Annotated in this window: 55 protein-coding genes (1 of these 55 running past the window's edge); 20 read left to right on the top strand and 35 right to left on the bottom strand. The window is 67.4% G+C overall.

What is annotated here, in order from left to right; all coding sequences use genetic code 11:
- A protein-coding gene (locus ACR2MZ_RS13050; protein ID WP_434005473.1) for a M48 metallopeptidase family protein crosses the window boundary here: on the top strand, positions 1–413 show its 3' portion. It extends 163 nt beyond the left edge of the window; 413 of the gene's 576 nt are visible here — the last part of the coding sequence; its start codon lies off the left edge, out of view; its stop codon occupies positions 411–413.
- A 56-nt stretch (positions 414–469) separates the two neighbouring features.
- Here ACR2MZ_RS13050 and ACR2MZ_RS13045 read toward each other — a convergent pair whose 3' ends face one another.
- Positions 470–937: a hypothetical protein gene (locus tag ACR2MZ_RS13045; protein WP_434005472.1), complete on the bottom strand. Its 468-nt coding sequence runs from the start codon at positions 935–937 to the stop codon at positions 470–472.
- Positions 938–956: 19 nt separating this feature from the next.
- Here ACR2MZ_RS13045 and ACR2MZ_RS13040 point away from each other — a divergent pair, with 19 nt between their 5' ends.
- Entirely contained in the window at positions 957–1,334 is a 378-nt protein-coding gene (locus ACR2MZ_RS13040; protein WP_434005471.1) for a hypothetical protein, read from the top strand.
- Between the two features lie 255 nt (positions 1,335–1,589).
- On the opposite strand, the gene ACR2MZ_RS13035 is transcribed toward ACR2MZ_RS13040, so the two are convergent.
- Positions 1,590–2,627 (bottom strand): alcohol dehydrogenase family protein, encoded by a 1,038-nt coding sequence (locus tag ACR2MZ_RS13035; protein ID WP_434005470.1) that lies wholly within the window; start codon positions 2,625–2,627, stop codon positions 1,590–1,592.
- Positions 2,628–2,724: 97 nt separating this feature from the next.
- Here ACR2MZ_RS13035 and ACR2MZ_RS13030 point away from each other — a divergent pair, with 97 nt between their 5' ends.
- A complete protein-coding gene (locus ACR2MZ_RS13030) occupies positions 2,725–3,489 on the top strand; it encodes a hypothetical protein (RefSeq protein WP_434005469.1) in 765 nt (254 codons plus the stop codon).
- Between the two features lie 34 nt (positions 3,490–3,523).
- Positions 3,524–4,306, top strand: coding sequence for an SDR family NAD(P)-dependent oxidoreductase (locus ACR2MZ_RS13025; RefSeq protein ID WP_434005468.1), 783 nt, complete (start codon positions 3,524–3,526; stop codon positions 4,304–4,306).
- Here ACR2MZ_RS13025 and ACR2MZ_RS13020 read toward each other — a convergent pair.
- Entirely contained in the window at positions 4,303–5,229 is a 927-nt protein-coding gene (locus tag ACR2MZ_RS13020; protein ID WP_434005467.1) for a DUF72 domain-containing protein, read from the bottom strand. The two genes, ACR2MZ_RS13025 and ACR2MZ_RS13020, sit on opposite strands and share 4 nt — an antisense overlap.
- A 130-nt stretch (positions 5,230–5,359) precedes the next feature.
- Here ACR2MZ_RS13020 and ACR2MZ_RS13015 point away from each other — a divergent pair, with 130 nt between their 5' ends.
- Positions 5,360–6,079, top strand: coding sequence for a DUF4870 domain-containing protein (locus ACR2MZ_RS13015; RefSeq protein WP_434005466.1), 720 nt, complete (start codon positions 5,360–5,362; stop codon positions 6,077–6,079).
- 7 nt (positions 6,080–6,086) lie between these two features.
- On the opposite strand, the gene ACR2MZ_RS13010 is transcribed toward ACR2MZ_RS13015, so the two are convergent.
- From ACR2MZ_RS13010 to ACR2MZ_RS12945, 14 genes are all read right to left on the bottom strand, one after another.
- Positions 6,087–6,452 (bottom strand): hypothetical protein, encoded by a 366-nt coding sequence (locus ACR2MZ_RS13010; protein ID WP_434005465.1) that lies wholly within the window; start codon positions 6,450–6,452, stop codon positions 6,087–6,089.
- Positions 6,418–6,720 (bottom strand): hypothetical protein, encoded by a 303-nt coding sequence (locus ACR2MZ_RS13005; protein WP_434005464.1) that lies wholly within the window; start codon positions 6,718–6,720, stop codon positions 6,418–6,420. Before ACR2MZ_RS13005 ends, ACR2MZ_RS13010 begins: the two co-directional genes overlap by 35 nt.
- Positions 6,721–6,943: 223 nt before the next feature.
- Positions 6,944–7,870 carry an SPL family radical SAM protein gene (locus ACR2MZ_RS13000; protein WP_434005463.1) on the bottom strand — a complete coding sequence of 309 codons (927 nt, stop codon included), beginning with the start codon at positions 7,868–7,870 and terminating at the stop codon, positions 6,944–6,946.
- A gap of 76 nt (positions 7,871–7,946) precedes the next feature.
- Positions 7,947–8,684, bottom strand: coding sequence for an endonuclease III (nth, locus tag ACR2MZ_RS12995; protein ID WP_434005462.1), 738 nt, complete (start codon positions 8,682–8,684; stop codon positions 7,947–7,949).
- A 9-nt stretch (positions 8,685–8,693) separates the two neighbouring features.
- Positions 8,694–9,149: a GatB/YqeY domain-containing protein gene (locus tag ACR2MZ_RS12990; protein WP_434005461.1), complete on the bottom strand. Its 456-nt coding sequence runs from the start codon at positions 9,147–9,149 to the stop codon at positions 8,694–8,696.
- Positions 9,142–10,629, bottom strand: coding sequence for a gluzincin family metallopeptidase (locus tag ACR2MZ_RS12985; protein ID WP_434005460.1), 1,488 nt, complete (start codon positions 10,627–10,629; stop codon positions 9,142–9,144). The genes ACR2MZ_RS12990 and ACR2MZ_RS12985 overlap by 8 nt, the downstream gene beginning before the upstream one ends.
- Positions 10,630–10,689: 60 nt before the next feature.
- Positions 10,690–11,148 carry a hypothetical protein gene (locus ACR2MZ_RS12980; protein ID WP_434005459.1) on the bottom strand — a complete coding sequence of 153 codons (459 nt, stop codon included), beginning with the start codon at positions 11,146–11,148 and terminating at the stop codon, positions 10,690–10,692.
- Positions 11,149–11,321: 173 nt separating this feature from the next.
- Entirely contained in the window at positions 11,322–13,652 is a 2,331-nt protein-coding gene (cofH, locus tag ACR2MZ_RS12975; protein WP_434005458.1) for a 5-amino-6-(D-ribitylamino)uracil--L-tyrosine 4-hydroxyphenyl transferase CofH, read from the bottom strand.
- Entirely contained in the window at positions 13,640–14,566 is a 927-nt protein-coding gene (gene cofD / locus ACR2MZ_RS12970) for a 2-phospho-L-lactate transferase (RefSeq protein WP_434005457.1), read from the bottom strand. Before cofD ends, cofH begins: the two co-directional genes overlap by 13 nt.
- Positions 14,563–15,297 carry a coenzyme F420-0:L-glutamate ligase gene (gene cofE, locus ACR2MZ_RS12965; protein ID WP_434005456.1) on the bottom strand — a complete coding sequence of 245 codons (735 nt, stop codon included), beginning with the start codon at positions 15,295–15,297 and terminating at the stop codon, positions 14,563–14,565. The genes cofD and cofE overlap by 4 nt, the downstream gene beginning before the upstream one ends.
- Positions 15,294–15,917, bottom strand: a complete 624-nt coding sequence (cofC, locus tag ACR2MZ_RS12960) for a 2-phospho-L-lactate guanylyltransferase (protein WP_434005455.1) — start codon at positions 15,915–15,917, stop codon at positions 15,294–15,296. Before cofC ends, cofE begins: the two co-directional genes overlap by 4 nt.
- Positions 15,914–16,921 carry a glucose-6-phosphate dehydrogenase (coenzyme-F420) gene (gene fgd / locus ACR2MZ_RS12955; protein WP_434005454.1) on the bottom strand — a complete coding sequence of 336 codons (1,008 nt, stop codon included), beginning with the start codon at positions 16,919–16,921 and terminating at the stop codon, positions 15,914–15,916. The genes cofC and fgd overlap by 4 nt, the downstream gene beginning before the upstream one ends.
- Positions 16,918–17,109 carry a hypothetical protein gene (locus tag ACR2MZ_RS12950; RefSeq protein WP_434005453.1) on the bottom strand — a complete coding sequence of 64 codons (192 nt, stop codon included), beginning with the start codon at positions 17,107–17,109 and terminating at the stop codon, positions 16,918–16,920. Before ACR2MZ_RS12950 ends, fgd begins: the two co-directional genes overlap by 4 nt.
- Positions 17,106–17,429, bottom strand: coding sequence for a hypothetical protein (locus ACR2MZ_RS12945; RefSeq protein ID WP_434005452.1), 324 nt, complete (start codon positions 17,427–17,429; stop codon positions 17,106–17,108). Before ACR2MZ_RS12945 ends, ACR2MZ_RS12950 begins: the two co-directional genes overlap by 4 nt.
- A gap of 80 nt (positions 17,430–17,509) precedes the next feature.
- Between ACR2MZ_RS12945 and ACR2MZ_RS12940 the strand changes: the two genes are divergently transcribed.
- Positions 17,510–18,130, top strand: coding sequence for a biotin--[acetyl-CoA-carboxylase] ligase (locus ACR2MZ_RS12940; RefSeq protein WP_434005451.1), 621 nt, complete (start codon positions 17,510–17,512; stop codon positions 18,128–18,130).
- 17 nt (positions 18,131–18,147) lie between these two features.
- Here ACR2MZ_RS12940 and ACR2MZ_RS12935 read toward each other — a convergent pair whose 3' ends face one another.
- Positions 18,148–18,933, bottom strand: a complete 786-nt coding sequence (locus ACR2MZ_RS12935) for an SIR2 family NAD-dependent protein deacylase (protein ID WP_434005450.1) — start codon at positions 18,931–18,933, stop codon at positions 18,148–18,150.
- 275 nt (positions 18,934–19,208) lie between these two features.
- Here ACR2MZ_RS12935 and ACR2MZ_RS12930 point away from each other — a divergent pair, with 275 nt between their 5' ends.
- Complete coding sequence (locus tag ACR2MZ_RS12930) at positions 19,209–20,597, top strand: S1C family serine protease (protein WP_434005449.1); 1,389 nt, start codon at positions 19,209–19,211, stop codon at positions 20,595–20,597.
- A gap of 75 nt (positions 20,598–20,672) precedes the next feature.
- On the opposite strand, the gene ACR2MZ_RS12925 is transcribed toward ACR2MZ_RS12930, so the two are convergent.
- From ACR2MZ_RS12925 to ACR2MZ_RS12910, 4 genes are all read right to left on the bottom strand, one after another.
- The gene (locus tag ACR2MZ_RS12925; protein WP_434005448.1) at positions 20,673–22,328 is read right to left on the bottom strand and encodes a M20/M25/M40 family metallo-hydrolase; all 1,656 of its coding nucleotides are present in this window, start codon (positions 22,326–22,328) and stop codon (positions 20,673–20,675) included.
- Positions 22,329–22,390: 62 nt separating this feature from the next.
- Positions 22,391–23,209: a transglutaminase family protein gene (locus ACR2MZ_RS12920; RefSeq protein ID WP_434005447.1), complete on the bottom strand. Its 819-nt coding sequence runs from the start codon at positions 23,207–23,209 to the stop codon at positions 22,391–22,393.
- A gap of 8 nt (positions 23,210–23,217) precedes the next feature.
- The gene (locus ACR2MZ_RS12915) at positions 23,218–24,171 is read right to left on the bottom strand and encodes an alpha-E domain-containing protein (RefSeq protein ID WP_434005446.1); all 954 of its coding nucleotides are present in this window, start codon (positions 24,169–24,171) and stop codon (positions 23,218–23,220) included.
- Positions 24,155–25,609 (bottom strand): circularly permuted type 2 ATP-grasp protein, encoded by a 1,455-nt coding sequence (locus ACR2MZ_RS12910; protein WP_434005445.1) that lies wholly within the window; start codon positions 25,607–25,609, stop codon positions 24,155–24,157. Before ACR2MZ_RS12910 ends, ACR2MZ_RS12915 begins: the two co-directional genes overlap by 17 nt.
- Positions 25,610–25,737: 128 nt before the next feature.
- Here ACR2MZ_RS12910 and ACR2MZ_RS12905 point away from each other — a divergent pair, with 128 nt between their 5' ends.
- Together ACR2MZ_RS12905 and ACR2MZ_RS12900 are read left to right on the top strand one after the other, a co-directional pair.
- A complete protein-coding gene (locus ACR2MZ_RS12905; protein ID WP_434005444.1) occupies positions 25,738–26,616 on the top strand; it encodes a transglutaminase-like domain-containing protein in 879 nt (292 codons plus the stop codon).
- Positions 26,617–26,629: 13 nt separating this feature from the next.
- Positions 26,630–27,550, top strand: coding sequence for a transglutaminase family protein (locus ACR2MZ_RS12900; protein WP_434005443.1), 921 nt, complete (start codon positions 26,630–26,632; stop codon positions 27,548–27,550).
- 15 nt (positions 27,551–27,565) lie between these two features.
- On the opposite strand, the gene ACR2MZ_RS12895 is transcribed toward ACR2MZ_RS12900, so the two are convergent.
- Together ACR2MZ_RS12895 and ACR2MZ_RS12890 are read right to left on the bottom strand one after the other, a co-directional pair.
- Positions 27,566–28,336 (bottom strand): DNA-formamidopyrimidine glycosylase family protein, encoded by a 771-nt coding sequence (locus ACR2MZ_RS12895; RefSeq protein ID WP_434005442.1) that lies wholly within the window; start codon positions 28,334–28,336, stop codon positions 27,566–27,568.
- 7 nt (positions 28,337–28,343) lie between these two features.
- Positions 28,344–32,795, bottom strand: coding sequence for an Lhr family helicase (locus tag ACR2MZ_RS12890; protein WP_434005441.1), 4,452 nt, complete (start codon positions 32,793–32,795; stop codon positions 28,344–28,346).
- Positions 32,796–32,964: 169 nt separating this feature from the next.
- Here ACR2MZ_RS12890 and ACR2MZ_RS12885 point away from each other — a divergent pair, with 169 nt between their 5' ends.
- From ACR2MZ_RS12885 to ACR2MZ_RS12875, 3 genes are all read left to right on the top strand, one after another.
- The gene (locus tag ACR2MZ_RS12885; protein ID WP_434005440.1) at positions 32,965–34,308 is read left to right on the top strand and encodes an MFS transporter; all 1,344 of its coding nucleotides are present in this window, start codon (positions 32,965–32,967) and stop codon (positions 34,306–34,308) included.
- Positions 34,309–34,605: 297 nt separating this feature from the next.
- The gene (locus tag ACR2MZ_RS12880) at positions 34,606–35,535 is read left to right on the top strand and encodes an aldose 1-epimerase family protein (protein WP_434005439.1); all 930 of its coding nucleotides are present in this window, start codon (positions 34,606–34,608) and stop codon (positions 35,533–35,535) included.
- Positions 35,532–35,666, top strand: coding sequence for a hypothetical protein (locus ACR2MZ_RS12875; RefSeq protein ID WP_434005438.1), 135 nt, complete (start codon positions 35,532–35,534; stop codon positions 35,664–35,666). The genes ACR2MZ_RS12880 and ACR2MZ_RS12875 overlap by 4 nt, the downstream gene beginning before the upstream one ends.
- Positions 35,667–35,674: 8 nt before the next feature.
- Here the strand turns inward: ACR2MZ_RS12875 and ACR2MZ_RS12870 are convergent, their stop codons facing one another.
- Entirely contained in the window at positions 35,675–36,127 is a 453-nt protein-coding gene (locus ACR2MZ_RS12870; RefSeq protein ID WP_434005437.1) for a response regulator, read from the bottom strand.
- Between the two features lie 191 nt (positions 36,128–36,318).
- Between ACR2MZ_RS12870 and ACR2MZ_RS12865 the strand changes: the two genes are divergently transcribed.
- The 3 genes from ACR2MZ_RS12865 to ACR2MZ_RS12855 are packed head-to-tail and all read left to right on the top strand — an operon-like array spanning position 36,319 to position 39,979.
- Positions 36,319–37,683 carry an aspartate aminotransferase family protein gene (locus tag ACR2MZ_RS12865; protein WP_434005478.1) on the top strand — a complete coding sequence of 455 codons (1,365 nt, stop codon included), beginning with the start codon at positions 36,319–36,321 and terminating at the stop codon, positions 37,681–37,683.
- 13 nt (positions 37,684–37,696) lie between these two features.
- A complete protein-coding gene (locus ACR2MZ_RS12860; RefSeq protein WP_434005436.1) occupies positions 37,697–39,181 on the top strand; it encodes an aldehyde dehydrogenase family protein in 1,485 nt (494 codons plus the stop codon).
- 18 nt (positions 39,182–39,199) lie between these two features.
- A complete protein-coding gene (locus ACR2MZ_RS12855; RefSeq protein ID WP_434005435.1) occupies positions 39,200–39,979 on the top strand; it encodes an SDR family NAD(P)-dependent oxidoreductase in 780 nt (259 codons plus the stop codon).
- On the opposite strand, the gene ACR2MZ_RS12850 is transcribed toward ACR2MZ_RS12855, so the two are convergent.
- Entirely contained in the window at positions 39,976–41,847 is a 1,872-nt protein-coding gene (locus ACR2MZ_RS12850; protein WP_434005434.1) for an APC family permease, read from the bottom strand. The two genes, ACR2MZ_RS12855 and ACR2MZ_RS12850, sit on opposite strands and share 4 nt — an antisense overlap.
- 91 nt (positions 41,848–41,938) lie before the next feature.
- Here ACR2MZ_RS12850 and ACR2MZ_RS12845 point away from each other — a divergent pair, with 91 nt between their 5' ends.
- Entirely contained in the window at positions 41,939–42,976 is a 1,038-nt protein-coding gene (locus ACR2MZ_RS12845) for a hypothetical protein (RefSeq protein WP_434005433.1), read from the top strand.
- A gap of 21 nt (positions 42,977–42,997) precedes the next feature.
- On the opposite strand, the gene ACR2MZ_RS12840 is transcribed toward ACR2MZ_RS12845, so the two are convergent.
- A complete protein-coding gene (locus ACR2MZ_RS12840; RefSeq protein ID WP_434005432.1) occupies positions 42,998–43,687 on the bottom strand; it encodes a hypothetical protein in 690 nt (229 codons plus the stop codon).
- Positions 43,688–43,739: 52 nt separating this feature from the next.
- Positions 43,740–44,510: a VOC family protein gene (locus ACR2MZ_RS12835; protein WP_434005431.1), complete on the bottom strand. Its 771-nt coding sequence runs from the start codon at positions 44,508–44,510 to the stop codon at positions 43,740–43,742.
- 209 nt (positions 44,511–44,719) lie between these two features.
- Between ACR2MZ_RS12835 and ACR2MZ_RS12830 the strand changes: the two genes are divergently transcribed.
- The 4 genes from ACR2MZ_RS12830 (at position 44,720) to ACR2MZ_RS12815 (ending at position 47,861) form a co-directional block, all read left to right on the top strand.
- The gene (locus ACR2MZ_RS12830; RefSeq protein ID WP_434005430.1) at positions 44,720–46,000 is read left to right on the top strand and encodes an MFS transporter; all 1,281 of its coding nucleotides are present in this window, start codon (positions 44,720–44,722) and stop codon (positions 45,998–46,000) included.
- Positions 46,001–47,155: a copper resistance CopC/CopD family protein gene (locus ACR2MZ_RS12825; protein WP_434005429.1), complete on the top strand. Its 1,155-nt coding sequence runs from the start codon at positions 46,001–46,003 to the stop codon at positions 47,153–47,155. It begins immediately after the preceding gene.
- Positions 47,156–47,227: 72 nt separating this feature from the next.
- The gene (dhaM, locus tag ACR2MZ_RS12820) at positions 47,228–47,608 is read left to right on the top strand and encodes a dihydroxyacetone kinase phosphoryl donor subunit DhaM (RefSeq protein ID WP_434005477.1); all 381 of its coding nucleotides are present in this window, start codon (positions 47,228–47,230) and stop codon (positions 47,606–47,608) included.
- Complete coding sequence (locus tag ACR2MZ_RS12815) at positions 47,592–47,861, top strand: HPr family phosphocarrier protein (RefSeq protein WP_434005428.1); 270 nt, start codon at positions 47,592–47,594, stop codon at positions 47,859–47,861. The genes dhaM and ACR2MZ_RS12815 overlap by 17 nt, the downstream gene beginning before the upstream one ends.
- Here ACR2MZ_RS12815 and ACR2MZ_RS12810 read toward each other — a convergent pair.
- From ACR2MZ_RS12810 to ACR2MZ_RS12780, 7 genes are all read right to left on the bottom strand, one after another.
- On the bottom strand, positions 47,820–49,454 hold the full coding sequence (locus ACR2MZ_RS12810; RefSeq protein ID WP_434005427.1) for a putative PEP-binding protein: 1,635 nt from the start codon (positions 49,452–49,454) through the stop codon (positions 47,820–47,822). The two genes, ACR2MZ_RS12815 and ACR2MZ_RS12810, sit on opposite strands and share 42 nt — an antisense overlap.
- On the bottom strand, positions 49,454–50,059 hold the full coding sequence (gene dhaL / locus ACR2MZ_RS12805) for a dihydroxyacetone kinase subunit DhaL (RefSeq protein ID WP_434005426.1): 606 nt from the start codon (positions 50,057–50,059) through the stop codon (positions 49,454–49,456). The genes ACR2MZ_RS12810 and dhaL overlap by 1 nt, the downstream gene beginning before the upstream one ends.
- Positions 50,060–50,101: 42 nt before the next feature.
- On the bottom strand, positions 50,102–51,103 hold the full coding sequence (gene dhaK, locus ACR2MZ_RS12800; RefSeq protein ID WP_434005476.1) for a dihydroxyacetone kinase subunit DhaK: 1,002 nt from the start codon (positions 51,101–51,103) through the stop codon (positions 50,102–50,104).
- Between the two features lie 175 nt (positions 51,104–51,278).
- Positions 51,279–51,656: an ACT domain-containing protein gene (locus ACR2MZ_RS12795; RefSeq protein ID WP_434005425.1), complete on the bottom strand. Its 378-nt coding sequence runs from the start codon at positions 51,654–51,656 to the stop codon at positions 51,279–51,281.
- 171 nt (positions 51,657–51,827) lie between these two features.
- Entirely contained in the window at positions 51,828–53,441 is a 1,614-nt protein-coding gene (locus ACR2MZ_RS12790; RefSeq protein WP_434005424.1) for an ABC transporter permease subunit, read from the bottom strand.
- A complete protein-coding gene (locus ACR2MZ_RS12785; protein ID WP_434005423.1) occupies positions 53,435–54,349 on the bottom strand; it encodes an ABC transporter ATP-binding protein in 915 nt (304 codons plus the stop codon). The genes ACR2MZ_RS12790 and ACR2MZ_RS12785 overlap by 7 nt, the downstream gene beginning before the upstream one ends.
- A complete protein-coding gene (locus tag ACR2MZ_RS12780; protein ID WP_434005422.1) occupies positions 54,346–54,831 on the bottom strand; it encodes a GbsR/MarR family transcriptional regulator in 486 nt (161 codons plus the stop codon). Before ACR2MZ_RS12780 ends, ACR2MZ_RS12785 begins: the two co-directional genes overlap by 4 nt.
- Between the last annotated feature and the right edge of the window lie 329 nt (positions 54,832–55,160).

Genomic DNA, 55,160 nt, shown 5'->3' with positions numbered 1-55,160 from the left:
CTGAGCGTCAGCGTTGGGCGGAGCGAATGCGCCTTCGGGTTGAGCGGCAGCGCCGCCGCGCCAAGCCTGGAGACAGGGAGCTGGAGGAGCGGGCTCGAGAGTTCAACCGACGCTATTTCGCCGCCCGGCTGAGCTGGACCTCGATCGCCTTTGCCGAGCAGAATCGGCGCTGGGGCTCGTGCAGCCCCGATTCGGGTCTGATCCGTCTCTCGAGCCGGTTGGCCGAGGCGCCGGGTTGGGTGCGTGATTACGTGCTCGTGCACGAACTGGCGCACCTGCTGGAGGCCAATCACGGCCCCCGTTTCTGGGAGATGGTGAGCGCCTATCCGCTCTATGAGCGAGCCCGCGGCTACCTGATAGCCCTCGATCACGCCGCCGGCGGGAGCGACGAGCCGGCCTCGGAGATCGACTGATCGCCGTTTTGGGCCCTGGAGGTTCCGATCACCTGACCGGTCGGTGGGGTGGCGATTTAGCGGGTTGGGGTGATCGGGATGGCTTCGATCTGGCCCACGTATACCGGGCGCGGCTCGGTGGAGACGACTACGTCGTCCAGGCTGGTGGGGACCGCGTCGTGATGCAGACCGTAGGAGTCCAGGTAGAAGACCTCGGCTGAGATCGCGTAGTGCTCGTGAGCGACCACGTGGTACCTCTGGTCGGGGTGGCGGCTCTCGCTGATCTCGCGGTACTTGTGGGCGGTGAGGGAGTCGTGGACGCCACACTGCGGCGCGGGAGCGGTCTCGCTGTCGTCCCAAGGGTCGTCGAAGTCCCACTGGGTCTTGACGAACTGGATGGTAACGACGAGGGTATAGAAGACGGCTCGCCCGCCGGGGCCGCTGGGCGGACCGCCGTAGGATCCTGACGACAGCGCTGCTTGGCATGTCGAAAAGCACCTCGTCTGACTTGCCCGGCGTCTGAAGGACGATATGAGCCGGTCCATTAGCGCTGTAAACCCAGCCGTGATCGCCAGCAACCAGACCATCGTGTACGGCAATCTGCCGAACAGGGTCAGGAATCGGCACGGCAACAAGACTCGTCAGCCGAAGGTTCATTATCACTTTGACCGTTCCGCCTTCCCGATCCGCGCGATCGAGAAATTGCAGACTGGTTCCAAACTCCTGGTTTTCAAGTCCTGGAGATACCATTACAGGGCTGCGCAGCAGGCTTGCTCCGCGATTGGCAAGAGCCCAGTCATCGAGCGCATCCCAGCGTTCTACTGCCTCCGCTTCGTTTCGCAGCTGCTGCGGCGTCAAGAGGCCGTTCGTCTTGTCTGTAACTTGTACCGTCGGTATGGCCAGATCGGCGGGAGGACAGACGGTGATCTGGCGCTTGGCTAGTTCGGCGCAGCGGTCGATCGCCGGAGTCGGTCTGGGCGTTCGGGAGGGGGTCGGGCTCGGAGCGTTGGCGCTACCCCCGCCGCACGCCACCGCCACACCCACGAGCAGCAACGCCAGGCCCAAACTGGCCCGACGAAGCTGGTTCTGCACCCACCGCTGACCACCCTGACCCGAACCCATAGCCCCCACCGCCGAAGATCTTATCTCAAGCAGACGTACAAGACGCGGACAAATTCTGGGACCTCCGATCAGCCCTCAGGGCGTCAGAACGATCTTGGTAGCCTCCCGCTTGTCGAACAGCCGGTAAGCCTCCGTCGCCTCGTCCAGCTTCATCCGATGGCTGATGATCCGCTCGGGCTGAAGGCGTCCCGCCGCGATCAGCTCCAGCAGTTGAGGCATATAGGCGTGAACATTGGCGCAGCCGGAGCGGAAGGTTAGATCCCGCGTCCAGGCCTCGAGGTAGGGAAAGTCGGCGGTCGTCTTGTTCGGCACGCCCACCGAGGAGACCGTACCGCCGCCGCGGCAGCAGTTGAACGCCGTCTCGATGGCCTGCATATGCCCTACGCACTCGAGGACAGCGTCGGCCCCCGCTCCCTCAGTGGCCGCCTGGATCACCGCCTGGGGGCTGGTCTCCCGGGAGTCGATAGGAGTTGCACCCAGCTCGCCGGCGAGCCGCAGGCGCGGCTCCACCATGTCGACGCAGTAGACGCGAGCCGGGCCGAACAGCTGGGCGCACATGACCGCCATCAGACCAACCGGACCAGCGCCGATAACCGCCACTGTGTCACCTGGAGTTATGAGCCCCCGCTCGGCCGCGAAGTAGCCCGTGCTCAGGATGTCGCCGACGAAGAAAGCCTGCTCGTCCGCCACCCCGGGTGGGATGAGCGCCAGGTTCAGATCGGCGTTGGGCACCACGCAGTATTCAGCCTGTCCCCCGCCGAGATCACCGAACAGCTCGCCGTGACCGAAGATGGCCCGCTCCACGCACTGCGCCCACCAGCCCCGGCGGCACAGGCGGCAGCGACCGCAGGCGGCAAAGAAGGCAGCGACGACGCGGTCACCCGGAGCAATGCGGCCCACCTCAGCGCCCACGGCCTCCACCACCCCCACGAACTCGTGGCCCAAGACGGCCCCCTCATTCACCGGGCTGTGACCGTGGTAGATGTGCAGGTCTGAGCCGCAGATGGCGCTGAGAGTCACCCGCACGAACGCCTGATCGGGCCCGCTCAGCTTAGGCCGCTCGACTTCCCCGACTCGAAAATCGCCTCGTCCGTGCATGAGGACCGCGCGCACGGCAGCGATTGTAGGTGGCCAGGCAGCGGGGTCCACTGGATTTCGGCCCCCACCTGGAGTTATAGTGATAGCGTCCCTATCAAAAAGAGGAGGACCCATGGACAACAACGTATTGCTCGCTGTCATAGGCGCCGTCGTCATCTTGGCCCTCATCGCTGCGGCCATCTTTTTCTTCATCCGCCGTCGAGGCGGGGGCGCACCATTTGAGCGGCGGCAGCTCAGCGCTGACCGCATAGACTCCGCGGAGCCGCGCCTGACCGATATAGAGCGTCAGTTCGTCGACGAGCCCCGCCAGGCCGTTGCGGAGGCGCGACGCCTTCTGGATGACCTGCTCAACGAAATGGGCTACCCCGCCCGGAACAGCGCCGCCGAGCGCGCCAAGGATCTGCGTTACTTCAACCGCACCCACTCTGAGCGATACGGGCAGGGCGGGGCGCTCAAGGAGAACACCAGCACGGAGGAGCTGCGCCGCGTGCTGAAGGACGATCTCCTCACCATCCGAGAGCTGCTGGCGGAAGGTCGGGAACACCTACCCGGCGATGAGCGGAGGCATCTGACCGACGAGCGGCCAGCGCCAGTCCCGCAGCCGACCGAGGGTCGCGAGGTAGTTCCCCAGGCGGAACGTGAGGTTGCGCCTCAGACGGAGCGCCAAGTGGAGACCGAGCGGCAAGTGGAGACCGAGCACCACGATGTCCGCCGGGAGCCCCTGCCGGCGGCGGAGCAGGGCGTCGCCGGGGAGCCGGGCACCCCCCGCGCCGGTGCCGAACGCGAGGTTCGGGACGTTCGCGACGTCCGTGACGTCCGCCAGGTGCCCGAGCCCCAGAGCGAGGAGGATCCCCCCCCGGCCCGACCGCCAGCCTGAGCGCTGGCCGCCCTCGCGCCTACCCTGAGTTCTCATGAAGCTCAGAGGGGCGGCGGTAATGATCACTGGCGCCTCCAGCGGAATCGGCGCGGCCACTGCCCTTCGGTTTGCTGGAGAAGGCGCCCGCCTAGCCCTCTGCGCTCGGCGGTTCGATCGGCTCCAGCAGGTGGCAGAACGTTGCCGGGCAGTCGGTGCCACCGAGGTGGTGCTGCGGAAGGCCGATGTCGGAAGGCCCGGTGACGCCCGGGCCTTCGTCAACATGGCCCTGCAGCACTTCGAGCGCATCGATGTGCTCGTGAACAACGCCGGCCGGGGCTGGCGGGGGCCGCTGCAGCAGATGCCGCAGGAGGAGGTCACCGATCTCGTGAGCAGCAACCTGCTGGGCTGCATCTGGACGATCCAGGCGGCCCTGCCAACCATGCTCGAAACCCGCTCAGGCGTCATCATCAACGTGGCGTCGGTGGTCGGCTTTCGGGCCGCACCGTATTCGGCGGTGTATTCGGCCAGCAAGCACGCGCTGGCCGGTCTCGGTCACGCGCTGCGGGGAGAGCTGAGTGGCAGCGGGGTCAAGGTCTGCACGGTGTACCCAGGGACCACTGACACCGAGTTCTTCGGCGATCACAAACCGGACGGGCCCCTCGTGCAGTCGGCCGACTCGGTTGCCAAGTCGATAGTGCGCAACGCACGGCGTCCCCGGAGGGACGTCATCATGCTGCCCTATCGCGCCGGTCACCTCGCAGAACCGATTCTGGGCGGACTTCTCGACCATGCGATGGGCGAGATGCGGCGCAACCATCACCCTGAGTACCGAGCCTAGAAGTCTTGAGGCGCCTCGCCTCGCGCGTGAGCCTCGGCTATCAGCTCCTCCAGCCGCCTGGCGTTGGCGACTGACCAGTTCGAGTAATTGTTGTTCATGATGGCGTGCACCTCGGCGGCCTGCTCCTCCATCGCCTGCAACTTCGGCACCCACTCGCTGAGCTCGCTGTCCTGGTAGTTGTGCTGAAAGCGCACGCTCGGCGGCGCTCCCTTCAAGTTCCAGTTGCGGTGATTGCGGCCGTGAAAGCGGACGACCGCCAGCTTGTTTGAGGTGCACTCGCTGACAGGCGGCATGCTCGTCTCCAATCCCTGCGGCGTGTCCACGGCGACGTAGGGAATGTCGCGGGCGCGGAGGAAGGAGAGCGTTCCGGCCGCATGCCGATCGTCGAGCCAGGTTCGGTGGCGGAACTCCACGGCGATCTGAAAGCCGTACATCCGCTCGTGGCACTGCTCCAGGTACGCCAGAGACTTGGTGGAGGGGAAGAACCAGGGCGGGAACTGGAAGAAGACTGCGCCCAGCCGGCCTGCCTCGCGCAGTGGCTCCAGGGCATCGCGAAACGAGTCCCACGCCGCGTCCACGACCTCGGCCGGCAGCTGCTCCGCATAGACGCTCCGCCTGGCCGCCAAATCCGCCGGAATGCCCGCTCGGATTTCCGGCGGCATCGCCTTCGGGTTGGTGGGGTGCTGGGTGAAGAGCGAGAAGGACTTGACGTCGATGCGGAAGCTCTGGGGGGTGCGCTCGACCCACAGCTCAGAGTTGCGCTTCGGCAGCATTCCGTAATAGGTGCTGTCCGCCTCCACCAGGGAGAACTGAGAGGCGTAGTACTGCAGCCGCTCCTCACCACTGCTCACTCCGGGCGGATAGAACTTCTTGGAGCCGATCAGCTCCTTGTCGATCCAACCGGCGATTCCGCACCTGATCACAAGCGCCTCAGTGTGTTAGGTTGGGCGTGACGATGGTTCTTGGGCGAATTTGTGTCCCCAGCGGGCACTGGCGCCGGATAATCGAGCCGTCACGTCTGTCGCTGTAAATCTAATTCCCGGAGGTCCTTGAATGCAGAATCCACCCCCAGGTCCGCCGCCAGGCGAAGGGCCGGGCCCCGAGCAGCCACCTGGTGACTTCGGTCAGCAGCCGGGCTATCAGCCACCGCCCGCTCCAGGTGGCGGTTACGAACCCCCGTCCACTCCGGGTGGTGGATTCGGACAGCAGCCCCCGCCACCTACCGGTGGCGGCTACCAACCACCGCCTCCTCCTCCTGCCGGGGGTTATGAACCGCCGACTGGGGGCTACCAGCCAGGCGGCAGCTACCAGCAGCCTCCGGGCAGCTACCAGCAGCCTCCGGGCGGCGGCTACCAGCAGCCGCCCAGTTATCAGCCCGCCAACTATCAGGGACAGCCGGCCAGCAGCGGCATTGACAGCAAGACCGGCTGCATAATCGCTTATGTGCTCCAGTGGCTGACGGGGCTCATCATGTACTTCGTCGGCAAGGACAACCCGAATGTCCGCTATCACGGCGCCCAATCGCTGATCTTCTTCGGCGGCATCACTGTCATCAACATCGGCCTCAGCATCCTGGGCTCGATCGTCAGCGCCGCCACGAATTCCGGAATCGGCGCGATCTTCGGCCTGATCGAACTCCTGCTCGGACTGTTTGGTTTCATCATGTGGATCGTCTGCCTCGTGAAGGCGATCCAGAGCCATGGCGAGCGCTGGCCGATCCCATTGGTCGGCGGTTTTGTCACTCCTTACGCGGAGAGGATGGCCGGCTCGTAAATCTCAGTCAACTACAGGCCCCGCCTGCGGGCGGGGCCTGTCTTTTTTCGGCCCCAGCCGAAGCCAGAACTCTCGGAGCGGAGGTCTCCGCTTCGGCGTCAGCTCGAGTGTTCTCGAGGAGAGCCACGGCCAGCTCCACGCCAGCCCGGAACTCGTCCAGCTCGCGCCGCGCTGCCGCCAGCCTGCTCCGCAGGACCTGGTTTTCCTGCTCCAGGCGTCGCAGGGGCGGCGACGAATGAGCTCGCGTCCGGCGCAGCTCGGCCAGTTCCAGCTTCAGCCGCTCGGAGCTCACCAGCAGCTCGCGCCGCTCGAGCAGCAGCTTCTGAACCAGCGGCGGCTCAGACCCGGACGGCTTCCCTTTTCTCGTTGACATAGCGGCATACCCCGGGCTGGAACTCGCGGAGCCGCAGGTGCTCAACTTCTCCCTTCACGAAGCGCGCCTTGATCCCCAGCGATCCGATGCCTTTGGAGCGCTCATACGGAAAACGGTAGAGGCGCCCGGAATCGACCAACAGGCAGAGCGCCAAACGCTCCCCGTCCGGTTCGATCACCGTCTTGAAACAGGGCACCGTGCGCTTCGCGATCTCGCGCTTGGTGAGACCGTTGACCCGGCCGAAGAGGACGTCACGGGGCGACCGCATACTGCGGCAAGTCTAGTTGCCTGTAACGGTCGGATGTCTAGCAGGCCGGAGGCTCATTGGACCGGCGCTCCAGGCCGACAGTGCCAAGGCGCGGGTGGCAGGGTGAGGAGCGCATGGACATGCGCGACGAACCCTGCCGGGTCCTGCAACGCGGGCATCAGCGCCCGGAGGGCGCCCGTCGGTCTGGGGGGTCGGATGATAGGCATTTGGCCGGTACAGGCAACTAGGCAAGGAGGGCGAGCTGATGCGGTTCGGGGGGCGGCTCCAGGAAGCGCCTGCTCTGCACCCCACCTGCCTCCTGCCGACCTTGGCTAACGAGCTTGCTCACCTCGGCCTGCAGTGCTGTGAGCCGTGCCGCCGGCAGGTAGGCACGCCCGGAGTAGTCGCGCAGATACGCTGGCAGCTGTTCCGGCCAGTGCTCGGCCAGCGTGGCCAGGAAGTGCTCCCGCGTCCCCTCCCGGAGATAGAGCAGACCTGCCCAGACGCCCGCGGCACCGCCCTCTCGCGCAGCCTTGACCACCGCGCCGAGCTGCTCCGGCCGGTCGCTCAGGCCGGGCAGGATCGGTGCCATGGCCACCGACGTTTTGATTCCTGCACTGGCAAGCTTTTCCAGAGCGCGCAGCCGCTGGGCGGGCGGCGCAGTGCCGGGCTCGGTCCGGCGCCACACCTCGTGGTCGAGTGTGGGGATGCTGAAGTGAACGGAGAAGCGCGCTCGCCGAGCCAGAGCGCTCAGCACGTCGACGTCGCGCACGATGAGCGGGCCCCGGGTGATCAGCGACCCGGGGTTCTGGAAGTCCGCGAATGCTTCCAGGCAGGCCCGGGTGAGACGGAAGGTACCCTCAGCTGGCTGGTAGGGATCCGTCGCGGCGCCGATCGCGACAGGCTCTCGGCGCCAGCTCGGCCGCCTGAACTCCTGGCGAAGGACCGTCGCCACATTGGTCTTGATGCGCACAGTGCGGCCGTAACGAGAGTCGGAGGGGCGGTCGGCTCGCTTCTCGAAGGCCCGCACATAGCAGAACGCGCAGCGATGCTCGCAGCCCATGTAGGGATTGAGCGACCACTCGAAGGGCATGCCCCGCACTCGGTTGAGGGCCGATTTGCACGGTTGCTCCAGGTATTCGACCGCGGTCCGGCGCGGCTCGAGTGCCATCACCGCACTATAGAACATCTGTTCGTCGCGGCTCCACGCCCGCGAGTGCCACTCGCGGTTGACTCGCGGGCCGGTCTCAGCCGGCTGGCGGTTGAGTGCCCCTGACCGAAGAGGACGGGCAGTAGTCGTTCAGCGGGCACTCTTCGCACCGCGGACGGCGAGCGTCACAGATCCGGCGGCCGTGCAGGATGAGACGCAGGGAGAGGCCTGACCACTCCTCCGGCGGCACCATCCTGGTGACTATGCGCTCGATCTTCTCCGGATCGCTGGTGCCGGCCAGTCCCAGCCGCTGGGAGAGCCGGATAACGTGGGTGTCGACCGCAAAGCCTGGCAAGTCGAAGGCGACGCCCAGGATCACATTGGCGGTCTTCCGGCCGATACCAGGCAGCGTGACCAGGTCCTCCAACCGTGGCGGCACCTCGCCGTCAAAGCGCGCGACAAGATGCTGGGCGCAGGCGATTATCGAGTGCGTCTTGGCCCGGAAGAACCCGGTGGACTTGACGATGAGCTCCACCTCGGCCGGGTCGGCGCCGGCCAGGTCACGGGCGGTCGGGTAACGACTGAAGAGCTGAGGCGTCGCCGCGTTGACAGCCCGGTCGGTCGTCTGCGCCGAAAGGATGGTGGCGATCGTCAGCTCGAATGGATTCCGGAAGTCGAGCTCGCAGGCGGCCGGATACATCTCGGCCAGGCGCCCAACCGTCAGCTCCGCGCGCTCCCGTGCGCCCAGCGGCGCTCGCAGCGGCGGCCGCCGGCGCTTCTTCCGCGCGGTCGCCGCCGGCCGGCGGGGCGTCGGCCGGGACGGGACAGTCGTCATCCGCGGGAGCTAGGCGAGGAGCCGGCGAGCCGTGGCGGCGATGCGGCCGCTCTCCGTCCGGCCGGCCAGCCGAGCCGTGGCCGCTTTCATGACCGCGCCGAAGTCCTTGACTCCGCTCGGCTTCACCTCTGCGATCACGGCGCGCAGCTCGCTCTCCAGTTCGGCGTCGGAGAGCTGGGTCGGCAGGTAGCGCTGCAAGACCTTCGCCTGGTCGGTTTCGCGCTGCGCGGATTCCTTCCGACCGGCCGCTGAGTACTGCTCCGCCGCCTCCTCCCGTTTCTTCAGCTCCTTGCGCAGGATCTGAATCACCAGCTCATCGCGGAGGCCCTTGGAGCCCGGTTCCTTGGCCGCGCGGCTGACCTCGCTCTTCAGCAGCGAGAGGGCATCGAGCGCCGCCTGCTCCTTCGCTTTGCGCGCGCTCATCATGTCGGCCTCGACGCGCTCAAAAAGGGTCGACTCAGCCAACTCTCATCCCCTCCAATCGCTCGCTGAACATGGCCAGGAGCGCCTCGCCCGACCCGGGACGGCCGCCCAGCTCGGCCACTGTCTCCTCGGCTTCCGGCTCGCAGCCGCGCGACCACTGCTGGCGCAGCCAGGCCCCGGCGGCAGACTCGGCCCACCAGCGCTCGCCGAAGCGCTCTCTGAGACGACGGTCGACGTCGGCCTGAGCCAGCCAGGCTCGCAGGTAATCGGCGGAGTAGAAGGCGTCGTCGCGGTCGTACTGCCACCAGCGCTCGTCATAGAGGAATCCGGTTGACCGGCTGGGGAGCTCGCGATAGATCCTGCGCCCGCGCTCCCTGTCCAGCGGATGGCCACCGAAGAGCTCCAGCTCGTAGGCCAGCTTGGCGGTGTAGCGGGTGAACATCATGAGATGCACGCCTGTCAGATCGGCGGCAATGGTCTGGGCCTGCTCGGCGGGCACGCCCAGTGCCTCTTCGAGCCAGAGCGGGTCGCGGCCGATGCCCTCGATGAGGAACGACCACAGCTCCGGATAGGCAAAAGACCGGCTCAGGTTGGCAAGCGGCCAGCCGATCTCGGGGTCGATCAGACCGAAGTGGAGCGCGTGGCCGGCCTCGTGCAGGAAGGCTGCGTAGTCGTGATTGCCGCCCGCCGGGCGGACCAGCAGGTGCACCTCCCGCCCAGCCTCAGGTACCGAGACGGAAGCGCGGGGATTCTTGCCCGGGCGATCGCTGAGATCGAGGTGGATGGTGGGCGACCGGAACAGCTCCAGGCCGAGCTGAGCGAAGGTGGCCCGCATGGCCGGCTCAAAGCGCTCCTTCGTGTAGACGGCGTCGTGATCGGCCAGCCCGCGAATGTACGGCTGGTGGAACTGGGGTGTGCTGCCGAAGCCGTGCCCGCAGCGCTGCAGGCGGGGCTCGATCCAGCTCCGGTAGAGCGGCGCCGCCGCATCGCGAACGCGCTCCAGCTCACTCTGCAGGGCTCTGTAATCGACCTGCTTCAACTCCGACCAGAAGCGGATGTAGGAATCGTGCCCCTGTTCGCGCAGGACTGTCATCACAGTCCGGTTGATCTCCAGCGTCAGCTCCTCAGCCTTCTCAATCACGCGGCTCAGGGCTTCGCCGATCTCTTCCCTCCGTTTGGGCTCAGGCTCCACCGCTAGGCGGGCGAGGGCGGTGAAGAACTGCACCTGCTCGCCGCCCACCTGGGTTTCGGCCCGGGCATAGAAGCCGAGCAGCCGGTCCTGGGCGGCAGCCGTGCGGCGCTCGATCAAGCCTTGAAGCAGCGCGGCGTGCACTCGCTTCTCCGCCTCGCCGGCTGCCGCATCGACTTCAGCGAGGGCTTCCGGCGAGTAAAGCCAGGCGTAGCGCTCGACTATGGAGGCGGTGTTCTGCTCGGCTTTGAGGCCGGCCCGCACCAGGCGTGATTCGTTGTTCAGCTCGTAGTTGGAATCGCGGAGCCCGCGCACGATCGTCTCGAAGTCCATGCCCCAATCATCGGTTAATTGGGGGTTCGTGGAAGATCGGGAGCAAACGGGGAAACGGCGTCAGGGTTGGGACGACAGACCGCTGTCGGACTGCTTCTGAGCTGACGCGTCGACCAGGTTCTTCAGAGCGCTGCCTCGAACCGCGGCCATCAATAGGGCAATGAAGCCGAGCATCGTGGGAGCGAGAGCCGTCCAAGTATTCAAGGCCATTCCGGTCGCAGAGAGGGTCAACAGCACTGCCGCGCCGCCAAGCTCGATTGCAACGAGGGTCGTGATCAGCCATAGCGGCCACCTACGTCCCGTGGGTACGTACTGGTTTACACCAGTCTCCGGATCATTGGGATAAGCGTAGGCGATGGTCAGGGCACCGAGCCCGATTAGCACCGCCATTACAAGCCCGTCCCGATGGTTATGGGCTAGCCATCGATCGAAGCCCGTCTGCAGCAGGGTGGCGTCGATGGTGCGCTCCAACGCCAGGGCTAGCCCTGGCAACCAAAACACGATCTGCCATCGGTTCATGGGCTTGAGATGCAGCCACTTCTTCGCAGCGGTGCACTGAGTCTTGAGCCGAGTACCCATCTGCTCGAACCGGGACCGACGAATCACAAACCGGCCCCCTTTCGCTGCCCGGCCTCCACATGGGCACCATAGGTCCGCGCAGCGGACCCGTCAAGTACCAGCTGGTTGCCTCCTCAGGCGACCTGGTCGAAGCGCTCCAGGATTCTGTAGGTGGTCGTGCGGCGGGCGGGGAGGCGGCCGATGGAGCGGATCGTCGCCTGCATCTCGGCCGGCGTCACCTCCTGGCCGTGGGACGCGCCCGCCGCGCGCGAGATCGACTCGTTCATCAGCGTGCCGCCCAGGTCGTTGGCGCCTGCCTGCAGGATCTCCCGGCAGCCGTCCAGGCCGCACTTGACCCAGCTCACCTGGATGTTGTCGATGAAGCCGCGCAGCGCCAGCCGGGCCACCGCGTGCATCTTGACCACCTCTTCCCAGGTGGGGCCGCGGCGCGAGCGGCCCTTCAGGTACATGGGCGCCTCCATGTGGACGAAGGGCAGCGGCACGAACTCGGTGAAACCACCGGTCTCCATCTGGATGTCCCGCAGCACCATCAGGTGTCGGGCCCAGTGTTCGGGGCCGTCGCAGGCGCCGAACATGATGGTGCTGGTGGTGCGCAGACCCTGCCGGTGCGCCTCCTTCACCACCTCCGCCCACTGAGCGGTGTTCAGCTTGTCGGGGCAGAGCCAGCGGCGGACGCGGTCATCCAGGATCTCCGCCGCCGTGCCGGGCAGCGTGCCCAGCCCCGCCTCCCGCAGCAGCCGCAGCTGCTCGGCGATCGACCTGTCAGCGGTCTGCGCGCCCTGGAACACCTCCAGCGGCGAGTAGGCGTGCACATGCAGTTCGGGCAGCTCCTGCTTGATCGCCCTGAGCAGATCGACGTAGAAGTCGCCCGTGAAGCTGGGATGGATGCCTCCCTGCATGCAGACCTCGGTGGCGCCGCGCGCCACCGCCTCATGGCAGCGGTCGACCACCTCGCGGACACTTAGCAGCTCAGGCTTGCCGCGCAGGTTCTCGGACATCTTGCCCTTGCTGAAAGCGCAGAACTGGCAGCGAAAGTAGCAGATGTTCGTGTAGTTGATGTTGCGCGTGATGACGTAGGTCACGGTGTCCCCGTTGACCTCACGGCGGACGTCGTCAGCCAGGCGGGCGACCGCATCCACCTCCTCACCCCGGGCGGTGAAAAGCGTCTCGATCTCCCTCTCGCTCAGCACCTCGCCGAGCTCCGCTCGCCGCAGGGCGGCGGCGACCGCCGGCCGCAGCGGCGTCGGAGCGTGAACGGCCGGGGTCGGAATCTGGGCCGCCGGCCACCAGTGAGAGTTGCGCAGGAGCCCCTCGCCATCCGCCGCCCGGAGCAGGTGGCGCATGACGCGCGGATCGAGCCAGCGCTGGGCTCTGTCGAGATCTGCGATGTACTCGGGGTAGGCGCTGAGCCGCGCCACCAGCTGCGAACCGGCCGCTCGGGTCGCCTGCTCCAGAAAGCGCAGCTGGGGCCAGGGCGCCTCCGGGTTGACGTAGTCCATGGTCAGCGGTGAGACGCCGCCCCAGTCGTTGATGCCGGCCCGGGCGAGCAGCGCGTAATCGTCAGGCGCAAGGTTGGGCGGCGCCTGCACATTGACGCGCGGTCCGGCGGCCAGCCTGGTCACAGCCACCGCGCGCAGCAGCTCCTCCATGCCCGGCTCACGCGCCGCCGCCATGAGAGTGCCCGGCTTGGCCCGGAAGTTCTGCACTATGAGCTCCTGCACGTGCTCCGCCTGCGCCTCCTGAGCCAGAGCGGCGATCGTCGCCGCCCGCTCGCGCAGCGTTTCCCCGATGCCGATCAGGAAACCTGTCGTGTAGGGCACGTTCAGCTCGCCCGCCCAGCGGATGTTTTGGAGGCGTGCCGCCGGCTTCTTGTCGGGACTCGCCCAGTGCGCCTGGCCGCGCTCCAGCAGTCGCGGCGAGAGCTGCTCCAGCATCAGGCCCTGACTCGCGCTGACAGCTCGCAGCTCTCTCATCTCCTCCCGGCTCACGACCCCCGGGTTGAGGTGCGGCAGCAGGCCCGTCTCTTCCAGCACGCGGCCGGCTATGTGCGCCAGGTACTGCACAGTCGTCTCAAAGCCGAGCCCGCGCAGCTCTTGGCGGGCGACCGCGTAGCGTCGCTCGGGCTTGTCGCCCAGCGTGAACAGCGCTTCCGAGCAACCGGCTTGGGCGGCGGCCCGAGCCAGACCCAGGATCTCCTCCTCAGTCATGTAGGCCCGCGCGCCCGGCCGGGGCGGCTTGGCGAACGTGCAGTAGCCACAGTTGTCGCGGCAGAGCTGCGTCAGTGGCAGGAAGACCTTGGGCGAATAGGAGATGCGGTGGCCGTGGCCTTCAACCGCCAACCGGTGAGCGGCTTCCAGCAGAGGCTCCAGCGGCTGGGAGGGGCTGAGCAGGAAGGTCAGCACGTCCGCGTCCAGAGCCGCCGCCTGACGCCTCAGCTCGTCCATGCGCCCAAGATCTCCCTCGCCAGTCGCCTGGCGGCCTCCCTGTCTGGCATTAGCGTGTCGGTGATCGCGACCCTGTAGCCGAGCGCAGCTATGTGCGCGGCGCAGTCGCTATCCACCTTATCGAGCACGAATCCGCCCGCCACCCTTGCGTATTCCCGCGCGACCACCTCCGGGGTAGCAGCTCCGCGGGCTTTGATCAACATCTCGGCAGTGGGTCCCTTCAGTGCCCGGCCGCCCACCAGCGGCGAGACCGCCACCGTGCGCTCCCGCTCCAGGTGCGAACCGAGCACCTCCAGTAAGGGGCCGATGCTGATCAGCGGGTTGGAGGGGCCGATGATGACCAGTTGAGCAGCTGCCAGGGCCGCCGCCGCCTCCGGCGAGGGCCGCGCGGCCGCAGCCCCCTCGAAGACGTAACCCAACATCTCCGGGCGGAGCTTCTCGCGCACGAAGTACTCCTGAAAGCCAAGCCGACCTTGCTTCGTCTCGAAGACGGTCCGCACCTCCTCGTCCGACATCGGCAGCACCTGGCTCAAGAGCCCCAGCCGGCGGCCCAGTTCCAGCGACACCTCGCTCGGCCGGCGCCCCGACCGCAGCAGCTCGCTGCGGATCAGGTGGAAGGCGAGGTCCCGGTCGCCCAGCCAGAACCAGTCTGGGGCGCCCAGCAGCTTCATCTGCGAGTGGGTGTTGAACGTCTCCTCGACCACCCCGAAGCCGGCCTCTTCGTTGAAGATGCCGGCCAGCCGGAAGAGCACCGAGTCCAGGTCGGGGGAGATGCGAAGACCCCAGAGATCCACGTCATCGGCGGTGTTGGCGATGACTATCAGGTGCTGATCCGGCAGCTCAGCCTGGAGCCCTACAGCCAGCTTGGCGCCCCCGGTGCCGCCGGCGAGCAGCACAACTCTTGGTCCGCTCATCGGAAGAGGTCGAGCTCGGCCGGGCGGATCAGGTCCCGGCCGGTGTTGTCAGGTGCGTCAGCCCGCCAGCCGCGGACTATCGCGACGGGAATCCTATCGGTCTTGCCCATCACCAGCTCGGCTGCCCCAGCCAGCTCATCCGCCACCGCGATCACAGTCGCCTGGAGCTCATGGCCGAAGTCGTCGGGCTTGCCGCGGTGGTCGATCAGCCCCGGCAGGCCTGCCACCCCCAGCGCGACGTTGGCGATGCCCATGCGCCAAGCCCTGCCGAAGGTGTCGGCGACTATGACGCCCACTCGGACTCCGCTGGCTTGGCAGAGTCGCAGGCACAGCTCAGCCGCGCTGCGGTCCGAGTCTTCGGGCAGGAGCACCACAGTCTCCTCGCCCGGCACGTTCGAGTGGTCGACTCCCGCATTGGCGCAGACGAAGCCGTGCTTCGTTTCCACTATCAGAACGCGCTCGGCCCGCACCACGCGGACACTCTCGTCCAGGATCACCTGGAGCAGGCGCGCGTCGCCGGCAAGCTGGCGGGCGTAATCGAGCGCCTCTGGACCCGGCCGCACCTCGGGCAGATGGCGCAGCCGGCCCTCCGCCTTGGAAACCACCTTCTGGGCGACCACCACCACATCTCGCTCCTGCAAAGAACACCGAGCCAGGATGAGCCCGGCGAGATCGTCGCCGGGCAGCACCTCGGGCAGTCCCTCCACGCCCAGGACCTCGAGCCGCCTCAAGAGCGAGCCCCAATTCCGGGCTCGTCCAGCTGAGCCAGGTCGGCGGGTTCGTCAAGGTCCAGCGCCAGCGCCGGTGACTCGAACAGCGCGAACGCGACGCCACGCCGATCGGCATCAGCCTGGAACTTAGGCAGCGAGTCGTCGCCGAAGTGCAGGTCGATCGCGTCTGGTGGGCAGAGATAGAGGGCGTTGGTGCCGCCCCGGCCGGTCGCCGGCGCGGCCAGCACCGCTGGCTCGCCCAGGGTCCGGGCCCGGGCGAGCAGCTCGGCGATGTCGTCGGGTCGGATCAGGGGCAGGTCGCTGGAGAGCAAAAGCACTGCCCCGGCACCGCGCTGGCGGGCGAAGTCGATGCCGAGCCGGGCGGCCGGATTCTGGCCGGCTGGCCGCGCTTCCAGCAGCACTTCCACCCCGGCAAGACGCGCCAGCTCCGCAGCCTCGAGGCCCCCGCAGACGGCCAGAACGTGACTTGCCGCGCCAGCCGCTGCCAGGGCAAGCTTGGCGTTGCGCCGCGCCAGCTCCCGCCGTTCTCCGCTGGGCAGAGCGGCGCTCAGCCGCTCTTTCGCGGACCCGAAGTCCTTGATCAGAACCACCGCCCAGACGGTTTCGGGCGAGCCGCTCACCCCCAGCGGGCGCGCAGGCGGGGCACCACCTGCTCCGAGTAGAGCTTCAAAAAGCGAGCCTGATCGTCACCTGGAGCGTGGAAGATCAGGTGCGTGAAGCCGAGCTCCAGATAGGGTCGCAGCTGCTCCACGTGCTCGTCAGGATCCGCCGACACCAGCCAGCGCTTCTCCGGATGCTCGACTTTGGCCGCCAGCTTCTCCATCTCGCGAGGATTGTGAACGTTGGCCTTGTCCTCCGCCGGCAGCGCCAGCGCCGCCCAGATCCGGGTGTCGCTCAGCGCCCGCTGCCGGTCACTGTCGAAGGACACCTTCAGCTCGATGGTCTTCTCGATCGCCTCGAAGTCGCGACCCGCCGCGCGGGCACCTTCGGCAACGGCTGGGAGCAGTTTTTCGCTGTAAAGCCCAGCCCCCTTGCCGGATGTGCAGATGAATCCGTCCGCCTGCCGTCCGGCAAAGCGTGCGGCGACCTCGCCCGAAGCGCCAACGTAGATCTTCACCATCTCCTGGGGCCTGTCGTAGACGGTGGCGCCGCGCACTCTGTAGTACTCGCCCTCGAACTCGACGAAGTCCTCACTCCAGAGCTTGCGGATCAGCTTGGTCGCCTCGCTCAGGCGGCGGAAGCGCTCGCGAAACTCAGGCCACTCGATGCCGATGACTGGCACCTCGTTCATCGACTCGCCGGTGCCCACGCCCAGGATCACGCGGCCGGGCGCCAGAACGCCGAGCGTGGCGAAGGCCTGGGCGATGATCGAGGGGTGATAGCGGAACGTTGGAGTGAGCACGCTGGTGCCCATCTCGATCCGCTGCGTGGAGACCGCAAGCGCGCCCAGCCAGGCGAGCGAGAACGGCGCGTGGCCGTTGGTGTGGCGCCAGGGCTGGTAGTGGTCAGAGACCCAGACGCTGTCGTAGCCCAGCTCCTCAGCCAGAACCGCATAGTCCAGCAGCTGACGCGGTCCGAACTGCTCGGCCGAAGCTTTCCAGCCGATCTTGAGCTGATGGCTCATGGCCGGCGAGGGAAGTACCGCTTCCAGCTGAAGGCGATGCCGGCGATCGCCGCGGCGACCACCACCACCAGCAGGGCTGTGAGGCTGCCCGGCCCGAGGCTGGCGGCGCCGAAGGCCACCGAGACCACCAGCAGGAGCAGCGAGGCCACGATCATCACCACCAGCGTGATGGCGCGATGCAGCTTCATTGAGGCAGCCTGGCGACAGCTTCGCTGACGAGCGCTTCCAGCTCGTCGGGAGACCGATCGCGCGTAAAGACCCCGGCCTCGTGCCGCTGCAGTTTGTCACCCTCCCACCAGAGGGCGCTCACCGCGTACTGCTCGGGCTCCGCCTCGTCCCAGGCCACGTCAACGGAGGATTCGCCGCGGGAGAGCCGCCAGACCGGGTCGTCCCGAAAGTACTCCTGCAGCCGGAGGCCGTGCTGCTGCGCCGACCGGCGGATAGCGGGAGCGACTATCTCGAACGCCTGCTCCAGCTGGCCCTGCTTGTCCCAGGAAGTACCCGCCATGCACTTCTTAGCTTAGGGGGGAGGCCCTCAGGTGCCCAAAGCAGCCGCTGAGATCGGTCGCCCGTTCTAGAGTCACCTGAGTGAACATCGTCAGGCTCAGCCGCACCACCTCCACCCAGGACGTCGCGCGCGGCATGGCACTGGGCACCGTGGTCGTGACTGACGAGCAGACGCTCGGCAGAGGGCGGCGAGACAGGCGCTGGGAGGCCCCCCCGGGCACTGCGCTGCTCGCCTCCTTCGTCCTGCCCGCGCGCTCACTGGCCAGTCTCGCGGCAGGTGTCGCCGCAGCCTCCGCGTGCGGACCTGAGGTCCGCCTCAAGTGGCCCAACGACCTCCTGCTCCAGGGCCGCAAGCTGGCCGGAATCCTGGCCGAGCGGCGCGGCGATCACTGCGTGGTCGGGGTGGGGGTCAATCTCAGCTGGGCGCCCCCTGGCGCCGCGCGCCTCGACGTGTCACGAGACGACCTGCTGCAGGAGCTGATCTCCCAGCTGCCGCGCTGGTTCGCCGCGACCGACGCGGCGGTGCTGGAGGCCTGGCGGGCTCGCTCCGACACGCTGGGCGAGATGGTTCGAGTGGAGCTGGCAGAAGGTGCGGTGGAGGGAGTCGCGGAGGCCATAGATGCTGATGGTGCGCTGATAGTGGCCGGCCGCCGGATAGTGGCCGGCGACGTTGTTCACCTGCGCCCGCGCTCCCCCGGGTGAGAGTCCTGACGTCACTTCTACAAAACTGGAGAGCTGTCTCCACTCGCCGTGACCAACCGCATCAGCTCAGGCAGGATCAAGCCGGCCGGGCCGCTCAGCACAGCGTCAGCCCGGCTGTCCAGCGGTGTGGGCTCAGGGTTGACGATCAGCACCGGCACGCCGCGCCTCAGGGCCAGATCTGGCAGCATCGCCGCCGGGTTGACAGTCAGCGAGCTGCCCACTATCAGCAGCAGGTCGCAGGTGCCGGCAAGCTCGATGGCGGCGCTGAGGGCGGCCGCCGGTAGGCCCTCGCCGAAGAACACAACCGTCGGCTTCAGGTGCCGGCCGCCGCACCGCCGGCAGAGCGGGGGCAGCTCCGACGAAAGCCGAGCCTGGACCTCGGCTCTCGGCTCCTCCGAGCCACAGCTCAGGCAGCGCACCCTGCCACCCTCGCCGTGCAGCTCCACTATGTGTCGGGAGCCGGCCCGCCGGTGGAGTCCGTCGGTGTTCTGGGTGACAATGGCTGTCAGGTGACCCGACGCCTCCAGCGCGGCCAGGGCCAGATGCGCCGGGTTGGGCTCTGCCCGTCGATAGGTCTGCCAGCGATCCCGTGACACCCGCCAGTAGACCGCCGGGTCGGCCAGAAACCCAGCCAGCGATGCGGTCTGGACGGGGTCGTACTTGGTCCACAGGCCTCCCTCGCCGCGGAAGGTAGTGATGCCGCTTTCGGCGGAAACCCCCGCACCGGTGAATGCCACGCCGCGCCTTGCGCCGGCCAGCAGCCGGGCGGCGTCAGCGAGCGGTGAGTCGGGACCAGCGGGCATGGAAGCTGCCAAACGTACTGAGGCGTGCTGGCACACGCGCATCCTGCGCTAAAGCGCCGAGGCTTTGGGGGTTGGCACGGTTGGCCTGGCGCCGGGCTTGAGAGAGGCTTTTGGTGACCTGATCCAGACGTTTATCACGGGGAGTCACGGATGCCATCGTTTACCGCGGCCAAGCGCGCCCTATATGCGCGACAATGCGATCAAAGCCTGGGTGACCGTGACACTTCGCTAGTGGCGGTCGCCGATCTGGCCTGCCAGTCAAGGAGAGTTGAGCTGTGAGTGTCAGACCGTCGACGATGAAGCAAGCCCCGGGCGCCAGCTGGCCCTCGACGGGGCGTGCCCGCGCGACCCGAGCCCTCCTGGTTGTCTTCGTGCTCGGCCTCGCTGCCGCCTGCGGCGGCTCGAACCAAAGCGGGCCTAAGGATCTCTCAGCAACTCGGCTCTTCGCTCAGTCGAGCCCGGCGGTAATGCAGATCTACGCGCAGTTCAGCGGCCCCGTGACTGTTCCCGACACCTATGTCAGCCCGGCCGCCAAGGCTGTTCTAGTGAGCAAACTGCAGGCTCTGGTGGATGCCGGCCAGCTCGATCCCAACAACGCTGCCGCAGTGAATGCCGCTGCCTACACCGAGCTGACCGCTCACTTCTTCGACTACGTCACGCCGGATCCGAACCCTGCCAACGTCGCGCAGTTCGCCGAGCAGACAGGTTTCCTCGGCTCCGGCTTCGTCATCTCGCCGGACGGCATCCTCCTGACCAACGCCCATGTGGCGGCTCCGGGCGACGATCAGGTGAAGCCGGCTTTGATCAACCAAGCGCTGGACCAGCTCGCCACCGCTGTCGCCGCCTCAGTTGGCAGCTCCAGCAGCATTCCCGCCAACCTCCAAGCGGCCTTCTTCAAGCAGGTCCTGAACTGGGCGCTCAAGTACGCCCAGATCGGCAAGATCGACAGCAAGATCCTGACTTTCTCCAACGGCAAACAGCTGAGCCCCAGCGGCGGCGTTGTCGCGGACGTCGTCACCAATGGGACCCCGGTACCGGGCAAGGATGTGGCGGTCCTCAAGATGGAGGGTCAGCACAACGTGCCCACCTTGCCACTGGGCGACGACTCCAGCCTGCAAACCGGTGAAAAGCTGTACGTGATCGGCTATCCCGGCGCCGTACTGCTGAACCCGGCGCTGAAGGCTGACCAGCCCGTCGATCCCACACTGACCACAGGCAGCGTCTCCGGCCGTAAGCAGCTGGAGGGCGGCTGGAGCGCAATCCAGACCGATGCGGCGACCACCCACGGCAACTCCGGGGGCCCGGTCCTGAACAGCAAGGGCGAGGTGGTAGGGCTGCTCACCTTCGGTTCCATCGATCCCACCACCGGCCAGGAGGTGCAGGGTCTGAACTTTGCAGTGCCCACAGGAGTGGCGAAAGAGTTCCTCAGCAAGTCAGGCACCTCCGCCAAGTCGAGCCCCACCACCAACGACCTGGAGAAGGGTTTCGACGAGTATGACCAGAAGCACTACAAGCTGGCCGACAAGTGGTTCACTCAGGCTGACAACCTGTATCCGAACAACTCGCTGATCCAGGACTGGAAGCGCAAGGCGGAGAACGAGGTGAGCGCCGGCCACGACCAGACACCGTTCTACTACTGCTGGCTCAACACCTGCCCCAAGTAAGAGACCTGTAGACCCGATTGAGAGCTGGGCCGGCCGTCGCCGGCTCCAGTCGGCTCCCTTCGGCGACGCCACCTTTCAGCCCGCCAGCGCCGCCAGGGCCACGCGCCAGACCAGCTCGGGGACGGTTTCGAAAGCGTAGCGGGCGTGGACCCGCTCCAGCCGCAGATGGGGGTCGCGGCCCCAAGGGCCGATGTTCACCACCGGCAGCGCGAAATCCCCTGACTTGGGCTGCGCCAGGCCCAGGTCCCAGGCGGGCGTGTTCTCGGCCAGAACTGCCACGTCAGCGTCTGTGAAGCCGTAGGCCAAAAAGCTCATGTCGGACACGCCCGGAAAGTACCCGCGCAGTTTGACAGTGCTGCCGCTCCATTCCCCTGCCGCTCTGGCCTCCCGATCCACGATCTCCCGAAACCGACCTGCAAACGGGCCTGCCGAACTCGCCTCCAGACTCGCCGCTGGGTAGGCAAGCGATGCAAAACCAACCACAGCCCCCGGGCCGACGAGGCCGCTGCGCTGCCAGAGGAACTCGACCATTCTGCGGGAGCGCTCGGGGCCGTCCAGGCCAGGCTGCTCCGTCAGGCTGCGCAGCTGGCCCCAATCTGCCGCGTGAGCTGATAGGCCGCCAGCTCGGGCGTAAAGCTCGCTATAGGTCAGCACCAAGGGCTGCGACTCGAACGACACGACGGTTGTGCCTGTGAGGCGGGCGTACGCGGCGGCGCGACTCGCCGCCTCCTGCAAGCCCTTCTGCAGGGACCGCTCGACCTTGCTTCGCGCCCAGTCAAGAACCTCGGACGGTCGCCGGGTGTGACTCAAGACGTTCAGGTAGAGCCAGACTGCGGCAGGCGTGGTCACGTCGTAGGCGCCCTTCGTGTCCGCCACCTTGAGCAGCGCAGGCAATGGCGAAGCCTCCGCTCCCTGGCCCTCGACCAGGTCAGGACTCCACTCCAGGCTGCGCACCACCTCCGCCGCGAGCAGCGTCGCGCTCACGCCGCCCAGCGGTTCGCCGGCATGACTCTCCCTACCCACAACATGAACAAAGGGCAGCAGCTTGCCGACGCTGCCGAGAAAGATCGAGCGCCCCTGGCCGCCATCGCCGTGGTCGGACTCGGAATCAACGTTGACAGCGCAGGTGAGCTCAAGCTCCCATTCGCGGGCGAGCTCGGGAAGCATTTCTCGCGCGGCTCTCATGCCAGCCGAGTTGACCTCCTCGTCAGGGGTGGCGAGGAGCAGCAGATTCCCCGGCGGGCGTTCACTCGCGAAGTGCCGGAGCACAGCAATGCCGGCCGCCAGCCCGCTCTTCATGTCCAGAGCGCCGCGGCCCGGCAGGAAGTCACCGCTCTGCAGGTCGGTCAGGGCCAGCGCCTCGAGCGTGCCAGGTGGCGCGCCGGCGAGAGCTTCGATCAGCCTGGGCGCCAGGGCCTCAGGGTCGCACGCCCAGGGCTCCAGCTCGCCATAGTTGGCGGTGCTGACGACGTCGTAGTGGCCGCAGAGCAGAACTGTGCGGCGGCCCTCGCCCCGAACCAACCCGATCACGTTCGACCGCCGCCACGGATCGCCAGGGATGGGGACCACGCGCAGCTCATCACCGTGATGGGTCGGGAAGCCGTCCTGAGCGATGATGTCGCGGAGCCGTCCGGCGAAGCGCACCTCGTCCGCGCTGCCATTGACGCTGGGGGTCCTGACCAGGGCCAGGGTGAGGTCTTTGACCCCATCGAACCAGCCGGCTGAGCTCATCCGCTCAGGCTAACCGGGGCTTCACCGCGGACGCGGGACCTGTGGTGGTCGCCGCCCGAACATCACCCGCCGCCGAGCGGCCGGGTCTCGACCTTGATCTCCATATCGCTGCGGGCCGAGCCCACGAAGACGCCGCGCGTCGGAGCGGCGTCGCGGTAATCACGACCGACTGCCAGCCGCACGTAGCGATCCGAATCCAGCCCTGAGTGGGTGGCATCAAAGGGCAGCCAGCCCTTCTCGGGGACCAGTATGTCGGCCCAGGCGTGGGAGGCGCCCACCGTCGGTTCCCCTGAGCCGGAGTAGACGTAGCCGCTGACGTAGCGGGCGGGCAGACCGAGCATGCGCGAGACGGCAATGAAGAGATGGGCGAAGTCCTGGCAGACACCGCGCTTCAGTCGGACCACCTCATCGGTGGCAGTCGTGACTGTGGTCGAGGCGGGGCTGTAGGTGAAGCTGCGAGCGATCAGCTCGCGCAACCGGTCCGCGGCCGCCTGAACCTCAGCTGGAGCCGATGCGTCGAAGGAGCCCAGCCGACCGGCGACCCGGCGCAGCGCCGCGCCTTGGACCACTGGCGGCCGGAAGAGTAAGAGGTCGTGGGGGAAAACGTCTGGGGGATGGGTCGTTTGCTGGACGCCTGTCTCAACCACCGCCCGGCTCACGATCTCGAGGTGATCGTGGGGCGCCAGCAGATCGAAGTACTGCACCCGGTTGCCGAAGCCGTCGGTGTAAGCGCCGACAGGAGCCTCCGGGCGCACCTCGAGGCGGTGGCGGAGCACTCGCTGGCCCATCTCGTCGGTTGGCCGAAGCCGGACCTCGGTATGGGCCTCGCGGATCGGGGCGCTGTACCTGTATCGAGTGGTGTGAGCGATCTCGAAGCGCAAATCAGCTGCTAGGCCTGTTGCTGCTGTTGGGGCTGGCGGCTCAGTCCCTCAATCACCCAGTTGGCGACTTCGATCGGCTGGAAGTAGGCCTCCCGCAGCGCCCGCGCCACCTCGCCGGCGAGGCGATCGACCCGGCTTCCGAACGCTGCCGGCGCCCTGACCACCTCGGCCGGGTCCGCGTACTCAAAAAGGGCTGCGAGCTGGCCGAGCGCACGGTGGGGGGGTCTTCCCGACTCCGCTCCGTCAATGCGCCTGACAGTCAGCAGTGATTCCGCGACGCTGAACCCAGCGGATCGCGGGCAGGCTCGATCGAAGAGGAGGAAGCTGATGGCCTCGGCCCTGGTCACGGCCGGACGGCGGATCTGGTAGGCCTCGAAGGAGCTGCAGCAACGCAGCACACTGCTCCAGGCGACCGCGTCATCGCCGGCGCGGGCCAGCTCGATGCCTTTGCGCACGACCAGCCGGGTCACGCCGGCTGCCCGGACGAAGAACTTGCCCAGCCGCACGAAGTTCCATGCCTCGTCGTGGGCCATGGTGTCGTCGATCAGGCCGCCGATCAGCTGCGCTGTCAGTTCCACCTGGTGCAGGTGGTCGTAGAGGCCGCCTTCCCAGCCGGTCTCGCGGAGTCGCCAGTAGAGCAGGTTGACCTGCTCGAAGACCTCGGTCGACAACGAAGGCCTGACCGCCTGAGCCGCCTGCCGGGCGGCCTCCACCGAGCGCGCGAGGGAGGGACCGGCGGTGTCGCCGAGAGCCAGCCCGATCGCCTTCTCACGCCGCGCCGAGCGGGTCGCCGGCCACCCCGCCAGCTCCAGGAAGGCCGGCCAGAAACGGCTAGGACGCGGCTGTGAGCGGTCGAGCGACATCTCCGAGTGAACCCGCAGAATCCGGGCCAGGTGCTCGGCCGATTCCAACTCGCGGCCGAACACGTAGAGAGTGGTGGCGACCCTACTCAGCAGCGGCATCCCGCGCCCCCGGGGAACCCAGCACCCAGGTGTCTCGGCTGCCACCGCCCTGAGAGCTGTTGACCACCAGCGAGCCGGCCCGCAGCGCGACCCGGGTCAGGCCGCCCGGAGTGACCGAGACCTCCCGGCCGGTCAGCACGAACGGTCGCAGGTCCTGGTGCCGGCTCGCGAGAGCTCCGTCGAACAGGGCCGGCTGGACCGACAGGGACACCACCGGCTGGGCCACGAAGTCGCGCGGCCGAGCCTGGATCCGCCGCCGCATCCGCTCTCGCTGGCCGGCGGTGGAGGCTGGTCCGATCAGCATCCCATGGCCGCCTGACTCCCCCACCGTCTTGACCACCAGCTCGTGCAGGTGCTCCAGCACATAGGTGCGTTCCTGCTGGCGGGCGCAGAGGTAGGTGGGCACATTGGGCAGGATGGCCTCCTCGCCCAGGTAGTAGCGGATGAGCTGGGGAACCAGGGCGTACACAGCCTTGTCGTCGGCGACGGCGTTGCCCAGGCCGTTGGCGATCGAGACCTTCCCGGCTCGGTAGGCGTTGACCAGCCCCGGCACCCCTATCACGCTGTCGGTGCGGCCGGTCACGGGATCCAGAAAGTCGTCGTCGACCCGCCGGTAAATGACGTGCACAGGGCGCAGGCCGGCGGTGGTGCGCATGAAAACGTGGTCCTGGTCGACCACCAGGTCCGAGCCCTCGACCAGTTCTATGCCCATCTGCTTGGCGAGGAACAGGTGCTCGAAATAGGCCGAGTTGAAGATGCCCGGAGTCAGCAGCACGACAGTCGGCTCGTCGACCCGGCCGGGGGCGAGCCAGCGCAGGTTTTGGAGCAGCTGATGGGTGTACCCGTCCACCGGCAGCACGTCGTGGCCGACGAACAGCTCCGGGTAGATCCGCTTCAGCACCTGGCGGTTGGCCAGCACGTAGGAGATGCCGGAGGGCGTGCGCAGGTTGTCCTCCAGCACGTGGACCTCGCCCTTGTGGTCCAGGACCAGGTCGACTCCGGCGACATGGCAGCGCACTCCGTGGGGGGCGCTGAGCCCGACCAGCTCCCGCCGGAATCCGGCCGACGAGAGCACGATCTCAGCCGGCACCACACCCTGGCGGAGGATCCGTTGCTCGCCGTAGACGTCCTCCAGGAAATGGTTGAGTGCTGTCACCCGCTGCTTCAGGCCTGCTTCGATCCGAGACCACTGGGGCGGATCGATGATCCGGGGGATCAAGTCGAAAGGAAAGATCCTCTCGATGCCTACCTTTCGCTGCGAGACAGTGAAGGTGATGCCGTGATCCCTGAAAGCCCGCTGCGCGAGGCGGTGACGGCGCGCCAGGTCCGAGCGGCCGGCCCGAAGCAGGGTTCGATGCAGCCGGCGGTACACTGCCCGGGGGCGGCCGCTCTCTTCGAGCATCTCGTCGTAGGGCCGAACGGCGCTCGAAATCCCCACGCAGCCGAAGTCTAGTCAGCCGGCCGATCGAGGCCGGCTGGGCACTTCATCCAAACCCTATCCAGACTGCGTGGTGTGGATCGCACAGGCTCCTGCCCCTGCGCCTTCCGTGTATTTTCACCAAGACCGTGAGACCCAATCTCCGACTCCGCGTCGGCTGCGTCTTCACCTTCGACGTTCCCGCATCCAGCTTCGCTCTGATCCAGGTGGCCGCCCGCAGGGGCGAGTCGCCGCGGGTTCTCGAGGAGACCTCGGAGCTCGAGCCAGAGGCCGAGATAGCAGCTTTCACCGATCTCTATGGCAACCTGAACCGCCGAGCTGTGCTCGGGCTGGGACGCGCCCGTTTCCGCTACGACGCCCGGGTTGAGGTGCCTGACCTGGCGGACGAACTGGCGGAGGACGCCGGCCAGAGCCCGGTGGAAGCGCTGCCGGGCGAGGTGACCCACTTCCTGCTGCCCAGCCGGTACTGCCTGTCCGACGCACTGATGGGGACCGCCTGGGAGCTCTTCGGGACGACGACTCCCGGCTGGTCGCGGGCCCAGGCGATCTCGGACTGGGTCAACGGCCACCTGGCGTTCCGGTACGGCGCCAGCGACCGGCTGACCACGGCTGTGGACGCCTTCGAGCGTAAGGAGGGCGTCTGCCGGGACTTCACGCACCTCTTCATCACCTTCTGCAGGGCTCTGAACATCCCCGCCCGCTACGTTTTCGGCTACCTCCCGGATATCTATGTCGAGCCGCCTGACGCACCCATGGACTTCGCCGCCTGGGCGGAGGTGTATCTGGGCGATCGCTGGTGGACGTTCGATCCCCGCAACAACTGCCGGCGGGTCGGCCGGGTCGTGATCGGGCGCGGGCGCGACGCCGCCGACGTTTCGATGGTCACCACCTGGGGACCGGCGGCGTTCAAGAGCCTTGAGGTATGGGCCGATCTCAACCCCACGAAATCTGTCGATTTCGCGGGGACCCCAACGACGGGGCCGCCAACGACGGCACCGCCAACGTGAGCACAGCCGACCTATGAGACGACGTCAGCAGAAGATGGCGCAGGACCTGATCCCGGGTCTGGTGGATCAGAGCGACCTCGACTGGGACCGGCTGGTCCGCGCGCGTTATCTGGTCAGGCAGGCCTTCCGCTACGAGTACGAGTCGCCCATCCGGCGGCTGCGCCACCGGCTGATAGTGGTGCCTCCCGACCAGCACGGAGACCAGCGGACGCTGATGAGTCACCTCCGGTTCATGCCCGAGGCCGGCCGCCTTACTCGGAGGTCAGACAGGTACGGCAACTCCGTGGTCGAGATCCGCTTTCCAGAGGTCGACTCAGCAGTCGATTTCGAGGCTCGAATCGTCGTCGAGCGCAGCGTCGACGACGAGCGCCGGCTCCAGTCGGCCGAGGTGGCGCCGCGCTGGCTCAAGGACAGGGGTTTGCTCACCCCGGCCGGCCTCACTGAACCGGGTCCACGACTGCGCCGAATGGCAGGCGAACTGGCTCGGGAGGGGCTGGCCGGGCTGGAGCTGGCGGACCGGATCAATCGCTGCGTCAGGGAAGCGCTCGACTACCGGCCGGGAGTCACAGGGATCCATACCTCGGCCGAGGAGGCGCTGGTGCGAGGCTCGGGCGTATGTCAGGACTACACCCACGTGATGCTGGCGCTCTGCCGGCTGCTCAGGCTGCCCGCCCGCTACGTCTCTGGCCACCTTCTGGGCGAGGGCGGCACCCACGCCTGGGTGGAGGCGCTGGTGCCGTCCTTGGGAGCGGGTCCGGCGGCCGCCTACGGCTTCGACCCCACCCACGGACGGCCGACGGGAATCCGCTACGTCACCGTGGCGGTGGGCAAGGACTACGGCGACGTCGCCCCGACGTCCGGCAGTTACGTCGGCGGCTCCGGCCACCTCACGAGCGCGAAACGAGTCGACGTGGTCGGCTTCGACTACGCCTAGGACACCAGACCTAGGTCAGGACGCGGACGCTGCAGTCCTCTGACAGGTAGGGCAGAAGTACGTCCAGCGCGCCTGCTCACCCTGCTGCCGCGTAGCCACGGCGGTGCCACAGCGGGGACAGGGCCGGCTCCGCCGGCCATGCACAGCGCGGGAGCGGCCGCTTTCGAAGCGCCGCTCGAAACCGCCGCTCAAGTTGGCCTGCATCGCCTGCCGAGCGGTGATGAAGAGCTGGGTCAGGCGCTCGTCCGTCAGCGCGTCACTCCTGAGCCACGGATCCAACCCCAGCGTCCAGAGCGCCTCGCACTTGTAGACGTTGCCGATGCCGCAGCAGACGCGCTGATCCAGCAGCAGCTCCCCCAGCGGGACGGGCCCGAGCGCTCGTGCTCGTCTCGTGATCTGCTCCCAGCTCACGTCGGCGGCCAGGATGTCAGGCCCGAGATGGGCGATACCCGCCAGCGGCTGCTGGGTCAGCTCGACCAGCGGAGCCGAGAAGCAGACTGCCAGCCAGTCACCGAATTCAAGCACGGCGCGGGCGGCCCGGGCACTCTTCCGCCAGCGCTCGCCCGGCCGGTACAGATGCCATGAGCCGAAGAGACGCATATGGGAATGCAGCGTCCAGCCGCCGCTGAACCGCAGAAGCAGGTGCTTGCCGACGGGATGAACGTCCTCCAGCACAGAGCCGCTGAGCCGCTCCAGAGCGGCCGGCCGGGCGGCGACCACTGTCTGGCCGAGCAGGCTGCGCCGGAGTGCGGCCGCGGTGCGCCAGATGGTGTCGCCTTCGGGCACCGGCGGCTCAGTGCTTCCAGACGACCAGGCCGCGGGGGCTGGGACCGAAACCCGCTTCCCCCAGCAGCGGTGCCAGCTTCGACTGGCGCACGGGCTCTCCATCCACGCGCTGCAATTCGACCTTGGTCAAATTCAGCGCCACCCGCAGCAGCGCGGCCAGCATGTCGACAGTGATGTGGCCGCGCGTCAGCAGTGAGCGGCCGCCACGCTCCAAGAACAGCACCAGCTCGCCGCCAAAGAGCACCACGAAGGCGCCGGGCACCCGGCCCATGCGACCCACGGCGTCGGCCGGCCAGGGCAGCACTGCGCCGTACGGTTGAGCCGGGTCAGTGGCGGCCAGCGCCACCACCTGGCCGGGCTCGTCACGGCCGGCGCGCAGCCGGTCGACTGCCCCCGGCAGGGCGAACTGAGAGCCGCCCAAGCCTGCCACGAAGTAGCCGCGCCTGGCCTTGCCTGCCTCCTCCAGTGCGCGCAGAACCGGATAGAGCGCTGCAAAGCCGCCGCTCCAGCCCTCCGCCAGGACCGATTCGCGCGTCAGCACACCGTGGCGACGAAGCAGGACCTGCGCCTGGCTCAGCAGCCGTTCCGTAGCCGTCGGGGCCGGCTCGCGCAGCTCCTTCAGCAGCGACCAGCGGCCGCTGGCGCGAGGCTGGTTCAATCGGACCGGCGGCGGCCGGCGTCCGAGCGGCCGGCGCTTGGCCGCCGGTCCCGCAAAGCGCAGGGGTGCGAAGGTGTCGTTGGTCACCTCACCGGCCCAAACCAGGTCCCAGAGCGCGTCGAGCACCCTCTCCTCCGAGCCGCTGCCCGCCGCGTGGTAGAGGTCGCGGAAGAACGAGGCGCCCCGAGTTTGCAGGTGCGCTCGCACAATCTCGGCCACCTCCCCGGCGGCCGGCTCACCCATCTCCGGCAACAGGCGGTTGACCTCACTGCGGAGGTACAGCGAGACCCGCCCATCTCCAACGCCCAGCGCGCCGCGCCCGATCCAGGCCACCTCACCCATGGCGATCAGCTCGTCGAGCAGCGCCGGTCGGTAACCGGGGAGGCGAGCAGGCAGTACGTCGCGTTCTATGACGGAGACCGGCAGCGCGACGCCCTGCAGGGTCTCGACCGCCTCCAGCAGGCGCTCCAGCGACGCGCTGGAGCTGCGGCCGGCCGGGTTGACCCCCTGCCAGACGGGCAGGAAGCCCGCCAGCACTTTCGGCGGCACTGCCTCCGCCTCCCGCCGCAGGGCGGCGAGCGAGCGGCGGCGCAGGGTCCGCAGCACTTCCGGGTGGCAGAACTCGAGGCTGGGCGCAGCGCCGGCGGAGATGGGGCGAAAGGCTCCCGAGATGAGCTCACCGCGCGCCGCCAGTACCGCCAGCGCCTCCCCCAGTCGAGCCTCGGGCACGCCCCAGCGAGCAGCCGGTGCAGCTGCCGAGAAGGGCACATGGGTGCGCGCCCAGCGCCGGAGCAGCCTGCCGAGAGCGTCCGGCGGCGACTCCAGATAGACCTCGGGCAGGCCACCTGGAAGTGCGCTGCCGAAGGCGTCCCGGTAGCTGCCGGCGTCCTCCGCCGCCAGCCACCGCTCCTCGCCGCCCAGCCGGATCAGCAGCGCCCGACGCGCGTTGCGCAGCTCGGTCAGCCATTCGCGGCTCACGCCGCGGAAAGCCAGCTCCGCCTCAGTCAGATCGCCCAGGCGCACCAGCAGGTCGTGCGCCTCGTCAATGTCGCGGGGCCAGCGCTCGGACAGCAGCCCCTGCAGCTCCAGCTCCAGCCGCTCAGCCGCCAGAGGGTCCAGCATCTCGCGCAGTTCTTCACTGCCCAGCAGCTCGGCCAGCAGCTCTCGATCGAGAGTGAGCGCTTGCGCCCGGCGCTCGGCCAGCGGGGCGTCGCCCTCGTAGATGAACTGCCCTATGTAGTCGAAGAGCAGGGAGGAGGCGAAGGGGGAGGCCCGCTCGCTGTCAACGCTCACTACGCGGACAGCCCGGGAGCGGATGCCACTCAACAGCTCCCGCAGCGCGTCCAGATCGAAGACATCCGCCAGGCACTCGCGGTAGGTCTCGGCCAGCAGAGGAAAATCGGGGAAGCGGCTGGCCACTTTGAGCAGGTCGGCGGAGCGTTGTCGCTGCTGCCAGAGTGGACTGCGCTGACCCGGCCGGCGGCGCGGCAGCAGCAGTGCCCGGGCCGCGTTCTCGCGGAAGCGGGAGGCGAACATGGCGGTGCCGGGCAACTCGGCCGCTACGAGCTCCTGCAGCTCCTCCGGCTCCAGCATCACCTCCTCGACGTCGAGTGGGCGGTCGGCATCCGGTAGGCGCAGGGCCAGCCCGTCGTCGGTGTACATGGTCTGCACCTGGATCCCCCGCTGCTCCGAGAGCTTGGCCTGGAGAGCCAGGGCCCAGGGGGCGTGCACCTTGCCGCCGAACGGGGTGAGCACGCACACCCGCCAGTCGCCGATCTCATCGCGGAAGCGCTCCACCACCACTGTGCGATCGTCAGGCACCTCGCCCGTGGCGGCCGCCTGATCGTCAAGGTAGGTCAGGAGGTTGCGGGCCGCGCCGCCCTCGAAGCCCGAGGAACGGCGCAGCCGCGCTTCCGCGTCCGCGGCTGAGGAGCTGCGCAGCTCTCGGATCAGGCTGCCCAGCTGTCGGCCCAGCTCGACCGGCCGCGACAGCGAGTCGCCGTGCCAGAACGAGATCTTGCCAGGTTCGCCGGGCGCCGGCGACACCAGAACCTGCGAGGCCGTGATGTCCACCACCTTCCAGGAGGAGGCACCCAGCACTATGGTCTCGCCCACCCTGGTCTCGAAGACCATCTCCTCGTCCAGCTCACCGATCTTGCGTGAGGTCTGGCGGCCGGCCGGGGCAGCGCCCGTGGGCGCCGTGTCGCCACCGTCGAACAGGCTGACCGTGTAGAGGCCGCGGTCGGGGATGGTGCCGGCGTTGGTCACCGCCAGGCGCTGGGCGCCGGCCCGGCCGCGCAGCTTCCCCTCGATCCGGTCCCAGACGATGCGCGGCCGGAGCTCGGCAAACTCGTCGGAGGGATAGCGGCCGGCCAGCATGTCCAGCACGGCCTCGAAAGAGCGGCGGCCCAGGCTGCGGAAGGGGTAGGCCCGGCGCACAAGATCGAAGAGCTCGTCCACAGCCCACTCGTCGAGAGCCAGCATGGCCACCACCTGCTGCGCCAGCACGTCCAGGGGATTCAGCGGGATGACAGTCCGCTCGATGCGCCCGCTGAGCATCCCTTCGACCACCGCGGCGCTCTCCAGCAGATCACCTCGAAACTTGGGGAACACTGTGCCCCGGGAGATAGCGCCGACTGAGTGGCCTGCCCGGCCGATGCGCTGGATGCCGGCCGCGACAGAGGGGGGCGCCTCCACCTGGACCACGAGGTCGACAGCCCCCATGTCGATGCCCAGCTCGAGCGACGAGGTGGCCACGAGACCGCGCAGGTTGCCAGCCTTGAGCCGGTCCTCGATCAGCAGCCTCTGCTCCCGCGCGACCGAGCCGTGGTGCGCGAGCACCAGTTCCGAACCAGCCTGCTCGTTGAGCCGGGCGGCCAACCGCTCGGCCAGCCTGCGCGAGTTGACGAAGATGATGGTCGAGCGGTGTTGCTGGACCAGCTCGACCAGGCGGGGATAGATGGCGGGCCAGATCGAGCGGCGCGGCGCCGGCAGCTCGCCGGCCCAGGCCGCCGCGGGACCGCTGGGCGGCTCGGCGGGCGCCCCTGGCGCCCCGCGGTCCAACTCCGCCATATCCTCGACGGGCACCTCGACGCTTACTTCCAGCGTCTTGCGGGCGCTCGACTCCACTATCTCGACTTGGCGAGCGGTGCCCGCCAGGAAGCGACCTATCTCGGCCAACGGCCGCTGCGTCGCGGAGAGCCCTATCCGCTGCGGCTGCTGGACGGTGATGCGGCAGAGCCGCTCGAGCGAGAGCGCCAGGTGAGCTCCGCGCTTGTTCCCGGCCAGCGAGTGGATCTCGTCCAGGATCAGCCAGCGGACTCCGCTCAACACCTCCCGCGCCGCACTGGTCAGCATGAGAAAGAGCGATTCAGGCGTGGTGATCAGCACACCCGGCGGCGTGCGCGAGATGAGCCGGCGCTCCTGGGCGGGCGTGTCACCGCTGCGCACCGCCACCTCGATCTGAGGCACCGGCAGGCCGAGGCGCTCGGCTTGCAGCTGAAGGCCGACGAGAGGTGCTCGAAGGTTCCGCTCCACATCCACCGCCAGTGCCTTGAGGGGTGAGACGTAGAGCACTCGGCAGCGCTCCTTGGCGGCAGGCCGCGGCTCCACGGCCAGCCGGTCGAGGCACCAGAGGAAGGCGGCGAGAGTCTTGCCGCTGCCGGTCGGTGCTGTCATCAGCGTGTGACGGCCCGAGGCGACAGCCTGCCAACCGCGCTCCTGCACCTCGGTTGGCGCCTCGAAAGAGCCTCGGAACCAGCTGGCGGCGAGCGGTGAAAAGAGGTCGAGGGAGGAGCCCATGATTTAGAACGTTAGTTCGTTGCGAGACGTGGGGTTGGCTGCGCTGCTTCCCAACCCTCGCTCAGTGCTTCCTTGGAGAGGCCGGAGCAGGCTCTGCGGCTGCGTACCGGCCTATGATCCACTGCACACAGGCGACGGCGGCCATCCGGCACCAATTGGAGCAGTGCACATGAGCGCGTTAACGAGTCAGGCCGACACCCTGCCGCTGGCTTCCAGCACAATCCGAAAACTGCGGCTGCGGATCATCCCCTACATCTTTCTGCTCTACGTCATCGCTTATCTGGACCGGGTCAACGTGAGCTATGCACAGCTCAACATGGGCAAGTCGTTGGGCATCGCCGCGGCGGCCTTCGGCCTGGTTTCCGGCATCTTCTTCATCGGCTACTTCCTGTTCGAGATCCCGAGCAACGCCATCCTCTATCGCGTTGGGGCGAGGAAGTGGATTGCCCGGATACTGATCAGCTGGGGTTTGGTGGCGATGGCCACCGGCTTCGTCCAGAATCTCAACCATCTGCTCATCGCCCGCTTCGTGCTGGGGCTGGCCGAAGCGGGCTTCTTCCCCGGCATGGTGCTCTACATCACCCTCTGGTTTCCTGCCAAGGAGCAGGCGCGGGCCTTCTCCCAGTTCATGGTCGCTCAGGTGGTCGCCTACATCATCGGGGCACCCAGTGGCGGCTGGATCTTGGACCACGTCCACGTGGCTGGTCTGGACAGCTGGCGCTGGGTGTTCATCCTCCAGGGGCTGCCGGCAGTGATCTTCGGGGTGGTGACGTTCTTCTACCTGACCGACAGGCCTCGCGATGCCCGCTGGCTCACTGATGAAGAGCGGGGCTGGCTCGAGGATCAGCTGGCGCGCGAGCGGGCTGAGAAGCAGAGCCGCCACCACCTGAGCGAGTGGCAGGCACTGCTCAGCCCGCGCATCCTGCATCTGACGGCTATCTACCTCTGCATAGTGCTCGGGATCTACGGCCTCAATTTCTTCCTGCCCCAGATCGTGAAGGGCCTGTCCACCTCGTACTCGAACACCACAGTGGGCCTCCTGGCGGCCATCCCCTTCGTGATCGGCGGCATCGCCATGCTGGTCAACGGCTGGCACTCCGACAAGACCCTCGAGCGCAAGTACCACGTCATGTTCTGCACGGTGACTGCGGCCGCGGGACTGCTCCTGATCCCGTTCTTTCGGCACGACCCGGTGCTGGCGATTGTGCTGCTCTGCGTAGTGAGCATCGGCAACTTCGGCTACATAGCAGCTTTCTGGGCGCTGCCCCAGCTGGTGCTCACTGAGGCGGCCGCCGCGACAGGCATTGCGCTGATCAACTCGGTCGGGAACCTGGGCGGCTTCATCGGGCCCTACATCGTCGGCGCGAAGGCCACTGAGAGCAATGTGACCCAGGGCCTGTACCTGCTGGCCGCATCGTTCCTGGTTGCCACACTGCTGCTCGTGCTTCTCCCCACTGAGAAGGTGCGGTCGGCGGAGTCGCTGGCGCCTGCTCCGGGGCCTGCCAGAGGCTGAGCGAAAAAGGGGAAGCCGTAACCCTTTCTCCGCCTCCGGCGTTGCCCGCAGGTGGTAAACGCTGTAGCCCTGCATCTGCTTCGGCTCGCGCTTCTTCCCATCGATGCCGTGGGCACCACGCGTTCCCGGCTCGCGATCAGGCGCCTGACCTTTCGGCTGCGGAGCCGGGTTCGCATCCACGGCAACAGCTGATTCCAGCGCCCGTGGCCAACCGGTTCGCCTGGCCGCCGCGAAAACTTGATAATCCTGCTATAACTACGGCCGCGTGCCCGGGGCCTTGCGCGTAGCGTCAGCTGCGTGACCAGCCGGCTTTCGCCGAACGGGGCCGAGCGGCGCGTCAGCTTCGGCGACCAGGAGGCATTCGTCGTTGAGGCCGGCGGCGCGCTTCGCGATTATCGCGTGGCAGGCCGCTCCTACCTGGATCACTTCGGCCCTGACGAGATGAGCACGGCTGCCCGCGGCCACATCCTGATGCCCTGGCCCAACCGGCTCCGCGCGGGCAGCTACACCTTCGGGGGAGAGCAGCATCAGCTGCCGATATCCGAGCCGGACAAGCGTTCTGCGCTTCACGGGCTGGTTCGCTGGGACACCTGGCAGCTGTTGGACGCCGAGCCGGCCTCGGTCTCAGTGACACATCAGCTGCTGCCCCGCGACGGCTATCCGTTTAGCCTGGCCACGACTGTCACCTACTCACTTTCCCCGCAGGGCCTCACTGTCGCGAGCGAGGTGTTCAACAACGGGAGCGCCGCGCTGCCCTTCGGGGCCGGCTTCCATCCCTACTTTCGAGTGGGGGCGGCCCCCGTTGACGGTTGGACGCTGGAGCTTCCAGCCGAGCGGCGGCTCCAGCTGGACGGGCAGGGAATTCCGACCGGCACCGAGGAGGAATTGGCGGGCAGCGACTTCGACTTCCGCCGCCCGCGCCTGATTGGAGCCCTGAAACTGGACACCGCCTTCACGGGTCTCAGCCGCGGCGACGATGGCCTGGCCCGGGCGCGGCTCAGCGCCTCGGACGGCGGTCAGCTGACAGTCTGGATGGATGCCGCCTTCGACCACATCATGGTCTTCAGCGGTGACGTGCTGCCGCACCCGGAGCAGCGCCGCTCGCTTGCCATCGAACCCATGACCTGCGCCCCAAACGCACTGCAGGAGGGAACGGCGCGCACCCTACAGCCGGGCGAACGCTGGGACTTTCGCTGGGGCGTAGAGCCCGGTAGGGTGAGTTCATGACCAGCGATCGCGAGGGGGTCTCGCCTCCTGCCGGCGACCACGTTCCCGATCGATCCGCGCCGCGCGAGGGCGAGCAGGAGGAGCGGGAGCTGACCGAGTACGAACCGGCGCCCGAGCAGGAGGAGACCTAGACGCCTGGCTAGCTAGCGCTGCCCCCCTCGTCGGGGGTCCCGGGCCCGTTTTCGGGCGGCGGCGAGGCCAGCCAGCTCGGCACCCCGCCCGAAACCCTGCCCGGCGTCGTCTGGCTCTTGATCAGGTACTCGAGAGCACCCAGCTTCAGACCCCGCTCCACCAGCTCCTGCTCGCCGTAGTTGGAGAGGACCACCACCGGCACGTGCTTGGTGCGCTCGTCCCTACGCAGCGCCTGCAGCACTTCGAAGCCGTCCATCTTAGGTAGGCGCACGTCGAGGAAGACCAGGTCGGGCGGGTCGGCCTGGGCCGAGCGCACAGCCGACTCGCCGTCGGCGATGACCTGGACCAGGTAGCCATCCAGCTCGAGCTTCAGCTTGTACATCTCGGCGACCGCTTCGTCGTCTTCCACCAGGAGGACCCGGACCTCCTCCGGCACTGCGCTTCTGTCATCCGATTCCACGCCCAGCTCCTTCGATGATCGATCCTCCAGCAAAGCAAACCTGATAGTGAGGCATCAGCTTTCTCACTGCGATCATAACCAGGAAAGCTGCGGTGCGTCAGCCAAAAACGACAGCGAGCAGGGCTGCCTCAGTCAGCCTCAGTTAACCTGACTCGGTGGAGTCACTGCCCGAGGCTCAGGGGAGGCCGCTGATGCTGGACTTCACGCCTGATCCTGAGGCCGGCGCCGCTGTAGTGGCGGCCGATCGCGCCCACGTCTTCCACTCCTGGTCCGCCCAGGCCAAGGTGGATCCGCCGCCGATCGCGGGCGGCCGGGGTTCCTGGTTCTGGGATTACGCGGGCAAGCGCTACCTCGACTTCTCCTCCCAGCTGGTCAACCTCAACATCGGACATCAGCATCCCAAACTGGTGGCTGCCATTCAAGAGCAGGCCGCCAAGCTCTGCACCATCGCTCCGGCCTTCGCCAACGACGCGCGCTCCGAGGCAGCCAGACTGATCGCTGAGCTGGCGCCGGGGGACTTGAACCACGTCTTCTTCACCAACGGGGGCGCAGAGGCGAACGAGAACGCGCTGCGGCTGGCGCGTCTCCACACCGGCCGCAGCAAGGTGCTGGCCGCCTACCGCAGCTACCACGGGGCCACTGCCGCGGCCATCAGCCTGACAGGTGATCCCCGGCGCTGGCCCAACGAACCGGGGATCCCGGGCGTGGTCCGCTACTGGGGGCCCTTCGCCTATCGCTCAGCCTTCCACGCCTCGGGCGAGGAGGAGGAATCGGAGCGCGCGCTGCAGCACCTGCGCGACGTAATCGCCTTCGAGGGCCCGCAGAGCTTTGCAGCTCTCATCCTGGAGACGGTGGTCGGCACCAACGGCATCCTGGTCCCACCGCCCGGCTACCTGGCGGGGGTGCGCGAGATCTGCGATGAGTTCGGCATTGTCCTGATCGCCGATGAGGTGATGGCAGGTTTCGGCCGCTGCGGCGAGTGGTTCGCCGTCGATCACTGGCGCGTGACACCCGACCTGATCACCTTCGCGAAGGGCGTCAACTCAGGCTACGTTCCGCTTGGCGGCGTCATTATCTCTGACGCCATCGCCGCCACCTTCGCCGATCGCGCCTATCCCGGCGGCCTCACCTATTCAGGGCATCCGCTGGCCTGCGGCGCGGCTGTCGCCTCGATCAACATCTTCCGAGAGGAGGGAATCGTGGAGCACGCCCGCGACCTGGGCGAGGAGGTCATCGGCCCTGAGCTGCGAGCACTGGCCGAGCGCCATCCTTCGATCGGGGAGGTGCGCGGGCTGGGTGTCTTCTGGGCGCTGGAGCTGGTCAGGGATCGGCGAACGCGACAGCCGCTGGTTCCCTACAACGCGGCGGGTGCGGCGGCCCTGCCCATGAGCGAGCTGGCGGCTGCCTGCAAAGAGCGGGGACTCTACCCCTTCATCCACTTCAACCGGATGCACGTCGTGCCGCCGTGCACCATCAGCGTCGCCGAGGTGAGGCAGGGGCTGGAGATCATCGACGAGGCGCTGGTGGTGGCCGACCGCCACTACACCGGCGAATAGCAGGAGGAGTCAGATGGCTATTGGGACCCAGACCGAGCTGCGCGGCATTCACGAGGCGATGCTGATCGACGGCAAATGGCTCCCAGCGCACGACGGCGAGGAGCTGCAAGTCATGAATCCCGCCAAGCACGGCGAGCTGATCGCCCGGGTGCCGCGAGCCCGGGAGGCTGATGTGGACCTGGCTGTCCGCTCCTCGCAAGGAGCGTTCCCCGGCTGGCGCTCCACCGCGCCGCTGGCGCGCGGCAAAGCGCTGGTTCAAATCGCCGAGGCTCTTGGCGAGCGAAGTGAAGATATGGCCCGGCTCATCGCCAGCGAGACGGGCAACGCCATCCGGACGCAGTCGCGGCCAGAGGCGAAGACGGCAGCCGACATCTTCCGCTACTTCGGCGGCCTGGCCGGTGAGCTGAAGGGCGACACGGTTCCCCTGGGTGAGAACTACGTCAGCTACACGGTCCGGGAGCCCTGGGGAGTGGTCGCCGGCATTGTGCCCTGGAACTCGCCGGTGCAGCTGAGCGCGCTCAAAATAGCGATGGCGCTGGCCGCCGGCAACACGCTGGTCTTGAAGGCGGCGGAGGACGCGCCGCTGGGCGTGCTCTTCATGGCCGAGCTGTGCCAGGACCATCTGCCGCCAGGTGTGCTGAACGTCATCACCGGCTACGGGGAGGAGTGCGGCGCGGCTCTTGCCAACCATCCTGGCATCGCCAAACTCTCCTTCACAGGCTCCACCGACGTGGGAAAGTCGATCATGAGGGCGGCGGCAAACCGGATTCTGCCGGTCTCGCTCGAGCTCGGCGGCAAGAGTCCGGCAATCGTTTTTCCTGACTCCGACGACGACAAGACGGCGGCGGGAGTCATGCTCGGCATGCGCTTCACCCGCCAGGGACAGTCCTGCACAGCCGGCTCCCGGCTCTTCGTGCACGAGTCCATCTTCGACTCCTTCTTGGACCGCCTGATCAGCCAGCTGAAGGAACTGAAGATCGGCTCCCCGCTGGCCGAGGAGACTGACATGGGCGCGATCATCAACGAGAAGCAGTTCAAGAAGGTCTGCCAGTACATCGAAGAGGGCATCGACACCAAGGGCACGGAGCTGCTGCTGGGCGGCCCGCCGCCGAAGGAGGGAGCGCTGGCCGAAGGCAACTTCGTTCAGCCCACACTCTTCAAGAGCTCGAGCAATGACTGGCGCTTGGCCAGAGAGGAGATCTTCGGTCCTGTCCTGGTCGCGATTCCCTGGTCTGAGGAGGCGAAGGTGATCGAGATGGCGAACCGGAGCCACTACGGTCTGGCCGCGTTTGTCTGGTGCCGGGATCTGAGCCGGGCGCTTCGCACCGCCCACGCAATCGAGTCGGGCTGGGTCCAGGTGAACCGCGGCGGCGGTCAGATCATCGGGCAGTCCTACGGCGGCTACAAGGAGAGCGGGCTGGGCAGGGAGTTCTCGCTGGAAGGCATGCTGGACGGTTTCACCCAGACCAAGAGCATCACTGTCGACCTATCTCATTAGTAAGGGAGGGGCATCGAGTTGGCGGGTTTGGAGGGAAAGGTGGCGATCGTCACCGGCGCCGGCCGAGGGATCGGCAAGGGTATCGCCCGGCGGTTGGCCCGGGAGGGCTGCCGGCTGGTCCTGACGGCGCTGGAGCAGAACGAGGTCGAAGCTGTCGCCGACGAGCTTCGCCAGGGTGGCGCCGAGGTGGTGACCGTGGCGGGCGATATCGGTCTCGCCGAGACCGCTGACAGGCTTCTCGAGACAGCACTCAACAGCTATGGAACGCTCGACATCCTGGTCAACAACGCCGGCTGGGCGACCCCCGTCTGCTACTTCCTCGACATGGACGAGGAGCATTGGGACAAAGTGATCAGGACCAACCTGAAGAGTGTCTACCTCACCACCTTGCGAGTCGCTCGCCACATGGCTCGGGCCGGTGTGCGCGGCAGCATAGTGAACATGAGCTCCTGGGGCGGCACTCGGGCGCATCGCCAGATGGCGGCCTACGACGCCTCGAAGGGCGGAATCGAAGCTTTCACCCGCACCACGGCCCTCGATCTCGGGCCGCTGGGAATCCGGGTCAACGCCGTGGCTCCCAGCATTGTGCAGACTGAGAGCTACAGTCCAAAGGGCGAACTCTCGCCGCTCGGCCGGCCAGGCCAGCCCGCGGACATCGCTGCGGCTGTGGCCTTCCTCGCCTCCGACGACGCTTCCTACATCACGGGCCAGGTGATCCAGGTCGACGGGGGCATGGGTGCCCAGGGCCGCCCGCCAGCGCTGGACCACCAGCCGCCCGAAAGGTCCCAGCCAGGCTAGAACTCCAGCTCGCCGGGAGGTGGTGGGATCCGGTGTGATTCGCCCCGGCCGCGGTAGAGCAGGTAAGCCGACAGGCCGATGACCAAGAGGACGCCGGGTGACCAGCCCAGGCCGGGCCCGAAGGGGTCGTAGGGCGAGAGATCAAAGGCGAGCGCAAGCACGGCGAAAACCGCTGCGATCGCGAGCACCAGCCCCCGATAGGCGGTCCTGCCCAGTCTGTGGCTGTCCGGATCGAAGTAGCGAAGCCTGTGGTGAGTGCCCAGCGGCAGCTGCCCGCTGCTGTCGTGCACGCGCACGTGACGATGACCGACGTGGACGCGCTCGATCGGGCGGGGAGCGGCGGCGAGCGCTACGAAAGCCACCCGCCGGGCAGCCCTCGGCGGAGAAGCGAGCGGTTCCCAAATCGACCGCTGGTGGACCCTTTGGTAGGCCACATAGCTCAGTCCGCCAGCCAGCAGCCAGCCGACATAGATGAAGGTCGAGTTGCTCACGTTCTCCAGCAGCAGCTGGGTGAAGACCGACCCGATGGCAACCGCTCCCAGGATCGAAAGCACGGGGATGCTGGAGCGACCAAACGGGATGTTGAAGGGCATCCGGTAGGGACGGCGGAGGAACGGCTCGACGAAGCGGAGGCGCATCACCGCCAGGTGCGCCACCGCAAAGGCGAAGGTGGCGGCCAGCGAGTAGACGGCGGCCATGAGGTCGATCTGCGCCGGCAGGATGAGCAGGGCGGCCGCGACGCCGAAGACGATGACTGAGACGTAGGGGGTCTTGAAGCGCGTGTGCAGCTTGCCGAAGGCTGAGGGAAACATCTCGTTGGTGGCCAGCGAGTAGCTCAGTCGCGAGATGCCTATCAGGCCCGCGTTGGTGGCGATGACCAGAATCGTGAAGGCCAGGATGGCCACCCAGATGCCTGCCCAGAAAGCCAGCGCGTGAGGTTGGAAGAAGGTGACTATGCCTGCCACCGGATCACCTTTCCAGGTGGTCGCCAGCTCGGTGCTGAAGGCTCCGTGAGCGTCCATGTGCACTGGGAAGACGCTCATGCCGATGGTTGGTAGGAAGGCGGAGACGAAGAGGACGGCGACGATGACCGCATAGGTCGCCCGCGGCACTGCGTGGCTGGGGTTTTTCGCCTCCTCCGACATGTTGGAGATGGTCTCGATCCCTGTGTAGGTGACCATGGCGATGGAGATGCTGGACAGGAAGTGGCCCCAGGTTGGCGCGACTCCCCAGTGGATGTTGTGGATGACAGTGGAGAGGTTCAAGAGCAGCACCACGCCCAGAATTACGAGGACCAGCTGCGTCCCCAGATCCAGCAGGGAAAGAATCAGGTTCATCAAGCTCGATTCCTGAATACCTATGACATTCACGACCACCAAGCAGCCGGTCAGAGCCACGGCGGCCAGCGAGTGCCAGGTGGGGTCACTGATGTGCTTGAAGAACGCCAGGTACTGGCCGAAGACGCCGAGGTAGCCGATGGCGAAGTAGGAGGAGATGGCCACTGTGGCCGTGTAGTTGAGGAGCTGGATCCAGCCGACGATGAAGCCCACAGGCGTGTTGAAAGCGCGCCGGGCAAAGCTGGAGGAACCGCCGGCGTGAGGAATCGCTGTGGTGCCTTCCGCGTAGTTGAGGGCTGTCGTGACGAAGATGAAACCGGCCAAGATCAGCGCCAGGGGCGTCAGGCCGAGCGCGAAGGCGGCGGTGACGCCAAGGCCGTAGTAGATGCTGGAGCCGACGTTGCCGTAGCAGGCGGAGAAGAGGGCCGGGGCGCCGAGGGTGCGGGGCAGCTTCGAGCGCCGGGAACGCACATGGAAACGCAGGTCTCCGGGCGTGCTGCCGTGCTGCTGGACGGTTACCTCTTTGTCCAAAGCCTCACCTCACTTGCGCTGAAGGTACAGCCTAGAGGCGCCCGGCGCCGGCCCGGCGTCGGGCCTCTGACGCCGCTACCCTAGAGAGCCGATGTCGGCTCGGCTTGCTGTGCTGCTCTCCGTCCTGGCCGTCTGCCTGAGCGCCTGCGCACTGCCCGGCCTGCCGATCGGGCAGCACAAACCGACGCCCGTGCCCGACAAACCCGCCTCGCAGTACTTCACTGAAGCCATCAACGGCTACGACAGGGCCAAGGGGATCCGGCTGACTGAAGTTGTCGGCCACACGGCTGCCTTCGGCAACGTCACCGGCGGCAGCATCGACCTGCAGGGCCAGGGTTTCCACGCGACGCTCACCGCTGACAACGGACCCATCGAACTCATCTCCAGCACCGGCAGCCCGGTTTTCGTCAAGGCAAGTGCGGGCTACTGGCGGCAGGCCGGCCACGCCCCTGAGGCCAAGGTCCTGAACGGTTACTGGACCAAGCTGGTCACCGGCAGCGAGGCGGGCGCTTTCAAGTCCTTGCTGCCCCACGAATTTGCCAGTGAATACAGACTGCGACCCAAGAATCTGAGCAAGGGCAAGGTCACCAGCGTGCCCGGCACCCAGGTGAAGGCGCTTCCGCTCAGCGCACCCCAGCCGGGCACGCTATACGTCACGCAAACCAGCCCTGCTCGGTTGGTGCGGGTGGAGAAGCTTGCGACGGTTGACTGGGAAACCTTCACTGCATCAGTCGCCTACGACGATTCCATCACCTTCCAGGATCCCAGCACCGACGTACTGGATCCCAGCGACCCGGCCACCCTGCCCGCTCGCTACGTGAGTTCGGGTAGAGCCGCGCTGCCCCAGTGCAGCAGCAGCAACGCCACCTGTCGGGAGGGCTTCAACCTGACGAACCAGAATGGACCCCAGCGGGCGGGAACCAAGTCCACGCTGAAGATCCACTTTCAGGGGAGCGGGAATGACGAAATCGCCTCCTGCCTCGCGGACGTCTCGCCGGTTGGCAACGGTCAGAGCACAACCGCCTCGTGCGAGATACCGACGGGAGTTCTGGTCGGCTACCTGAACGCCCACACCACGACCCAGTACCTCATAAAGCCCGAGGTCCACAACGCCATCTGGGACGACTGAGTAGGGTCGTCGCGTGGTCTGTCAGCTGAGGATGTTCACGGCCCTGGCGCCGACCAACGCGACAGTGATCAGCGAAGCCAGCGCTTGGATTCCCATCAGGCTCTTGACGCGCTGCGAGAGCGGCATGGTGTCGGTGGGACTGAAGGCGGTGGCGTTGGTGAGAGAGACGTACATGTAGTCGAGGAAAGCCGGCCGCCAACCCTTACCGGTCACCTCGGGGTTGATCATTTGGGGATAGAGGAATTCGGGCGGCTGCAGGACCTCACGGGTCCGCGCGCCCGGCCCGCCCCGATCGATCTCCCAGTACCAGAGACCGAAGATGATGACGTTGGTCAGCCAGATCAGAATCGAGGAAAGGATCAGCTCCTGACCGGCAGCTTTCCCCCCGTGGATCAAGTAGTACGCGAGCTGGATGAGGGAGTAGAGGTTGGCCAGGCTGATCACGGCGGTGAGCGTCAGCGAAAGCAGGCGGGCGAGAGCCGACTCGCGGTGATGCCTGTAGCGGGATCCGATCAGCAGGGGCAGGAGCAGGACACCTTCCAGCACCGGTATGAGCCAACGCGGGCCGTAGACAAGTTTCTCCGGCAGCGCCAGCTGCAGGGCGAGCGCCACGACGACCGCCACGGCTGCCGGCCAGGTTGGCTCCCGGTGGTATTCAGGCGCCGCGTCCGCCTTCACCGCGTCTGCTCTCTCGCCGGCGCGTGACGTCACAGCCGGAACCTACAGGATCGGCGGCACCGGATGGCGCCGAAGGGCGACCAGCCTACCGGGTGAGTTGAATCACGGCGCAGGCAGCTCCTTGCGGATCCTGGAAGAGTGCGAAGCGGCCGGTGCCAGGGATGTCGGTGGGCGGGACCATCACCTGGCCGCCGAGCTCGGAAACCCTGCCACTGCTGGCGTCGCAGTCGCTGACCGCTACGTAGATCAGCCAGTATGCGGGCACCTCGGCCGGCACGCCTGCGGGCATCGGAAAGCAGCCGCCAACCTGGCTCTCGCCCCGCTTCCACTCAATGTAGACCCCATCCCCGTAAGAGCCTTCGTGATGGCCCCAGCCGAAGACCTGGGGATAGAATCGCACGGCTCCACGCCAGTCGCGCGTCTGCAGCTCGTGCCAGCCAATAGTCCCCGGCTTGCCGCTCACATCGGTGCCGGCCATCCGGAAGGGCTGCCAGAGCCCGAAAAATGCTCCCTCCGGATCGTGGCAAACGGCCGTCCGGCCCTGGTCCAGGACGTCAAACGGTGGCACAACCACGCTGCCGCCCGCCGCCTGAACCTTCTGGACCGTGGCCTCAGCGTCCTGGGTCCCCACGTATACCGACCAGGCGGTGGGCTGGCCGGCCCCGGCCTGGCCGTAGCCCGCCACGGTGTCCCCATCTTTCTGAAAGAAGCCGTAGCCACCGGCAGCCGGATCAGGGCTGGTTGCGGCGGACCAGCCGAAGAGCTCCCCGTAGAACCGCTGGGCGGCCGGCAGATCGGGGCAGGCCAGATCGGCCCAGATGAATGTGTTGGCGCGCTCGGCGCTGAGCTCAGGCATGGCTTCCTCCAAAACTGATGCCCGCAAGCTACCTGACGAGCCTAACAGCCCCAGCCGCCTGGGAACAAGGGTGTCTGGCGTCCTGGTTGTGAACGCGCAGTGACTCCTGGAGGTGCGCGACACGGGACGGCATTGAGTGCGACCATCCCTGCCCATGAAGCAGGCAGCCTGAGCATGGCCCGGGTCACGCGCCTCAGTGCTCAGCCCTGATGAGGCGGATCCACTACGCATGGGCGATCGCGGCAGTCACCTTCATCGCCCTGATGGGCGCAGCCGGCTTCCGCTCCACTCCTGGGGTTCTGATAGTGCCCCTGGAGACCGAGTTCGGCTGGAACCGTGCGCTCATCGCCGGCGCCGTCTCGATCAACCTCATCCTCTTCGGCCTCACGGGGCCCTTCGCGGCCGCCCTGATGGAGCGCTTTGGAATGCGCAAAGTGGTGGTCGCCGCCCTCGCCCTGGTGGCGACGGGCTCACTGCTGACGGTTTCCATGACGGCGCCCTGGCAGCTCTATCTGCTCTGGGGCGTGGTGGTGGGGCTGGGCACAGGAACCATCGCCTCGGTGCTGGCCGCAACAGTCGCCAGCCGCTGGTTCGTAAAGCGGCGCGGTCTGGTGCTGGGCGCGCTGACAGCGGCCGGGGCAACCGGGCAGCTGATCTTCCTCCCGTTCCTGGGCTGGCTTGCGCAGAATGTCGGGTGGAGATGGTCAGCGATCACCGTCGGCATTGCCGCCTTCGCGGTGGTCCCGCTGGTTGCGCTGGTCCTTCGCAACCGGCCGGCGGACATGGGTCTCCTGCCCTACGGGGGGACGGAAGCGGAACCAGTCGGGCCGGCGGTCAGCGGCGGCCCCATCCGGAACGCCATCCGCGGTCTGCGGCTCGGTGTGCGTTCGCGCGATTTCTGGCTGCTGGCGGCGAGCTTCTTCATCTGCGGGGCTTCCACGAACGGTTTGATCGGCACCCACCTCATCCCTGCCTCCATGGACCATGGACTCGCCGAGGTAACAGCTGCGAGCCTCCTGGCCGTCATCGGCGTCTTCGACGTGGTGGGCACGCTGGCCTCCGGTTACCTGACAGACCGCTTTGATTCGCGCAGGCTGCTCTTCTGCTACTACGCGCTGCGCGGGCTCTCCCTTCTCTTCCTCCCTTACGCTTTCGGGTCGCGGTACTTCGGCCTGGTCCTGTTCATAGTCTTCTACGGGCTGGATTGGGTGGCCACTGTGCCGCCCACCGTCCAGCTGGCTCGGCGCGTCTTCGGGCCGCGTGACATGCCGGTCGTTTACGGCTGGATCTTCGCCTCGCACCAACTCGGCGCTGCCTCGGCAGCATTCGCCGCCGGGGCGGTCAGAACGTTCTTCGGCGATTATCAGCTGGCCTTCATGTCATCAGGTCTTCTCTGCCTGGTGGCGGCAGGCCTGGTGCTGCGGGTCTCGCGAAGCAGGGTGGAGCCGAAAGGCCTGCCGGCGCCAATCGAGCAGCCGGCCTTCTCCTGAGTGTCCTGGCGCGGGACACTGAACTGGTCGCGCCGGCTGCTGGTCGCTGCCGTGGCCGCCACGTGTGCTCTCGCGCCTCTTCCCGTCCTCGCCCACGCCCAGCTGACTGGCAACTATCCAGCCCCCGGGGCACTGCTCAGCAGCCCACCTGCCGAAGTGACTGTGAGCTTCAGCGAGACTGTTTCGCCGGCAGGGCACGGAATCCACGTTTACGCGCCATCGGGCAAAGAGGTGGGCGGCCAGGCTTGGCCCCAAGGCTTCCAGCTCATCGCGCCCGTCGAGGCGAGCGAGCCTGGCACTTACGTCGTGAGCTGGCAGGTGCTGGCTGCAGATACTCATCCCTCCCGGGGTGCTTTCGCTTTCAGCGTGATCAAGACCAGCGGGAACCGCTACCTGGGCCTGCTGAGTGGGGCAGAGGTGGGCACGACCACCCCGCTCGGCCTCGCGCTGCAGACGCTCGCGCGCTGGCTTCACTTCGCCGGCTACGCTCTCGCCTTCGGCGGAGCCGCCTATCTCGCGCTGATGAGAAGGGAGCGGCGCCTCTGGCGCTTGGTGCTGGTGGGTGTCGCGCTGCTGCTGGCCGCCGAGCCAGTGGGTCTGCTCGCCCAGTTGGTGAGCCTCTCGCTGGACACTGACACCGCCCTCTCAGTCCTCGGCTCAGGCTTCGGGCGGCTCCTGGCGCTCCGTGTCGGCGGCGCGCTGCTGCTCTGGTCGCTGCTGGCGGTGGAATCGCCCTGGCCGATTCTGCCTCTGGGCGCAGTGATGGCGCTGATCGATGGCACTACCGACCATGCCCTGTCAGGGCAGCCCATTGTTGGTCAGACCCTCGACGCCATCCACGTCGCAGCCATGTCGCTGTGGGCCGGCGGACTGGTTGCCTTTCTCCTCGCGCCCGATCGCCGCTTCGGCCGGGTCGCCGTGCCAGCCGCCGGCATGGCTGTCGCGAGCGGGCTCCTGCTGGCTTACTTCCACGACGCCCTGCCGCTGGTGAGGTTCCTGCCCAGCAATTACGGCTGGGCGGTGGTTCTCAAGATGACAGCAGTCGCCGGGGCGGCGGCGGTTGCCGCGTTTCGCCGCCGTCGCCTGGAAGCGGGTTTGGTCGCCGCCGCGTTGCTGGCAGCAGCCCTGGTGGTGTCGCTACCTCCAGCCCAATGACCGCCTGAAGTGGTGTTCGCGCTGTAGACTGCCGGTCGCTGCAGCTACCCGGTCTGGGAGTACGAAACTTTGGTGGGCATAGTCCTGGTCTCACACAGCTTTGAGCTGGCCCGCGGGCTGGCCGACCTGGCCGCCCAGGTGGCCGGTCCTGACGTTCGAATCGAGGCCGCGGGCGGAGGTCCCGAGGGCAGCCTCGGCACCAGCGGGGATGCGGTGCAGGCGGCGATCGACCGGGCTGAGGCCGGCGACGGAGTGGTTGTGCTGGCCGACCTGGGCAGCTCCATCCTGACAGTGAGGCACCTCCTGGAAGACGCGGCGAACGGACAGGTGCGGCTGGCCGACGCACCTCTGGTGGAGGGCGCTGTCGCTGCGGCGGTCATCTCCTCCACGAGCCAGCCGTTGGAAGTCGTGCTGCAGGCGGCGGAGGAGGCGCGGGGTGCCCGCAAGCTCTGAGCTCGAAGTCACGCTCCCGGCGAGCGTCGCGCTGCACGCCCGGCCGGCAGGCCTTTTCGTCAAGACAGCCATGCGCTTCCAGTCCAGCCTTCGGGTCGAGGCGGGAGCGAAGGCAGCCGACGCCAAGAGCATCCTGGCGGTGCTCGCGCTCGGCGCGACGGGCGGTACGCCTTTGCGACTCAGCGCGGAAGGTCCAGACGCCGCGCCGGCTTTAGAGGCTCTCGCCGCCTGCGTGGCCGGTCTGGCCGAGTAAGTACTGCTGGGCCGACTCCTGGCAGGCAGCGAAGTTCAGACTTCGCAGCGCCTCTCGAACCTCGCCAACTCTGGCCGCGCCCACGCTCAGCTCATCAGCGCCGAGTCCCACCAGCACGGGCATGGCGCCGGCGTCCGAGGCTGCCTCGCCGCAGACCTCGATTGGGATGCCGGCTCCCCGCCCCGCCTGCATGGTGGCATCGATGAGCCGCAAGACTGCTGGGTGAGTGGCCGGCGAAGTGCCTGAGCTTTCCCTGTCGAGCCCCAGGGCCAGCTGGGTCAGGTCGTTCGTGCCCAGGCTCAGGAAGTCCAGCTGACTGGCGAATTCAAGCGCGCGGTGGGCCGCCTCGGGCGTCTCGATCATGGCCCCCAGTGCTGGCGGTCGCCGATCACCGAGCACCGCGCCGAGCGCCTGGCGGACCGCGAGTACCTGTTCGACACGCGTGACCATGGGGACCAGGATTCGCAGCTCGACCGCTTGGGCAGCTCGAAGGATTGCCTCCAGCTGGTCGCGGAGGGCCGCCGGGTTCTCGAGCAGCAGCTCAACGCCGCGGCCCTTGGCGCCGGTCAGGAAGGGCGGCGTCTTATCGCCCCCGAAGTCGAAGAGCCGGACAGTGGCGACACGATCCTGCAGGCTTGCCAACAGCGGCGCGAGGAAGCGAAAGCTCGTTTCAATGTCAGGCCAGGCTTGGGCTGCCAGAAAGAGAAGTTCAGTCCGCAACAGCCCCACGCCCTCGGCGCCCTGTTCCAGGGCTTCGCGCACCTCGGCGAGGCTGGAGGCGTTGGCCAGTACTTTGACCCGGCGCCCGTCCAGCGTGACTGCCGGCTCCAGACGCCGGGCGACCGCTGTGGCGCGAGCCTGGTTTCGCCGCTCCCGCTCCGAGCGGGCTTGAGAGAGGCGCTCCGGATCCGGGTGGCGGACAAGCCGGCCCAGGCTGCCGTCGACAACTATCGTTTCGCCCTCCACCAAATCCAGCACCTCCGGCCCGAGTCCGACCACCATGGGCAGGCCGAGAGAACGCGCCACGATGGCCGCATGGGCAGTCACCCCGCCACCGGCGAGAGCCACTCCCTGGACCTGGGGACCAAGCTCGGCGACATCGGCGGGACCGAGGCCGGCCGCGACCAGCACCCCGGCCGCTCGCTCGTCGGTGCCGCCGGCAGCGATGGTGGCCGCCCGCCGGCCGAGGCTGCGGACGTCGTCAGCGCGTTCGGCAAGCATCGGGTCGGGCAGCGCTGCCAGCTGGGCCGCGGCCGCCTCCGCGGCCTGGCTGATGGCCGACGTTGCGGTCAGGCCTCCTTTCAGGACGAGCTCCCAAACTGCTGCTTCCAGGCCAGGGTCGTGAGCCATCAAGGCGCCGGTTTCCACGATCTCCGCTTCGGCGGCCCGTCCCTCCTGGCGCAGGTCGCCGGCAATTCGCTCCAGCTGAGCGGCAGCAGCCGCCAACGCCTGCTGGGCACCGTCAAGCTGTGATTGGCGGCCCTCGGGGGGAACTGTCACTCGATCATCGGCGCCACTCGCAGCCAGCAGGACTGCCGGCCCTGCCGCCAGCCCAGGAGCGGCAGCGAACCCGGTGAGGGTCCGCTCTGGCATCAGGAGCCGGCCGCTACAGCCCTTTCCAGGGCACGCAGGATGAGAGCTGTCGAGGTGGCGCCAGGGTCCTGATGGCCGATCGACCGCTCGCCCAGGTAGGACGCGCGGCCCTTTCGTGCCTGCAGAGGAATAGTCGCTTCCATGCCCGCCTCAGCGGCTGCGGCCGCCGAGGCCAGCGCGGCCGCAGGCTGCGCTCCGGCAGCAACCTCGCCGCGCAGCTTCTCGACGGCCGGCTCCAAGGCATCGACCATCGTCTTGTCTCCCGGCGCCGCGGCGCCGAGGTCCTTGATCGATGCCAGGGCAGCAGCCAGAACTTCCACAACCTGCTGGCCATCGAAGGTGGGCGAATCACCCAGCACCCGTCCACCGCTGCGCAGCGCCGATCCCCAGAGCGGACCGCTGGCCCCGCCGACCGTCGAGACGAGGGTCCGGCCCGCCAGGATCAGCAACCGGCCGGGCGGTGCGTCCTTCTCTCCATCCAGAGCCTCGACCACCGCCGCGAAGCCCCTGGTCACGTTGGTGCCGTGGTCGCCGTCGCCGATCGCTGAGTCAAGCTGGGTCAGATAGTCGCGCTGCGCTCGAACCGAACTCTCGATCTCGCGCATCCAGGATCTAACGGTGGCGCCATCCATCGGCTGTTCGGTCGCTCAGACTCCCCAGCGCAGGCCGGGGGTGTGAACCGGTGCGTCCCAGAGTTTGAGCAGTTCATCGTCCAGGTGGAGCACTGTCAGGGACGCTCCTGCCATCTCGAGTGAGGTGATGTAGTTCCCGATGAGGTTGCGGACGGGCTCGACGCCTGCCGCTCGGAGTTTGCGGTCCACCTCCGCATAGAGCAGATACAGCTCGATCAAGGGTGTCCCGCCCATCCCGTTGACGAAAGCCAGTACCTGGCTGCCCCGGCTCGGTTTCAGGTCGCTCATCACCGCCTCGACCATGACGTCGACCACCTCGGCGGCGGTGCCCAGCTGTGCTCGGCGCCGGCCCGGCTCCCCGTGGATGCCGATGCCCAGCTCGATCTCACCCTCGGGCAGGTCGAAGATGGGCTTGCCGGCGGCGGGCGGGATGCAGGAGGAGAGCGCCACGCCAAAGGAGCGCGCCCTCTCGTTCACGCGCTTCACGGTGTCACTGACAGTGGCCAGATCAGCACCGCTCTCGGCCGCGGCGCCTGCGATCTTCTCAGCCAGGACGGTGGCGCCGACGCCGCGCCGGCCGGCAGTGTAGAGCGAGTCCTGCACCGCCACATCGTCGTCGATGACTATCGCTGAGACCTTGATGCCGTCGTCGGCGGCGTCTTCCGCGGCCATCTTGAAGTTCATCACGTCGCCCGTGTAGTTCTTCACTATGTGGACGACGCCGGCCCCGCCGTCCACTGCCTTGGTGGCTGCGAGCATCTGGTCAGGTACCGGTGAGGTGAAGACCTCACCCGGGCAGGCGGCGTCGAGCATGCCGAGCCCGACGAAGCCGCCGTGAAGGGGCTCGTGCCCGGAGCCGCCACCTGAAATCAAAGCCACCTTGCCCTGCTTGGGGGCGTCCTTGCGGACGACTATCTGGGCGGCCGAGTCGTAGCGCAGCAGGTTGGGGTGCGCGGCAGCCAGTCCTGCCAGTGACTCCTTCACCACGTTGGCCGGATCGTTCATGAACTTGCGCATCTTCGTTTCCACCGCCATGTGCCTCGCTCCTCTCAGCTAACTCGACCTGGGCAATCTCTTGCCTCATCGAACATTTACCTGCGGCCAGACTCGCCGCCAACATTCCCCGTCTGACTAGCGTTCGCCCCTGACGCCGCTCTTGTCAAGGGTGCCCACTGGAGGTCCCGCCGGTCGGCTACACCAGGGAGCGCAGGGTTCCCTCGTCGTCGGCCGAGAGCAGGAGCCGATTGTTCGTGGCGAGGTGAGTGAGAGAGAGGTTCACGCCTGCGCCAGCGAGTCGCTGCGTCAGCTCAGCCAGAGCTCCCACCCGGTCCTCCATCTGGACCACGAAAGCGTTGCGCTCGCCGGCCACCCGGTGCCCAGCGCCTTCCAGGGCGCTTCTGGCCGCCTCGCCATCGACGAATGCCAAGTGCGCCTCCGTCTGGCCGCCGACCGAATAGGCGAGCACTGCCTCGACGTTGATTCCCGCCGCGGCGATCGCGCCGGCGACGTCGGCGAGGGCTCCCGGCCTGTCCTCGAGGGATACCTGCAGAACCTTGAGCTCAGTTGCCATCGACTCCTCCCCTGGATCGCATGCGGCCGATCTAGCCCTTTCTCGGGGGAACCGGCTCGGCCGAAACTCGGCTCCAGGCCAAATGATAGTGCCCCTCGTGTCTCTGAGCCAGGGCACTCCGGGACCAACGTCCCCTAGCCGGACTCTCAGGGCCGGCCGCGCCAGCCCGATTTAGGTGACGACCTCCCGCCTCTGCATCAGCACCGTCGCCAGGCCAAAGCCGACGACGACGATGGCGAGCATCGCCCAGAGGCCAGCCCAATTCACGCCCGTCAGGAGGGGAGTCCCGTAGAGCTGGAACACAGATAGGTTGGAAAGCCAGCTCGGCCAGTTCAGGAGCGGGGCCAGCTCGTAGATCATGTAGCTGAGGAACGCGAGCGCGCCCAGCACGCCGACCACCGCCCGCGGCCACTCGGCGTCGGCGACGGCGCCGACCGCCGCGAAGGTGAGCGCGAAGGGGATTAGCAGCCACGAGGCTTGGAAGACGCCGGCGGCGTCAAGCCTGGTGCCGGAGGCGGCGGCCGCGATCCCCGTCAGCAGCGATCCGGCTGCCGCGAGCAGGGCGATCCCGAAGACCGCCGCTACCGCGCGCTCGGCGAGGACCGCCCAGCGATGCCGCGGGGTGCTAAGTTCTGCGGCCAGGATGCCCTCGGTGTCGTCAGCGCCCCAGATGGAGACAATGTGGATGGCGAAGCCGGCGAGCAGCAGCTGGGCGATGCCGAACCAGAAGGTGGCGATGAACCCGCGATAGGGATCCCCGCCGCTGCCACGAGTGAGCCAGGCGTGCATCGCCGGCAGCCCATTCAAGCTGTCGACGGTTCCCCGCGCCAGCGACACCATGAAGACCGCCAGTACTGCGACGATCGCTCCCCAGCCGAGCAGTACCGACCGCTGGCGGTAGAGGAGCCGTCCCACCGGCCAGGTCAGCAGCGGCGACGGCGCCGCTTGCCTCGCGCGGCGGGTGCTGACCCGCCGCGGAAACAGTGGACGTCGGAGATCGCGGCGGGCGAACGCGAGCGCTGACAGGACGGCGGCGGCGAGGGCGGTGGCGAGGCTGAGCACGAGGCCTACCACGTCCAGGTGCCCACCGGGAGGGAGCACGTCGGTGGCGTCGTACCACCTGAACGGCGACGCCCATGCCAGCCAGTCGAGCGAGTGCTGCGTCCGGCCGAGGACGTTGCAGATATAGAGGACCATCATCAGGGCCGCTCCACCCGCCTGCGCCCCTCGTGTGGTCGAGGCGAGCTGCGCTACCAGGTAGCAGAGGCTGAAGGAGGTGACGGCGAACAGCCAGAGCGCGAGCGTCTGACCGGCCACGGGGCCCAGACCCAGCGGATCCACCCGAGCCGCGCCCAGCAGCGCAAAGACGCCGCCCACAGCGCATGCGACCAACGACGCGGCTGCGAAGGCCGCCAGCCGCCCGGCCACCAACCGGGCGCGCGAGACGCCTTGAGCCAGCCAGCTGTCGACCAGCTGCTTCTCCTCGTCGCCGCGGACGGCTCCCGCGGCGGACGCTATCGCCCACACCATCAGGATCAGCGGCAGGCTGCCATACGACCGCCATGCCACGTAGCCGGCAAGCGTGTCCAGCCGGTGAGGAGGCGGCAGCAGGTAGCTGAGCTGGGCGGCGAGCGCGCCCATGCTGCGGGCAAAGGCGGCACGGCTGGCCGGCGTGGCGCCCGCCGCCTGCTCGAAGGCGGAGCTCTGCACGTACGTGGAGAAGGCGGCTACCAGGGAGTACCCGATCATGCCCCAGCGGTGAAGGCGAAACGCGTATCTCAGCATGGCTGAGCCACCGGCTCCTTCTCGGTTCCCGCGTAGTACACCAGGAACATCTCTTCCAAGCTCGGCTCGTGGCTGGTGAGATTCACGACGCGCGCGCGTGAGATGGCGGCCAGGAGCGGCTCGAAGCTGCCGTGCACGACGCAGCGGAGGCGCTGGTTCTGCACCGTCACCTCGTCGACGCCCTCCGCCGCCCGGATCGCCTCCACCGGCACCCCGCCGTCGAATTCCATCTCGACGCTGTGCATGCGGATCTCGTGCAGCTCTTCCAGGCTGGCGACCTTCACCAACCTGCCGCCCCTGATGATGCCCACCCGGTCGCAGACGTGCTGGACCTCCGAGAGCACGTGGGACGACAGGAAGACAGTCGCCCCGCCCTGCCGCACTTCATGCACAAGGGAGTAGAACTGCTGCTGGTTGAGCGGATCGAGGCCGCTTGTCGGCTCGTCGAGGATCAGCAGCCGAGGGCGGTTCATGAAGGCGAGCACCAGGGCGAGCTTCTTCTTGTTGCCTGTGCTGTACTCGCGGAAGCGCCGGTTCAAGTCGAGCTCCAGGCGCTCGCTGAGCTGCTTGACTTGGACCTGGTCGACGCCGCCCGCCATGGCGCCCAGGTAGGAGATGACCTCTCGGCCCCGCAGCGAACCAAATTGCGGTAGCTCGCCAGGGACGTAGCTCACGTGTCGCTTCACTTCGACCGCCTGCGACTGGCAGTCAAGCCCGAAGATCGTGGCCGAGCCTCGGGTCGGCCGCGCGAGGCCCATGAGGAGACGGATGGTGGTGGTCTTGCCGGCGCCGTTCGGCCCCAGGTAGCCGAAGACCTCGCCCTCCGCGACCTCCAGGCCGAGGTCGAACAGCCCGCGCCCGGCTCCGTAGTCCTTGGTCAGCGCATCTGTGCGGATGGCGCTCGTCATGCCTTTTTCCTGTCAGGCGTATCGCGCATCTCGCGCAGCTGTCTGAGCAGTGTCGGAACCATGTCCACGAACTCCTGGACCATGGTCGCCATCGCCGACAATCGCTCCTTGCCAACGCCGGCTGCGGCCGCCTCGGCGCCCTGCCGCAGCGTTTGGAGAAGCGCCATCAGCCCCGCGTTGCGGGCGGCGAAGATGCCCTCCAGGTCGGACAGCGCCTCGTAGAGCAGGCGCCGGCTGCCGCGTTCGCCGATCCCCCGGGCCAGCCCGAGCTGCACGAGCTGCCGGGTCGCCACGCTGACGCCGCTCTTCGCGATCTCCAGTTCACCTGCTATCTCGTCCAGGTTGGCCGGCCTCTGGTGGAGGAGGAGGTAGCCCCAGATCCGGCCGGTGTTCCGGGCGATACCCCAGCCAGTCATGAGCTGGCCCATGTCCTCGACGAAAGCATGCTGCTCAGCGGTCATGTGCAGAACTTTCTCATTCATCAGAACGTACCGATCATAGCACCTGACTCACAGAGGCGGAGACGGGCCTAGTGAAGGCGGCTCATGCGAACCCGATCCACAGTCGCCGAGACCCGGCTGAGGCGATGGCCTAGCTCTGCTCTATTTCCCAGTCGGCCGGCAGAGCAACCAAGCTGGGTCTCTCTTAAGGCGCTTATCACGAACTCAGGGGTGGTGGACCCGAGGGTGTGCGAGTTCAGCACATAGAGGACAGGTGTCTCGGGACATAGTGGACACCCAGCAACGCTGGGAGGTGCGTGATGTCTCGAGGGCGCTACTTGGTGGACGCGGTCCTGCTAGAGGGCCGGAGC

It is taken from the genome of Candidatus Dormiibacter sp., from assembly GCF_050999135.1.
Lineage (GTDB): Bacteria > Chloroflexota > Dormibacteria > Dormibacterales > Dormibacteraceae > Dormiibacter > Dormiibacter spiritus.
Note: the sequence above shows the minus strand (reverse complement) of the source record. Positions and strands in the feature narration are given on the sequence as shown.

Excerpts from the sequence above, each read along its gene's own strand:
- ACR2MZ_RS13045 (WP_434005472.1), bottom strand. The coding sequence starts at position 937 with ATGGACCGGCTCATATCGTCCTTCAGACGCCGGGCAAGTCAGACGAGG.
- ACR2MZ_RS13030 (WP_434005469.1), top strand. The coding sequence starts at position 2,725 with ATGGACAACAACGTATTGCTCGCTGTCATAGGCGCCGTCGTCATCTTG.
- ACR2MZ_RS13025 (WP_434005468.1), top strand. The coding sequence starts at position 3,524 with ATGAAGCTCAGAGGGGCGGCGGTAATGATCACTGGCGCCTCCAGCGGA.
- ACR2MZ_RS13015 (WP_434005466.1), top strand. The coding sequence starts at position 5,360 with ATGCAGAATCCACCCCCAGGTCCGCCGCCAGGCGAAGGGCCGGGCCCC.
- ACR2MZ_RS13010 (WP_434005465.1), bottom strand. The coding sequence starts at position 6,452 with ATGTCAACGAGAAAAGGGAAGCCGTCCGGGTCTGAGCCGCCGCTGGTT.
- ACR2MZ_RS13005 (WP_434005464.1), bottom strand. The coding sequence starts at position 6,720 with ATGCGGTCGCCCCGTGACGTCCTCTTCGGCCGGGTCAACGGTCTCACC.
- ACR2MZ_RS13000 (WP_434005463.1), bottom strand. The coding sequence starts at position 7,870 with ATGGCACTCGAGCCGCGCCGGACCGCGGTCGAATACCTGGAGCAACCG.
- nth (WP_434005462.1), bottom strand. The coding sequence starts at position 8,684 with ATGACGACTGTCCCGTCCCGGCCGACGCCCCGCCGGCCGGCGGCGACC.
- ACR2MZ_RS12985 (WP_434005460.1), bottom strand. The coding sequence starts at position 10,629 with ATGGACTTCGAGACGATCGTGCGCGGGCTCCGCGATTCCAACTACGAG.
- ACR2MZ_RS12980 (WP_434005459.1), bottom strand. The coding sequence starts at position 11,148 with ATGAACCGATGGCAGATCGTGTTTTGGTTGCCAGGGCTAGCCCTGGCG.
- cofH (WP_434005458.1), bottom strand. The coding sequence starts at position 13,652 with ATGGACGAGCTGAGGCGTCAGGCGGCGGCTCTGGACGCGGACGTGCTG.
- cofD (WP_434005457.1), bottom strand. The coding sequence starts at position 14,566 with ATGAGCGGACCAAGAGTTGTGCTGCTCGCCGGCGGCACCGGGGGCGCC.
- fgd (WP_434005454.1), bottom strand. The coding sequence starts at position 16,921 with ATGAGCCATCAGCTCAAGATCGGCTGGAAAGCTTCGGCCGAGCAGTTC.
- ACR2MZ_RS12950 (WP_434005453.1), bottom strand. The coding sequence starts at position 17,109 with ATGAAGCTGCATCGCGCCATCACGCTGGTGGTGATGATCGTGGCCTCG.
- ACR2MZ_RS12945 (WP_434005452.1), bottom strand. The coding sequence starts at position 17,429 with ATGGCGGGTACTTCCTGGGACAAGCAGGGCCAGCTGGAGCAGGCGTTC.
- ACR2MZ_RS12935 (WP_434005450.1), bottom strand. The coding sequence starts at position 18,933 with ATGCCCGCTGGTCCCGACTCACCGCTCGCTGACGCCGCCCGGCTGCTG.
- ACR2MZ_RS12925 (WP_434005448.1), bottom strand. The coding sequence starts at position 22,328 with ATGAGCTCAGCCGGCTGGTTCGATGGGGTCAAAGACCTCACCCTGGCC.
- ACR2MZ_RS12915 (WP_434005446.1), bottom strand. The coding sequence starts at position 24,171 with ATGCCGCTGCTGAGTAGGGTCGCCACCACTCTCTACGTGTTCGGCCGC.
- ACR2MZ_RS12900 (WP_434005443.1), top strand. The coding sequence starts at position 26,630 with ATGAGACGACGTCAGCAGAAGATGGCGCAGGACCTGATCCCGGGTCTG.
- ACR2MZ_RS12890 (WP_434005441.1), bottom strand. The coding sequence starts at position 32,795 with ATGGGCTCCTCCCTCGACCTCTTTTCACCGCTCGCCGCCAGCTGGTTC.
- ACR2MZ_RS12885 (WP_434005440.1), top strand. The coding sequence starts at position 32,965 with ATGAGCGCGTTAACGAGTCAGGCCGACACCCTGCCGCTGGCTTCCAGC.
- ACR2MZ_RS12875 (WP_434005438.1), top strand. The coding sequence starts at position 35,532 with ATGACCAGCGATCGCGAGGGGGTCTCGCCTCCTGCCGGCGACCACGTT.
- ACR2MZ_RS12865 (WP_434005478.1), top strand. The coding sequence starts at position 36,319 with ATGCTGGACTTCACGCCTGATCCTGAGGCCGGCGCCGCTGTAGTGGCG.
- ACR2MZ_RS12860 (WP_434005436.1), top strand. The coding sequence starts at position 37,697 with ATGGCTATTGGGACCCAGACCGAGCTGCGCGGCATTCACGAGGCGATG.
- ACR2MZ_RS12845 (WP_434005433.1), top strand. The coding sequence starts at position 41,939 with ATGTCGGCTCGGCTTGCTGTGCTGCTCTCCGTCCTGGCCGTCTGCCTG.
- ACR2MZ_RS12835 (WP_434005431.1), bottom strand. The coding sequence starts at position 44,510 with ATGCCTGAGCTCAGCGCCGAGCGCGCCAACACATTCATCTGGGCCGAT.
- ACR2MZ_RS12830 (WP_434005430.1), top strand. The coding sequence starts at position 44,720 with ATGAGGCGGATCCACTACGCATGGGCGATCGCGGCAGTCACCTTCATC.
- ACR2MZ_RS12810 (WP_434005427.1), bottom strand. The coding sequence starts at position 49,454 with ATGCCAGAGCGGACCCTCACCGGGTTCGCTGCCGCTCCTGGGCTGGCG.
- dhaL (WP_434005426.1), bottom strand. The coding sequence starts at position 50,059 with ATGCGCGAGATCGAGAGTTCGGTTCGAGCGCAGCGCGACTATCTGACC.
- dhaK (WP_434005476.1), bottom strand. The coding sequence starts at position 51,103 with ATGCGCAAGTTCATGAACGATCCGGCCAACGTGGTGAAGGAGTCACTG.
- ACR2MZ_RS12795 (WP_434005425.1), bottom strand. The coding sequence starts at position 51,656 with ATGGCAACTGAGCTCAAGGTTCTGCAGGTATCCCTCGAGGACAGGCCG.
- ACR2MZ_RS12790 (WP_434005424.1), bottom strand. The coding sequence starts at position 53,441 with ATGCTGAGATACGCGTTTCGCCTTCACCGCTGGGGCATGATCGGGTAC.
- ACR2MZ_RS12785 (WP_434005423.1), bottom strand. The coding sequence starts at position 54,349 with ATGACGAGCGCCATCCGCACAGATGCGCTGACCAAGGACTACGGAGCC.
- ACR2MZ_RS12780 (WP_434005422.1), bottom strand. The coding sequence starts at position 54,831 with ATGAATGAGAAAGTTCTGCACATGACCGCTGAGCAGCATGCTTTCGTC.